A 40,614-nucleotide genomic window follows, 5' to 3' on the forward strand; every position below is an offset into this window, starting at 1 on the left:
GGGCCGGCAAGCGGATGCTGTGAATCCCCGTGGCAAACTGCACGTCAGCGTCACGGCCGACCACACGGGTGAGCTGCAGCCCGGTTCCAGCCGGCAGGCGAGTGGGCACGGTGTCGGCATAACCGAGTCCACGCGGGTGCTCAGCGAGAACTTCGCTCGTGACGCCGTAGCGGGACACCGCAACGCCAGGTTTGAGCGCATTGCCGAGGTCAGCCAGGTACCGGTCATCTGCGTTGAGCACGACCGACTCCGTGGCCCGTGCTGCAATTTTCGCCAGCAGGGCAACGACCATTTCGGAATCGTGGAACCGATCAATCTGGTCGACCATGACGTTGGTCAGGGCGACGACTCGCGGAGTCAGTGACCCGGCGATGAACGCGCCGTGTCCTTCATCCATTTCAAGCACGGCGACATCGCCGGCGATCGTGCCAGCGAGACTGACCTGTTCCAAAAGCGCGCTGGTCAGACCCTGGCGGATATTGGCCGTCGACTGGTTGGTGAACACGGAGACACCGTGGGCGCGAAGAATAGCGACGAGCATCTTGGTGGTCGTCGATTTACCGCTTGACCCGGTCACGATCACGAGCCCGAGCGGAAACCCGTTGAGCGTCGCAGCGAGAAAGCCCGGGGCGATGCGGTTGACGACGACTCCGGGAATGGCAGAGCCACCGCCCGGTTTGCGCCACCGTGCCAGGGTACGAACCGCCCGTCCCACCAAAATGGCAGGGGCGTATCGAAGGGTACTCACGAACCGCACTGCATAGCCTGGGCGGGACCTGCCACTGTCACGTTTACTCGAGGTAGTCGCGTAGAGACTGCGACCGGGACGGGTGACGAAGCTTCGCCATCGTTTTCGACTCGATCTGGCGAATGCGCTCGCGCGTCACACCGAAGGTGTCGCCAATCTGGTCCAGAGTTTTCGGCATTCCGTCGCCGAGGCCGAAACGCATCCGAATTACCCCAGCTTCGCGCTCGGAGAGCGAGTCGAGCAGGCTCTCAAGCTGCTTTTGCAGCATCGTGAAACCCACGGCGTCCGCTGGGACAACGGCTTCAGTGTCTTCGATGAGGTCACCGAATTCGCTGTCACCGTCTTCACCGAGCGGGGTGTGGAGAGAAATGGGTTCGCGTCCATATTTTTGAACTTCGACGACCTTTTCGGGCGTCATATCGAGTTCGCGGCTGAGCTCTTCTGGAGTGGGCTCGCGACCGAGGTCCTGCAACATCTGGCGCTGAACACGGGCGAGCTTGTTGATGACCTCGACCATGTGCACGGGGATTCGAATCGTGCGGGCCTGGTCGGCCATAGCCCGGGTGATGGCCTGACGAATCCACCAGGTGGCATAGGTGCTGAACTTGAAGCCCTTGGTGTAGTCGAACTTCTCGACGGCACGAATGAGGCCGAGGTTGCCTTCCTGGATCAAGTCAAGGAATTGCATGCCGCGACCGGTGTAGCGCTTGGCGAGTGACACGACGAGGCGCAGGTTGGCGCCCAGAAGGTGGCTCTTGGCCCTGGCGCCGTCTTTAGCGACCCACTGCAGCTCGCGGCCCAGCGCATTCTTCTTCTCAACGTCGGTCATCTCCGACAGCTTGTCTTCGGCAAACAGGCCGGCTTCGATACGCATCGCCAGCTCGACCTCTTCGGCCGCGTTCAGCAGGGCGACCTTACCGATCTGCTTGAGGTAGTCCTTGACCGGGTCAGCCGTGGCGCCGGTGATGGCGCTGGAGTAAACCGGGACCTCGTCGTCGTCGTCGACAAGGGAGAGCACGAGAGCCCCACTGGGGAGCGGTTCGGTCGACGCCGAACGCTGGGCGCTGTCCTCGTCTGACTCGTCGTCGTCGGCTTCTGAACCGCCGTCAACGTCGGCTTCGTCGTCTTTCTTGACGACCTTTGCCTTCGTCGCGCGCTTCTTTGGGGCAGGCTTCTCGGTAGCCAGGCCAGCAGCTGCAGACGTCTTCGTCGCAGCGGCCTCGGCAGCAGCGGCCTTTGCAGCGGCGGCCTTAGTAACGGTTTTCTTGACCGGCGGTACTACCGGAGTCGTGACAGACTCATCGGCTAGCTCAGTCTTGACAGTGGTTGCCATTCGAACACCTCTCATGCGGAGTCGTACCTGCTTCTCGGAACCAAAAGGAGCCAGAAGCGTTTTTGGGCAGAACTTGGACCCATGTCAAGTCCCGGGATACCCATACCGAAGTGACTTCGGGATGCCCCGGACCAGAACGGGTCCTAGAATCAAGTATTGCACGGTTTGTCTGGACGACAAGCCACGACATCTACTACTATCCTTTGCTACGCCGTTTCCACTCTCGTGACAGTGCAACCCAGATAGGGGCCACTTCTATTCCTTCGTCACGGGAAAGCTGGCGTCTGGTACGCCGACGGGCATGCACCAGAAACCCGATGCCGAGTCCGACGACGAGGTACTGAACTGTGAAGGCCACCCGAAATGCGTCGAGCGCATACAGGTCACTCGCTGCTCCCCCGGCGATGCGCCATCCGTTTTGAAGGTCGAGAAGTAACCCGATCAGGTACATCATGACGAAGCTCGCGGTGAAGCCTCCGACGTTGACGACGCCGTTAGCCGAGCCCAGGCTTCGCTGTGGATTGAAGGTGCGCGCGAAGTCGAAGCCGATCAGCGATCCGGGCCCGCCGATTCCGAGCACGACAAGCAACAGCACTATCGTCCAGAGTGGGGGAACACCGGGCCAGAGCAACACGATCGCCCAAGCGACACCGATACCGGTCACGATGGCGAGCACAATGTTGCTGCGGCGCAGCGGGTGACGCGCCGTCAGCAGGCCTAGAATTGGTCCGAAAACCAGGCCTGCGCCGACCAAAACGGTCAACATGCCGGCCGCGAACGCCGGTTCGTAGCCGAGGGCGAAGACCATGAACGGATAGCCCCATAACAGGCTGAACACGGTACCGGAAGACTGCGTAACGTAGTGGGACCAGAATCCGAGCTGGGTGCCCGGGCGACGAAAACTGTGCCGCAGCTGGGTCAGCGCCATTCCGAGGCTGTTGGCATGCACGTGTTCAGTGACGTCTCTGGGGCGGTCCTGCACGAAAATGACGACCACGACCAGGGCGACAACAGCCACAGAGGCCGCTGAAAGGAAGGCCGTTGTCCAGCCGCTCGTATGCAGTAACCACGCTAGGGGCACCGCGGAGAGCACCTGGCCGAGTTGGCCGATGTTGCCCGTCCACTGGGACAAAAGGGGAACGATGGGACCGCTGAACCAGGAGCTGATGAGGCGGATCATCGAAATGAAAATGGTCGCATCACCGGCTCCAACGAGAATGCGGCCGATGACAGCGACTGAGATTTCCGGTGCCAGTGCCAGTGTGATCTGCCCGGTGACCATGAGCGCGGTTCCCGTGATCATGAGCACTCGCGGACCGTATCGGTCGATCAAGACCCCAACCGGGATCTGCGCGGCGGCGTAGACGATGAGTTGCACGACGGCCAGGCTCGAGAGAATAGCGGCCGATCCACCGAATTTTTCCGTGGCAGCCACCCCAGCGATCCCCATTGACGTTCGCTGAAGCACGGCCGACAGGTACGCGAACGACCCGATGATAAAGATCAGGGTGGATCGGCGAGAGTTCACTGAATGAAGTCTATCGCGTTCATCCTGACCGGCACTTCAAGCCGGTTCACCTGGTGCTGTGAGATGGTTTCAGCTGACAGGACCGTCATCGCGGCTGCGGCGCAGGGCCAGAAAGTTCTCGAGTTCGGCAGCGATCTCATCGGCTGACGGCAGCTCGCCGTCTTCATCGGTGAGTGGCGAACGCAGCGGGCTCCCTTCCATATAGGCGTCGTACCGCTGCTCGAGGGTGCCCACAAGCTTGGCCAGCTCCGGATTGCCCTGCACCTGATCGTCGATGCGAGCGACAAATTCTCTGTTTGCCTCACGTAGGTGATCGGTGGGAAAGATCAAACCCGTCGACGCGCTCGTGCTTTCCAACGCGCTGAGAGCTGCGGCTGGAAACTCGGTATCACCCAGGTAATGCGGAATGAGTAATACGTAGCCGACCGTCGATGCGCCGCGTTCCTGCAAGCGGAACTCCAGAAGATGTAGAACGTTGGCGGCTACCTGCGTGTGCGGTCGCCAGACGGATCGGTTTTCGATGAGGTCGGAACGATTGCCGCTGACGGTCACACCGATCGGGCGGGTGTGCGGGACGGGCATCGGAATGGCGTGCACCCAGGTCGTGGAGGAAACAGTGAATCGGTCGACGAGCTGCAGCATGGCCGCGGTGAACTGCTCCCAGCGGAAGTCTGGTTCGAAGCCGGTCAAAAAAAGGAACGGCTGACCGATCTCGTCGCGGGCCAGGTACAGCTGGAGCGATGGTGGCTGGTAGTTCGTGAGGTGATCCTGATCAAAGTAGATGATCGGGCGTCGGGCCCGATAGTCGAGCAGGGTGTCGGTATCGAACGACGCCACGACGGTGTGATCCAGGGTGGTCAGCAAGTAGTCGGTGAATTGCGCTACCGCGCCACCGGCATCCGCGAAGCCGGTCAGTCCCATGACGAGGTGTAGTCCCTCCGGAACGCCATCGGCGTCGGCGGTGAGTTTGTAGAGCTCCTCGGGGTCTGGCATTCCTTAACTCTAATCCGAGGCGCCCATTCGTGCAGTCTTTCGGGGCTTTCACCATCGTGCCGAGAGCGAACAACCGGGAGCGGGTGGCTGGGCCCCACGGATACCATCTTCATATGACTGTACCCACCCTGTCCCTGTCCACCGAGTCCGCGTCGGGCTCCACCGCCGAGATCCTCATTCTTGCTTCGCTCCAAACGGATGACGGGGTGCGGTTGCTCGCGGATGTCACGCTCGGTGACGATCTGATCGCGTCGGTGACAGCCCAGTTGCTGCTCCTGAATGCGACCGGCGCACGTGACGAGGTGGTGCGCCTGGTGGTCATGGCCGGGGCGCCGCGCAGCATCGCCATCGTCGGACTGGGACGCCTGCTCGACACCGAGGCCCTTCGACACGCGGCTGGGTCTGCCGTACGTCAGCTGAGCGGTGCAGCCTCAGTGGCATTCTCACTTCCCCTGGACGACGCCGACCAAGTCGAAGCTGTCCTTGAAGGCGCCGCCCTCGGCGGCTACGCCTACACGGCGTACCGGCACAGTTCGTTAGCGGCGACCAAACTGCCTGCCCGGAGTGTCATCGTGCACACTACGACCCCGGCATCATCCGCTCTGGAACGCGCCCGCATCAGTGCCGAGGCGATTGCTCTGGTGAAGGACCTCGTCAATATGCCGCCGCTCGACCTGTACCCGGCCTCGCTCGCCGACCTGGCGGTCGACGCCGCACGTGGACTACCGCTCGACGTGACCGTCTGGGATGAGCATCAGCTCGCCGCCGACGGGTTCGGTGGCATTGCCGGTGTCGGTGCGGGTTCCACCCGCCCGCCGCGCCTGGTCAAGCTCAGCTATAGCCCGAATGGGGCCGGCAAACACCTCGCCCTCGTCGGCAAGGGCATCACGTTCGACACCGGCGGACTCTCTCTCAAGCCGCCGGCATCGATGGTGGGTATGAAGTACGACATGACGGGGGCCGCCACTGTCCTTGCCGTGATCGTAGCTGCAGCCCGGCTCCAGCTCCCAGTACGCATCACGGCGTGGATGTGCATCGCCGAAAACATGCCGTCGGGATCAGCTATCCGCCCCAACGACGTGCTGCGCATGCGCGGCGGACGTACCGTTGAGGTGCTCAACACTGATGCTGAAGGTCGCCTCGTGCTCGCAGACGGCCTCGTCGCCGCGGGTGAAGAACACCCCGACGCTATCATCGACGTCGCTACCCTGACCGGTGCTGCTGTCGTGGCCCTTGGCAACAGGTATTTCGGCGCGATGGGAGATGACATCCTCGTGCAGCACGTGCTCGCGGCCAGCGCCGCGACCGGTGAGACGGCCTGGCCTATGCCATTCCCAAACGAATTGCGCGCCACGCTCAATTCGGATGTCGCCGACATCGCAAATGCAAAAATTGGCAGCTCGGCCGGCGGGATGCTTCTCGCCGGGATATTTTTGCGGGAATTCATCGGAACAGATACGGCCGGCCAGACCATTCCGTGGGCTCACCTCGACATCGCCGGCCCGGCTCAGAATTCCGGATCAGGTTGGGGATTCACCGGTGTCGGACCAACCGGGGTGTCCGTTCGGGCGCTTCTTCGACTGGCCGAGGACTTTTCACGCCCGTAGTACAGTCGAAGGGGCAAGAAAAGCTTGTCAATCCACGCTGCCGATCTGCAAAATCTGTCGGCCGTCGTGATGGAGCGTAATGCGCGAGGGAGTAGCTGAGTGTCGGAACAGAATTTTGACATTGTCGTTCTCGGTGGCGGAAGCGGTGGATATGCAGCAGCGCTGCGTGCCGTGCAGCTGGGATTCACCGTTGGTCTGATCGAGAAAGGCAAGCTCGGCGGCACCTGCCTGCACGTCGGTTGCATTCCGACCAAGGCCCTCCTGCACTCGGCCGAGGTAGCTGACGTCAGCCGTGAAGCCGCCAAATACGGCGTCAAGACCGCGTTCGAGGGTATTGATATGGCCGCCGTCAACGCGTTCCGCGAAGGCATTGTAGCGAGCAAGTACAAGGGACTCCAGGGCCTGGTCAAAGCGCGCGGGATCACCGTGATCGAGGGCGAAGGCCATCTGGTCTCTCCGACCACCGTTCAGGTTGGCGATGACCTGATCGTCGGCAAGAACGTGATCCTGGCCACTGGTTCCTACTCCCGCTCGCTGCCCGGGCTCGAGATCGGCGGGCGCGTCATCACGAGCGAGACCGCACTCGCCCTGGACTACGTTCCGAAGAAGGTCGCCGTGCTGGGCGGCGGCGTCATCGGCGTCGAATTCGCGAGCGTTTGGAAGTCCTTCGGTGCTGATGTCACGATCATCGAAGCCCTGCCTCACCTCGTGCCCAACGAGGAAGAGTCGATTTCCAAGCAACTCGAGCGCGCATTCCGCAAGCGCGGTATCGAGTATTCCCTCGGCATCCGCTTTCAGAGTGTCACCCAGTCCGACTCCGGCGTTGTCGTCACGCTCGAGAATGGCGCGACCGTTGAGGCCGACCTGCTGCTTGTTGCCGTCGGGCGCGGCCCGGTCACCGCTGGACTCGGCTTTGACGAGGTCGGCGTAACCATGGATCGCGGATTTGTCATCACCGACGAACGCCTCGCCACGAACCTCCCCGGCGTCTACGCCGTGGGCGACATCGTGCCAGGACTGCAGCTCGCCCACCGCGGTTTTCAGCAGGGTATCTTCGTCGCCGAGGAAATTGCCGGACTCAACCCGATCCTCGTCGACGACCTGAATATCCCCAAGGTCACCTACTCGGATCCCGAAGTTGCCTCCGTCGGCTACAGCGAAGCCAAGGCCGCTGACAAATTCGGTGCCGACCAGGTCTCCACCTACGAATACAACCTCGGCGGAAACGGCAAGAGCTCCATTCTTGGTACCGCCGGTTCGGTCAAGCTGGTCCGGGTCAAGGACGGCCCCATCGTGGGCATTCACATGATCGGCGCCCGCGTCGGCGAACTCATCGGCGAAGGCCAGCTCGTGGTGAATTGGGAAGCGTTCCCCGAAGACATCGCACCCTTCCTGCATGCGCACCCGACCCAGAACGAAGCGCTGGGTGAGGCTTTCCTGGCTCTGGCCGGCAAACCGCTCCACGCGATGTAGTCGGTTCGCGCATTCTTATCCAATTTTCAGACAAGCAAACGGTTTTGAAGGAGACATACGCATGAGCGAATCCGTCAGCCTCCCGGCACTCGGAGAGAGTGTCACAGAGGGCACGGTCACCCGCTGGCTAAAGAACGTGGGCGACCGCGTGGAGGTCGACGAGCCATTGCTCGAGGTATCGACCGACAAGGTGGACACGGAAATTCCGTCCCCGGTCGCCGGCATTATCGAAGCCATCTTGGTGCAGGAGGACGAGACTGTCGAGGTCGGAACCCCGCTTGTCACTATCGGCGATGGCTCCGCACCAGCCGCTCCCATCGCGGAGGCACCGGCTGCTGAGGCACCGGCTGCCGTCGCAGCACCCGAGCCCGTTGCGCCCACTCCGGTACCGGTCGCTGCTGCGCCACCGGTGGCAACTCCGGCACCCGTTACTGTTCCGGCACCGGTCGCTGCTGCGGCACCGGTTACTGTTCCGGCACCGGTCGCTGCTCCGGCACCGGTCGCTGCTCCGGCACCGGTCGCCGTTCAGGCATCCGCTGCCCCTGCGGCTCGGGGCTCACACGCCGGAACCAGCGGTTACGTCACGCCGATCGTGCGCAAAATGGCGAACGAAGCCGGCGTCGACCTGTCGACGGTCAGTGGCACCGGCGTGGGCGGACGCATCCGAAAGGAAGACATCGTTCAGGCCGCTTCCGCAGTGAGTAATGCTGTGGCCGCGCCTGCCATCGAGATCTCACCACTTCGCGGAACGACCCAGCCGATGTCCCGCCTACGCAAGGTTGTCGCCGAGCGTGCCGTCATCTCGATGCAGTCATCCGCTCAGCTCACGACAGTGGTCGAAGTCGATGTCACCCGCGTAGCCCTGCTGCGCGATCGGGTCAAAGGAGCATTCGCCGAGAAGACCGGCAACAAGCTCTCGTTCCTGCCGTTCTTCGCTCTGGCTGCCGCCGAGGCGCTTCGTGCTATCCCTATCGTGAACGCCACGATCGACGGTGACACGATCGTGTACCCGGCCCAGGAAAATATCAGCATCGCCGTGGATACCGAGCGTGGCCTCTTGACTCCGGTCGTTCGCAACGCCGGGGAACTCGACCTGGCTGGTTTTGCCGCTCAAATCGCGGACCTCGCCGCTCGCACGCGGGATAACAAGCTCAAGCCCGACGAACTGAGTGGTGGAACGTTCACGCTGACCAACACCGGTTCGCGCGGTGCCCTGTTCGATACGCCCGTGGTGTTCCTGCCGCAGAGCGCCATTCTCGGAACCGGAATCGTCTACAAGAAGCCGCTTGTTGTCACCAACGACGGCCTTGATTCGATCGCAATCCGATCCAGCGTGTACCTCGCCCTCTCTTACGACCACCGCATCATCGACGGTGCGGATGCAGCCAGCTTCCTCACCACGATGAAGACGCGGCTCGAGGCCGGTGCGTTCGAGGGCGACCTCGGCATCTAACAGCTCGAACTTTCCGCTCTGGACCACCCGCGGTTTTGGCGCAGTTCAGTAGTCGAAAATCTCCCGAAGACGCCAGCCGTCCTCGCCCTTGACCACAAGGACCGAGGCCGGCTGGCTTTTTTGCTGCCCAGGCACCGGGGTCAGCACGACGACGGCCAGGTCGCCGCTGCGTTCAGCCAGTGACGGTGAGTAGCTGGCATAGTCGGCGATTTCCCGGCCGGATAGACCCTGTTGCCGCTCACGGGCGTCGTAGCTATCTGACGCCAGCATGGCCGATCCGGTCTGGTCCACGTCGACCAGGCAGACCAGGGACGTGGTGGCCAGGCACGCAGCCCGACGCTCGAGCAGGGCGAGCACGGCCGCTATCGGGTCATCCCCCGCTATTGCCGCCTGGCTGGCGGAGCCCGCGGTATCCGCCGGTACACCGGCCGTAGGTGTCGGTGTTGTCGGACTGTCGGCGACCCCTGGCGTGCCGTTGACCTGGGCTGCATTGTTTGTGCCCGCAGTCTCGGGTGGCCCGGTTTCACCGGCACGGCCCGATACGGGGAACAGAGTCAGGGCGAGCATGAGAATGCTGGCGCCTCCGAAAACGGCCACCAGCAGAGGCCGATGGTGCCCGTGAAGACGTTTACGCAGTGCATGCCCGGCAGAGTTGAACGGATGCGCGTCGACCAGGGAGTCGACGATGCCCTCGAATACTCGACGGAGGCCCATCCGCTGCTGTACCGCACTTAAAAGGGCGGTGCCCCGCCCGGAGAGACGGCGGAGAACAGTACCGCCACCGAGGGAGAAATGACCGCGTGGCAGCCTGTCGTCGAAGCTCCCGCCGAGTTCCTCGCCGTGTTCCTCGCCGCGGTAACCTGCGGAATCCACGTCGTTGTCGAACTTGCCGCCCGTTTTGTCGGCGCGAGTTTCATCGTGAGAATTACTGTTGTCGGAAACCTCCGACCTGACCGGGTCAATTTGGAGAGCGGTGTGGCGAAGCTGAACCCCGTTGACCTGCCCGGCTTCTGTCTCGACGACGGCGGAATTCACCGTGACTGACTGTGCGTCCCGTCGGTCGTCGGTGTGAAAACCTCGAAGCGGTTCGGCGTCGGCCCAACCGAAAAGGTCGTACTCCAGTGTGCCGAGGATCGAACCGGGGTGTGCGGTGCCGGCTGCCCGATCTGCACCGTCTGGAGCCCCGGCGGAATTGACAGTAGCCTGAAATCCTCGCACCAGTGCGGCACCACTCTCGTGGTGCGGGTCCGTTCTATCGACCGACTCGAAGACGGCCATCATGACAATTGCCAAGCGTTCGTAATCGACTCGCAGCCGCCGCATTCGCTCCCGAGGCGCGTCGGTGAGATGTGAAACAGCACCAAAACCGGTCAGCACCGCCCGGCCATTCGCATCGAGCAGAACTGTCGACTGGCTGACGCTCCCGTGCGCGAACCCGGCCGCGTGCATGGCGCTTAGAGCTAAAGTGATCGGTGCCAGCAGGGTCACGACCTCGCCCGGAGACAGAGACGGGTGTTCGACCAGATATTTGGCGAGGGACCCACCGGGGAGCCGTTCCAGAATCAGACAGATGCGGCCGTCGCGCACTTGCGCGACGTCAAGCAGACGCACGAGTCCCGGCGCGGCGGCCGATGTCAGCACGGCGATGTCGAGTTCGACGCTTGCCGATTCGGTGGCGGCATGGAAGACCTTGAGAGCAACAACGCTCCCGGAACCGGAATGTCCCAGGTACACCACGGCGCGGTCTCCAGCGCCTAACAGACGTATCACACGGTGTCCGGCAACGACACTCTCCGTGTGCACCGTTGCCACAGCGTTCGGATCATCGTCGGCGTCACGGTGGGCCGCGTGCTGAGCTGAGTCCTGCCATTGTTTCTCGTCGACCGAAGCCGGGGGCTGTTCAGCGCGTCGTCTCACGAGACCATGTTCTCCTGCACAACCGGCTGACCGACGCACATACCCCTCATCCGTGCAGGGCGGGGGATCCGGGCCGTTGTGGAGGAGTCGAAAAATCCGCCCGGTGACCGCGCGCGTGCTGTATTCGTTGCACGCAGATTTGCGACTGCACCCCTAGACTGGGCAAATGCTCGACTTTGTCGTCGCGGGGCTAAGCGCCAACTCCGTGCCGTATGTTGAGGGCCTTGAGCTCCAACGCGCAGTCCATCGTTCTGTCGTCGCCCGTGAGCGACCAGACACCGTCCTCCTACTGGAGCATCCCGCCGTGTATACGGCCGGAAAACGCACGCTTCCTGAGGAACGCCCCGACGACGATACGCCGGTGATCGACGTCGACCGGGGTGGCAAGATTACCTGGCACGGACCTGGCCAACTGGTCGGGTATCCCATTGTGCACTTGCACGAACCCGTCGACGTCGTCGGCTATGTTCGGTCCCTCGAAGCCATACTGATCGAGGTTCTGATCGAGTTCGGCATCGACGCCGTGCGAGTGGCCGGACGCTCGGGCGTTTGGGTCGGCGAGGCTGGCCATGAAGACAAGATCGCTGCCATCGGTATTCGCGTCGCCCAGGGTGTCACAATGCACGGTTTCGCACTCAACTGCAGCAACTCACTGGAAGCCTACTCGCGCATCATCGCCTGTGGCATTCGCGATGCCGGTGTGACCACGATGTCGCAAGTGCTGGGACGCACGGTCGACCCGGGCGCGTTGATTGACCCCATCACGGCCGCATTCCGACGTTCGGCAAGTGTGAACCCAGCCCAAAAGACCTCCGCCAGCCTCGACAACGTCAGGACTAACGCATGAGCGCAGTACCCGAAGGCCGCAAATTGTTGCGATTGGAAATTCGCAACGCGGAGACACCAATAGAACGCAAGCCTTCTTGGATCAAGACGGTCGCCAAAATGGGGCCGGAGTATCAGAAACTGCAAAGCTTGGTCAAGAGCGAGAATTTGCATACCGTGTGCCAGGAAGCTGGATGCCCGAACATCTTTGAGTGTTGGGAAGACCGGGAAGCGACCTTTTTGATCGGTGGCTCACAATGCACCAGACGGTGTGATTTCTGCCAGATCGATACGGGAAAACCGGCCGACTACGACGTCGACGAACCGCGCCGCGTCGGCGAATCCGTTGTCACGATGAACCTGCGTTATGCCACCGTGACCGGCGTTGCCCGCGACGATCTGCCCGATGAGGGGGCCTGGCTCTACGCCGAGACGATTCGACAGATTCACCAGCAGAGCCCTGGCACCGGTGTTGAGATTCTCGTGCCGGACTTCTCCGGCAATCCGGAACACCTCGCTCAGGTGTTCGATGCCAAACCCGAGGTCTTCGCCCACAACGTGGAAACCGTGCCACGCATCTTCAAGCGAATCCGCCCGGCGTTTCGGTATGACCGGTCGCTCGACGTGCTCACGCAGGGACGCAACGCCGGCCTGATCACAAAATCCAACCTCATCCTCGGTATGGGAGAGGAACGAGCTGAAATCACCCAGGCGCTCCACGACCTGCATGAGGCCGGTACCGACATCATCACCATTACGCAGTACCTGCGCCCGAGCGCCCGGCATCTGCCGGTCGCTCGCTGGGTACGCCCAGAGGAGTTCGTCGAGCTCAACGAGGAAGCCAAAGAGATCGGCTTTCTCGGCGTGCTCTCGGGGCCGCTCGTGCGCTCTTCTTATCGCGCCGGTCGACTATGGGCCCAGTCCATGGTCGCGACCGGTCGCGAGATCCCCGCCGAACTGCGCCAGCTGGCGGATGCTCAGCTCGGGTTCGCCCAAGCCGTGTCGTGACCGAATGCGGTCATGCGGCATTCGAGTGACTGGGTAGTCTTATACCCATGGCACGCAGCAAGGAAAAGACCCCCAAAAAACCAAAACAGCCCGGCCGCTTGAAGCAAATGTGGCAGGTTTTCCAGATGACGAGGCGCTACGACTCGAACATCGTTTGGATTCTGGTTTTGGCCTTCCTCATACCCGTTCTGATCAGCCTGGCCTTGGCCCTGTTGATTCCCGGCAGCAACGTCTTCACGATGGTGCTGTGGATCATTGCCGGTGTGCTTGCCGGCATTCTGGCGATGCTGATCATTCTCGGCCGACGCGCGGAGAAGGCTGCGTATTCGCAGATTGAGGGACAGCCCGGCGCCGTTGGGGCCGTGTTGCGGAGCTCACTGAAGCGGGGGTGGGTCGGCAGCGAGATGCCGGTAGCCGTCAACGGTAAGACGCAGGATGCGGTTTATCGCGCCGTCGGCCGCGGCGGTGTCGTGTTGATCAGTGAGGGTCCGAAAACTCGAACTGCCCGCATGCTCGATGAAGAAAAGCGCAAGATCGTGCGCATTGGCGGAAATGTGGGCGTAACCGTGATCTCCGTTGGCCCCGACGAGGATGCCGTGCCGCTGCACAAGCTCGCTCGTCGTCTGACTCGGATCAAGCCCGTTCTGACCAAGGCCGAGGTTCTCGCCGTCAATAACCGTCTGAACTCCATGGGTACGAAATTGCCTATCCCCAAGGGTGTCGACCCGATGAAAGCCCGTCCGCAACGCGGCTAATCCGACACAGATCAAGCGAAGGGCCAGATGCAACAGCATCTGGCCCTTCGTCGTCCTGCCGGGTTACCGGCGGATGAGCACCGTTCCCGCGACCTTGTCATGGAAGCCACGCTGGTCCGAATCCCAGACGAGGGCGGGGATCGCCAGTGCGAGGAGTACCGATCGCACAACGGGACGCCACAGTCCAACCCATCCGCCGTGGATGGAGATGATCCGTAGTCCCACCAGACGATGCCCGACACTGGCACCGATCGTGGGAATAAAAACGATCTGCAAAACGACGAAGATGATCAGGTTCGCGGCCGGGTCGTAGTTGAAGAAGATCCTCGAAACGCCGATGGCGATCGCCCAGTCAATGGCGAAGCCGAACAGCCGTCGCCACGGGCGGCCAACAGAACTGGGCCCGACCCGCGGTAATCCGAGCCGCTCCCCCGGCCATTTACTGGGCGGAAGCTGACCAAAAGTATTCGGGCGGGAGCTGGAGTCTGGCACCCGATGAGTCTACCGAGAGGCCGTCCCTGTAACATGGGTGAAACATAAGCGTCACGGAGAAGTAACGCGGCGATACTAATCTCAGGGGAGCCGATGTGTCCGATTCGGCCGTTTCTACGCCCCCGTCGTCTGGAGTTAGTCCGCATGTTCCGCGATTCGTCCGAAGTGCTCAAATTCATCAAAGAAAATGACGTCAAGTTTCTCGACATCCGTTTCACCGATCTTCCCGGTGTGCAGCAGCACTTCAACATTCCGGCATCCACGGTCGATGAAGAGTTCTTCACCGTTGGCCAAATGTTCGATGGTTCATCCATCCGCGGTTTCGCGTCGATCCACGAATCGGACATGCAGCTCATTCCCGACGTGTCGACCGCGTACCTGGACCCGTTCCGCACCGAGAAGACGCTCATCATGCTCTTCGACATCTACAACCCGCGTAACGGTGAAATCTACTCCAAGGACCCGCGCCAGGTAGCTAAGAAGGCCGAGAAATACCTCGCCTCCACGGGCATTGGCGACACTGCGTTTTTCGGTTCCGAAGCGGAGTTCTACATCTTCGACGATGTGCGCTACGAAGTGAACCAGCACACGAGTTTTTACTCCGTTGACTCGGGCGAAGGCGCCTGGAATTCCGGAAAGAAAGAAGAAGGCGGAAACCTCGCCAACAAGACACCGTTCAAGGGCGGGTACTTTCCGGTCAGCCCGGTCGACCAGCACGTCGATATGCGCGACGATATCTGCCTGAAGTTGATCGAGGCGGGCCTCATCCTCGAACGCAGCCACCACGAGGTGGGCACCGGCGGCCAGGGCGAGATCAACTACAGATTCGACACGATGGTTCACGCCGCCGATGACCTGCTGAAATTCAAGTACATCGTCAAGAACACGGCACACGACTGGGGCAAGACCGCAACGTTCATGCCCAAGCCGCTGTTCGGCGACAACGGCTCCGGTATGCACACGCACCAATCACTGTGGGCCGATGGCAAGCCGTTGTTCTACGATGAGGCCGGCTATGGCGGACTCTCCGACGTGGCTCGCTGGTACATCGGAGGCCTGCTCAAGCACGCCCCGGCCGTACTCGCATTCACGAACCCTACGGTCAACTCCTACCACCGGCTCGTTCCCGGATTCGAGGCCCCGGTCAACCTGGTCTACTCGGCCGGCAACCGCTCGGCGTCGATCCGCATTCCGATCACCGGAACCAACCCGAAGGCCAAGCGCCTCGAGTTCCGCGCTCCCGATGCATCCGGTAACCCGTATCTCGCCTTTGCCGCGCAGCTCATGGCTGGACTCGACGGCATCAAGAACCGTATTGAGCCGCACGAGCCCGTCGACAAGGATCTCTACGAGCTGCCGCCCGAGGAAGCCAAGAACATTCCCCAGGTTCCAGCCTCGCTCGAGGAAGCCCTGCAGGCCCTCGAAGCAGATCACGACTTTCTGCTCGCCGGAAACGTGTTCACTCCCGAACTGATTGAAACCTGGATCGAGTACAAGCGCGAAAACGAGATCAAGCCGCTCGCCCAGCGTCCGCACCCGTTCGAGTTCGAGCTGTACTACGGGGTCTAAACCGCACCGCACTTAGGTCATCCGGCTCTTGGAAAGGGACCGCATCTTTGGATGCGGTCCCTTTTATATTGCTGAGTGAACTGGGTGGACAGCCTGGTGTTGACCGTCAACCGGCGTTCGGCCCGGGACGTTCGACGGGGCCGTAGAACAGGCGCTCGAATACGGCGCGAGAACGTCGGGTCACAGCGAGGTAGTCGTCCTCCAGCTGGTTACCCGACCCCGGCGGGTACTCCATAACCCGGGCGATGCCCTCGAGGGCGGCGCGATCAGTCGGCAACACATTCGAGGTATGGTTCGTCCAGAGGGTGATGGCCGAGCGAGCGCGGGACGCAAAGACCCACGCGCTGCGTAGCACCGCCGCATCCGCTGCCGGTATCAATGCGGCGCTGACTGCTTCCTCCAATGCCGACAGAGTGGACGTCGTGCGAAGCGCCGGAATCGCCGCGCCGTGCTGTAGCTGGAGCAGCTGAACCAACCATTCCACGTCACTGAGCGAGCCACGCCCCAATTTCAGGTGCCGGTTCGGGTCGGCGCCCTGCGGGAGGCGCTCGTTCTCGACCCGAGCCTTGATGCGACGAACCTCCCGCACAGCCTGCTCGCTAATGGCTGCGGGGTACCGCACGTCGTCGGCCACGGCCTCGAAGTCTCGTAGCAACGCACCATCGCCGGCCACACCGCGACCGCGCAGGAGCGCTTGCGCTTCCCAGGTGAGTGACCAACGGCGATAGTATGCCTGATAGGAGTCGAGTGAACGTACGACCGGCCCGTTGCTGCCTTCCGGACGTAATCCGATGTCCAGATCGAGCGGCAAACGCCCGTCTTCGGTGAGCCGATTGAGTTCGCGCACGATATACCGGGCACGGTCGTTGGCCGCTTCGCCGTCGAGACTACCAGCGCGGAATACGTACATGACGTCGGCGTCGGAACCGAAACCGAGCTCGGCACCGCCGAACCGCCCCATACCGATCACACCGAATTCAATTCCGTCGCCGCTCGACGTACTGTCATCAGAACCATCAGGACCACCCCGAACAATCCGGTCTCCCCCACGTATAGCTGCGATGACGCCCTGAATATAGGTCGCATTGACATCCGTCAGGCCCTGGCCCAGCTGGTCGAGATCGATCTGACCCAGAAGGGCTGCGAATGCCAGTCGCAGCATCTCACGGCGCCTTGCCGCGCGCAGAATAGTCGCGGCGGCATCCGAGCTTTCATGCCGGCCGAGGACCGCTCGGGTTTCGTCTTGGAGCGCTCTGAGCGGTCGAGGCTGCAAGTCGGCTTCGTCTTCGAGCCACGCCACCGCTTCAGGGATCTTCTCCAGCAGCTCGCCGATATAACGACTCCCGGACAGCACCCTGGTGAGGCGCTCGGCCGCACCCGAGGAGTCACGCAACATGCGCAGGAACCAATAGGTCGAACCGAGGTTGTCGCTCAGGCGCCGAAAGACCAGGAAGCCGTAGTCCGGGTCTGCCCCCTGCGACAGCCACTGCAGCAGGACGGGGAGGAGGTGCCGCTGAATCGCCGCGCGCCGGGATACTCCGCCGGAGAGGGCGGCGATGTGCGCCAGAGCGCCCTTGGTGTTCACAAAGCCAATCGCCGCCAGACGAGCCTCGGCCTGTGCACTGGTCAGGTTCAGCCCATCGGCCGGCAGCGACGCCACCGCCGATAGCAGGGGGCGGTAGAAAAGGCGCTCGTGCAGGCCGCGCACCCTTTGTTTCGTCTCCGACCAGCGGGCGGTGAGTCCGGCAGCGCTGGTGGCCAGACCGGTCGAACGGGCCAGCACCCGCAGATTTGCCTCGTCGCGTGGCACCAGGTGGGTACGACGGAGTTTTTGCAGCTGCAGCCGATGTTCCATCAGGCGCAGAGAGCGATAGTCCTGAGCGAACTCGGTCGCTTCGGCTCGACCCACATACCCGGCGGTCGCCAGGGCGGTCAGCGCCGGGAGGGTGCCAGCCTGTCGAACGGCAGGGTCGGTCTGGCCATGAACGAGTTGAAGCAGCTGCACCGTGAACTCGATATCGCGCAGTCCGCCCGGACCGAGCTTGAGCTGAATATCAACCTCGTCGTCGGGGATATTGTCTGTGACGCGCTCCCGCATACGCTGGACCGATTCGACGAAATTCTCGCGGCCGGCGCTGCTCCAGACCTTGGGTGTGACCGCATCCATGTAACGGGCTCCGAGTTCGCGGTCACCGGCCAGCGTGCGGGCCTTGAGCAGCGCCTGAAACTCCCAACTCTTGGCCCAACGGTCATAGTAAGCCAGATGGGATTCGATCGAGCGTACGAGGGCTCCACTCTTGCCTTCCGGACGCAGGTTGGGGTCGACCTCCCACAGCTCTGGTTCGATGCCGGATTCGCCCAGGCCACGCATGATGAGCACGGCAAGACGGGTCGCGATCTCGACAGCCCGAGAACTTTCCAGACCGGCTGATTCGTCACCGTCCGCGACGAAGATAACGTCGACGTCGCTCACGTAGTTGAGCTCGCTCGCCCCGGCCTTGCCCATGCCGATAATGGCCAGGCGCGTTGCGCGCACCTGGTCGGCAGCAAAGACAGCGCGCCCGGCCGTATCGCCGCTGCACATGGTGCGGGCAACCGCTAATGCGGCTTCGAGCGCCGCCGTGGCGAGATCGGACAGGGTACGGGCGATGCCGTCGAGCCCGGCAACGGGGTCGGCCAGTTCGAGGTCGAAGGCGGCGAGCTGCGCCAAGCGGCGACGGTAGCGCACCCTGAGAGCGATCCACGCTGCATCATCGACCAGGCGGGAGAATCCCTCGGTCGCGCCGACAGAGTCCAACAGGTCGCGGACCAGCTCGTCGACGCTCGGCAGCACCGTCAACGGCGTGACCAGAACCGTCAGTTCCACCGGATGCCGGAGGAAGAATTCGGTGATTCCGCTGGACGCTCCGACGACTTTCAACAGCCGCCCGGTCGCAGCCGGCGACTGGAGCAGTTCGAATAGTTCAGGCGAACCCTGCCGCAGCAGGGCGACCAACGCGATCAGCGCGGCATCCGGGCTTGCCGTTGCCGTGAGCAGCGGCAACAATACCCGAGTATCGGTCAACCGGTCAGCTGAACCGGTGGCTCGGTGCGGGCTGCTCGCACCGAGCTGGGCAATCTCGTCGAGCCGAACACGTACGTCGGCAAGGTCAACGAAACCTACCCGAACGAGTTCGGTCAGGGTCAAGTGCAAACGCTCCATCGCGGGCGATTCCTTCGATCAGCGACACCACTGGCGAGTTAGAGCATCTCCAGGTTTTTTTGAAGTTCGAACGGGGTGACCTGTGACCGGTAGTCCCGCCACTCCTGCCGCTTGTTGAGCAGAACATAGTTGAAGACCTGTTCGCCCAGCGTCTCCGCGACGAGCTCGGACTCCTCCATGAATTGAATAGCATGATCGAGGCTGGCCGGCAGCTGCGTGTATCCGAGCGCACGACGCTCGGTGTCGCTGAGGCTCCACACATTGTCTTCGGCCTCCGGCGGCAACTCGTAGCCCTCCTCGATGCCCTTGAGGCCGGCGGCCAGCATGAGGGAGTAGGCGAGGTAAGGGTTGGCCGCGGAGTCGATCGCTCGATATTCAACCCGGGCACTCTGGCCCTTGTTCGGCTTGTACAGCGGTACGCGCACCAGCGCTGAGCGATTGTTGTGACCCCAGCAAACGAAGCTCGGAGCCTCATCGCCACCCCACAGCCGCTTGTACGAGTTCACGAATTGATTGGTCACCGCGGTGATCTCGGGGGCGTGCTTGAGCAGGCCCGCGATGAACTGGCGGCCGATCTTGGAGAGCTGGTATTGAGCACCGGCCTCGTAGAACGCGTTTGCGTCACCCTCGAACAGCGACATGTGGGTATGCATGCCCGATCCGGGATGCTCCGACATGGGCTTGGGCATGAACGTCGCGTACACGCCCTGCTCGATCGCGACTTCCTTGACCACCGTACGGAAGGTCATGATGTTGTCCGCGGTCGTCAGAGCGTCGGCATAGCGCAGGTCGATTTCGTTCTGGCCGGGACCCGCCTCGTGGTGACTGAATTCAACGGAAATTCCGAGGTCTTCGAGCATGCGCACCGAGCGGCGACGGAAATCGTGGGCGGTTCCACCGGGAACATTATCGAAGTAGCCGGCCGAGTCGACCGGAGTCGGACCGTTCTTGCCGTACTTCGACGACTTGAGCAGGTAGAACTCCACCTCGGGGTGGGTGTAGAACGTGAAGCCACGGTCGGCCGCTTTGGCCAGGGTGCGCTTGAGCACGTTGCGGGGGTCGGCGACGGCGGGCTGGCCGTCGGGTGTGGTGATGTCGCAGAACATGCGGGCGGTGGGATCGACTTCCCCGCGCCAGGGCAGAATCTGGAACGTGGTGGGATCTGGGTGAGCCAGGACATCCGCTTCAAAGGAGCGGGTGAGGCCCTCGATGGCGGAACCGTCGAACCCGAGGCCTTCGTTGAACGCGCCCTCGACCTCGGCGGGTGCAATGGCCACCGATTTGAGGGTACCGACGACGTCGGTGAACCAAAGCCGAATGAACTTGATTCCTCGCTCCTCGATGGTCCGAAGAACGAAGTCGCGCTGCTTGTCCATTCACGCTCTTTCTGATTGCTCCAACGGGGACGCACCTAAATAGCTACCGTCCTCAATACCTGCTGTCTAGGCTACTGGCTCCGAGCATGATTGCTCGCCTGACTACACTTGTTGCATGCCAGAGTTGACAGCACCAGAGCCCGATCCGGCGGGCGCCGATGCCGCCGTGCAGCACCCCTATGGCGCGGTTTCCGGGCCCAAGCGGGTACGCACGCGGCACTTTCAGAACGCGAAGGCCCAGGGAATCCCCATTACGGGCCTGACGAGCTACGACATGCTCACTGCCCAAATTTTTGATGCGGCCGGAATCGACTTTCTCCTGGTGGGCGATTCAGCCGGCAACAATGTCTTCGGGTACGAGACCACTCTCCCCGTCACGGTTGACGAGCTCATTCCGTTGACCCGTGCTGTTGCTCGGGCAGTGACCCGTGCCTTCGTTGTGGCCGATATGCCGTTCGGTTCGTACGAGAGCGGCGCGGATCAGGCTCTCTCGACCGCCGTGCGGTTCATGAAAGAGGCCCAGGCGCACGCGGTGAAACTCGAGGGCGGCCAGCGCAGCCATAAACAGATCAGGCGCATCGTCTCGGCTGGCATCCCCGTCATGGGCCATGTGGGATTCACTCCGCAAAGCGAACATGGCTTGGGTGGCCATATCATTCAGGGTCGTGGAGACGCCGCCGAGACACTCATCGCGGACGCCCTCGCGGTGCAGGACGCCGGCGCCTTCGCCGTTGTCCTGGAGATGGTACCGGCGTCCGTCGCCGCCCTCGTCACGGAGCGACTGTCGATCCCGACTATCGGGGTCGGGGCGGGGCCATCCGTTGACGGGCAGCTGCTCGTGTGGACGGACTTTGCTGGCATGACCAGTGGTCGAGTACCGAAGTTCGTGCGTCAGTACGCCGACGTTCGAGCGGTGCTGACGGATGCTGTGCAGCGGTTCACCGCTGACGTTGCCTCTGGGGCATACCCGGCAACGGAGCACAGCTACGAGTAGCGCGCGCTCAACGGTTAGCGGGCGTCCCGAGCGTCGTCTTCCGACCACTTGGCGCTGTTGGCGCGCAGTTTCTCCAGAGCATGAACTGCCTCGTCCCGGGTAGCGAATGGCCCCACCCGATCCAGCGATGGCGACTGAAAACCGTGCTCCACTTCGCCCGTGCGCATGTTGTACCAGAATGCGTGTTCTTTGTCGTCGGCCATAAGCTTGATCCTATGCCTAAGGATTCGATCGGTCACCTCATCCCGGGAACGGTGTCATCGACCCGTTCCGTCCCATCACACATCGTTCGTCCAGAGTACGTGGGCAAGAAGGGGCCGAGCCCGTTCACCGGATCTGACGTCTATTCGACCGAAAAGATCGAGCTTATTCGTCACTCCGGCCGCATCGCCGCTGAGGCGATTGCCGCTGTCGGTCGAGCCATCGTTCCCGGCGTCACCACCGAGCAACTGGACCAGATCGGTCATGACTACCTGGTTGCCAACGATGCCTACCCTTCGACCCTGGGCTACCGCGGCTACCCCAAATCACTCTGCAGTTCGGTGAATGAGGTCATTTGCCATGGAATCCCCGATAACACGGTGCTCGACAATGGTGACATCGTCAACATTGACATCACGGCGTACAAGAACGGCGTGCACGGCGACACCAACGTCACATTCATTGTGGGCGAAGCCACCGAGGAGGTGACGCTATTGGTCGAACGAACCAGGGAGGCGCTCGCGCGCGGCATCAAAGCCGTTGCCCCTGGGCGCCAGGTCAATGTGATCGGTCGCACCATCGCGTCCTACGCCAAGCGGTTCAACTACGGCGTTGTGCGCGACTATACGGGGCACGGCGTTGGCGAAGCCTTTCACTCCGGCCTCATCATCCCGCACTATGACGCACCGCAGTTCGACACGGTCATGGAGGTCGGCATGGTCTTCACCATCGAGCCGATGCTCACCCTGGGAACCAGCGACTGGGACATCTGGAGCGATGACTGGACGGTTCTCACCCGCGACCGTAGCATGACAGCTCAATTCGAACACACACTCGTAGTGACCGAGCGCGGCGCTGAAATCCTGACCTTAGCCTGACCCGGTTTTCGAATAGACAGAGGATCAACACATGACTGCAACGACGGCCATTGGAATCGACATCGGCGGCACGGGAATCAAGGGGGCGGTGGTCGACCTGGCCACCGGTGAGCTTTTGACCGACCGAGTGAAGTTGCCCACGCCCAAAGGGGGGCGCCCGCAGGACATCGTCGAGACAACTCGCACCCTGCTCTCCACCGTCTCGAAAGGCGTCGGCGACCTTCCGGTCGGCGTGTGTTTTCCCGCCGTCGTCAAGAGCGGTCACACCATGTCAGCGGCGAACGTATCGTCGAAGTGGATTGGCCTTGCCGCTGAAGCCCTGTTTGAAAAGGGCCTCGGTCTGCCGATTCACTTCGTCAATGACGCAGATGCTGCCGGTTACGCTGAAGCACAGTTTGGTGCGGCCAAGGGTGTCGCTGGCGTTGTGCTGTTGACCACGCTCGGTACCGGGATCGGTTCAGCGCTGTTGAACGACGGCGTGCTGGTGCCCAATACGGAACTGGGCCACCTGCAGATCGACGGGCATGACTACGAAACGCGCGCGGCTTACTCCGCCAAGGAACGTGACGATCTCAGCTGGGAAACGTGGGCCGCACGCTTGCAGAAGTATTACTCAACGCTTGAACGGCTCTTCTCCCCCGACCTGTTCATCGTCGGAGGTGGGGTCTCCAAGCACCATGGGAACTTTCTGCCGTTGCTCAAGCTGAAGACGCGCATCATCCCCGCTGTCCACCGCAACAACGCCGGAATTCTGGGTGCGGCGGCTTTGGCTGCCCGCTTTCCGGGCTAGTCCGACAGCGCTACCCGACCCGGGCAGGTCCGCGTCGCTGCGGCCCGCCCGGGTCGGGCGCCGGTTCTTCGCACGATGGGGTGGAATGGGCCGGCTAGTACGCCGGGTTCTGTCCAGGTGTTCACACACCGTCGACGGCCATCTATCTCGTGACTACGTTGCCGCAGTCCTCTAGCGGTCTACCCGAAAGCTCGGCGAGCAGCCTTAGCGCTTTCTGTCTGACCTTGCTCCGGACGAGGTTTACCGAGCCGACCAGGTCACCCTGGCCTCTGGTGGTCTCTTACACCACCGTTTCACCCTTACCACCACACCCGACCCGAAGGCGGGGCGCAAATGGCGGTTTACTTTCTGTGGCACTGTCTCGCGGGTTACCCCGGGTGGGTGTTACCCACCATCCTGCTCTGTGGAGCCCGGACGTTCCTCGGCATCCGCGAGATCCGAAGATCCAACAAATGACGCGACCGTCTTGCCGACCCATTCCGAAGATTGAGTCTACCGGGCGCGCGGCCCACCGCGAACCGTTATTAGATTCCGGACTCTTCGGTGCGTACCAGCACGGCACCACAGTCGGGGCAGAAGATGACCTCGTCGGCGGGCGCCTGGCGAACGTCGGCGAGGTCGCTCCCCGTGATGGTCATTGTGCAGCCGCTGCAGGTACGGGCTCGGAGCAGCGCCGCGGCGTTGCCGTGGCCGGAGATACGCAACCGCTCGTAGAGGGTCGCGAGGTCATCAGGAATGGTGGCGGCCACGGCGGCTCGGTCGCGGGTCAGTTCGCCGAGCTGGCGCGTGAGGTCATGGAGCACCTCGTCGCGCGCGGACTCGGTCGCGCTCACGCGCTCGGCGATGGCATCGCGTTCCTGTGTTACGACGGCGACGGCCGCTTCATGCTCTTCCTGACGCTCCAACACGGCGATCTCGATCTCTTCGAGGTCGAACAGACGTTTTTTGAGCGAGGCGATTTCGGAGTCGAGAGCCTGGATATCCTTGACCGACGAAGTGTGCTGAAGGCGGTCGGTGTCGCGACTAATGCGCTTCTCAACAACCTCGACGTCGCTCTCGATGCGTCCCAGTTCGGTGCGTACGTCGTCTAGTTCGCCCGTTCGCCCGAGCAGCTTCATACGGCTGGCTTCCGCTTCGCGATTGAGCGCGGCCAGTTCGGCGTGCGCCGCGAGCGACTTTGACTGGTGCCTGATCTGAAGAACCTTGATATCCAGGGCTTGAAGCCGCAGAAGTTCCTTCTGCTGGAGTGGTGATGCCTTCACGATGTCCTGACCTAACGCTAAAAATGAGATGTGGTTCGAAAAAATAGGGAGACTGGGAGGTTAGTGCACGAGTCAATGCACAACGGCGAAATCCCAGGGATCGGTGTTCAGCTCACTCACCGTAACAGTGGTCCCGGGGAGGGCAGCTCGTAGCTGCACGGCAGCTGGTTCCAGCCAGAGCCATTCGCTGGCCCAATGCGACACGTCCATCAGGGCGGGGCCGCCCGCGCAGAGCGCCTGCTCTCGAGCTTCGGAGGCAGGGTGATGACGCAGGTCGGAGGTGATGTAGACATCCGCTGTGATTACTCTGGGATGGCGCAGTAACGAATCGCCTGCGCCGCCACACAACGCGATAGTGGTGACCGCTGCGGCATAATCGCCCGCGACACGCACGCCGGACGCCGTAGCCGGCAATAGTGCCAGCATGGTGTGCGCAAGGTGTCCCAGTGTTGTTGGCTGGGTTAAACGTCCCACGCGACCAATGCCGGTGCCGGGGGCAACGCTCTCGGAAATGGGGATCACATCAGCCAGCTTCAGGTGCGTGGCAATAATGTCGGACACGCCGTCTGCGACAACGTCAGCGTTCGTATGCGCGGCCAGCAATGCGCAGTCGGCACGAATGAGCCGGCTGAGCAACGCACCCTTGTAGCGATCTTCGGCGACGCTTGTGACGCCGTGCAAGAGCAGCGGATGGTGAGTCAGCAGCACGTCAGCCTTGGCCTGGATTGCCTCGTCGACGGTTTGGGACGTGGCATCAACCGCGAGGTGGATGCGGCGCACCGGCCTCAACGGATTTCCGCTGACCAGTCCCGGCCGGTCCCAGTCTTCAGCACCGTCGAGGGGCCACAGGGTATGGGCGACTCGAGTAAAGTCGGCTAGCGAGAATGACACTAGCTCAGCCTACTGGGCGACCGGCACTGGAGCTTCGTCGGACACGGAGCAACCCGACGTTCCATGTTCGACGAAAAGGCTCAGTAGTCGAATTCGTCGAACTGCGCAGCAGCCGATTCTTCCCGGGTCCAGGCGGCGGGGATCATGGCCCCGGTCTGGGCTTTGCGGTGCAGAAAATCGGTGGTCTCCGGTTCAACCAGTTCCGGCGACAGGCCGTCGGCCGTGACGCTCACCAGCTGGCTCGACGAACCGATCAGGAACTGGGCCCGCAGCAGACTTCCGTTATCGCCCATCACTGGGATATCGACGACATCCACTTGCCGGCGGTTGCAGAGCGCCTCCGCGTATAGAAGGACCGCATCAGCGAGATCGCTGCCAGTTATTACTGAACCGCCAGGATGAAATATGCGTTTCATGATCGCCCCTCGAAATCTCGCGGAAAATTCGCCTACGTCCAAGGTCCAGGGTCGCGCTGACAGTATATGCCCGGTCTACCCCAATAGGATGGAATTTTAGCTATCTCGCATGTTCAAACGTTGAGGAACGCCCCAGGTGCGTTGAGCGCATGCTGTAATTCCCGACGAACGATATCGCACTCGCGTATGGCGCGCTCCTGCGGGATGCCAAGGGTAACGAGATCAGCACGCGCCTGGGCGGTGGTGGTATCTCCGGCTCAGCCCTCGGTGCGAACCCGGAACGCGCCAGGCGAGGTGCTCGCGTACGTCGCCTTCCACCCGCTGGATCGTGCTGGCAGATGGTGGCTAAGTCTGCTGAATGTGGGCCCTACCGGGCTCGAACCGATGACATCCACGGTGTAAAGGTCCGGTCGCACACACATTCAATGAGGATCCGCAAGAACACGGGCTCTCGAGAGACTGCGCATTTGCGGTAACTTGCCCGACAATCCGGGATTGTGGCGAATCCTGCCGCTGGTCGTGACCCTGGGCTCCCGCGGACCGAGGGCGTCAGGCCCTCATGAGGCCACAGAATGCAAGAGTCCATAGGACTTTCCCCCACGGGTTCTGGTCACGCTCTCGGCCGTCCTGCTGTCCGTTGACCCACGCTTTCGATTAACAAGCGTCCGGCAGAAATGCGGTGAGTTCCGAGTCACACTCGAACCCGCCGACAGCGTGACAGCCCGCGCCCCCGCAACCCGCGAAGCTGTGTCCCGAGCACAGACGCGCTCTCCAACCACCTGTGAGCGCTGCGGCCGCACCCCGGGCACGATTGATTGGTCACAGGAGTGGATCGAAACCCTGTGCCGCTGGCACCACGAGTCCCGGCGCACGTATAACCCCGAGGTCTAACGCCCGCGCCGGTTCAGGGCATCCAGCCGCACGCACGGCAGCGAGCACACATCGTCGACCGGAAGCCACGCTCGAACAAAACGAAGCGCCTGCACGATGCGCGTCGGATCGTAGAGAATCACCCGCCATGGTCCCTCGCCGTCCATAGCCAAGACCTCCAAAAGTGTCCCCATTGCGCTCGATGCACACGGCCCGCGGCGAGGGGGTGATTTCCGCGAGGCGCAGTTCATCGCCCGACAGAGAATTCGGTTCGAAGGCCACCGCGAGGGGTAGGCCATGGCGACGCATGCGCACCGCGTCGCCGTGGCGGCCACATCCTGGTCGATTTGTACTTCCTTGCCAAAGCGTGTATACGCGGACTACGGTTCGAACATTCGATTTAAAATTCCGCACCGAAGGAGTGTCATGGTCAAATCACCTGCCATTCGCGCTGGACTGACGCTGGTGTCCGTCGCAGCGTTGATCCTCGCCACAACATCCGTTGCATCGGCCCGACCCGGGAACGACGGCGCGCTATCGACCGCCGACGGCGCTCGCGACGCCCACCAGCACGGTGAAACGGCCGGTCATCTGCCGGCAACACAGTCCAATATCAACGTAGTCTCCAAACTGAAGATGAAGAACGCGGTGCCCGAGAAGATCGCCGATGTGGGCGTCTTCAAGGACTATGCCTACCTTGCTGCGTGGGGCGTCGTGTCGTGCACCTACAACGGGGTGCACGTCGTGGATATCAAGGAACCCGCGAAGCCGAAGGAGGTCGCGTTTATCCAGTCCAAGGAGGGCAGCTACCCGGGCGAGGGTGTCCAGGCCCTTCAACTCGATACGCCAGTCTTTACCGGCGACGTGCTCGTCACCAATAACGAGAAGTGCAAGGACAAAGCAGGGTTCGGCGGCATGAATCTCTATGACGTGACGAATCCCGAGCACCCCACACCACTCGCCGTGGGCATTGGCGATTCAACAGCCGATGGTCAGGGCAAGAAGACCTCCAACCAGACCCACAGCGTCTTCGCCTGGGATGCCGGCGACAAGGCGTACGCGGTCATCGTTGACAACGAAGAGGGCACCGATGTCGACATCATGGACATCACCAACCCGAAGAAGCCGTTCCTCACCGCCGAATACGATCTGGACAAGACCTTCCCGCAGATCCTCCAGAACGCACCGTCGAACCTGACCGAGGTGTTTCTCCACGACCTCGTCGTCAAGCAGATCGCCGGAAAACAGGTGATGCTGTTGTCCTACTGGGACGCCGGATACGTCACCGTCGACATGACCGACGTGCACAACCCGATCTATGTCGGCGATACGGACTTCACCAACCCCGACCCGCAGCTTCAGGAGTCGGCAGGCCTGATCGAGAAGCCTGAAGGCAACGGCCACCAGGGCGAGTTCACCCTAGACAACAGGTTCGTAATCGGTGCCGACGAGGACTTCGCGCCCAACGGCGCGGAGGGCACCACGGATGACTCCGCGACACCGTTTCAGATCTCGCAGGGCAGCGACACACCGCAGCTGCAAGGCGGGGAGTCGCTGACCGGTGATGCCGTCTACGCGGGACAAGCATGTTCCGGTGATCCGGTTGTGCCACCGGCGCCGGTCACCGCAAGCGGCAGCCAGATCGCGATCGTCACCCGTGGTCTCTGCGCGTTCACCGAGAAGGTGGCGAACGTTGAAGCGGCTGGCGGCTATGACGGAATCGTCATCGTCAACCGCGAGGGTACCGACGGATGCGGCGCATTCGGGATGAGCGTCGCCGGCAACATCCCGACCTCTTCGGTCGACCGTCAAACCGGATTCGGTTTCTTCGACCTCGAGGCCTCCTACGATAACGCGGCCTGCCTCGCCGGCGCTGCCAGCCTGATTCCCGGCCTGAGTCTGGGCTCCGTCGGAGACCTCGTTTCCTTGCGCGCGTTCTTCGACGGTTGGGGTTATGTGCACCTCTTCGACAACTCGACGGGAAAGATGTCCGAGCTGGACACCTATGCAATTCCCGAAGCCATGGACCCGGCCTACGCTGTGGGCTTCGGCGACCTCTCGGTTCACGAGGTGGCCACGTCCAAACAGCGCGCCGACCTGGCGTACTTCTCGTATTACGCGGGAGGATTTCGAGTGACCAAAATCATCGACGACAAACTCGTCGAGACCGGTCGCTTCATTGACGAGGGCGGCAACAACTTCTGGGGTGTGGACGTGTTCGAGAACAACGGCGTCGAATACGTTGCGGCCAGCGACCGTGATTTCGGGCTCTACATCTTCCGATACACGGGCAACTGACCCGACAGCCTGATCCGGATTACCCACACGAAACCGCTCCTGAGAACCCCCTCAGGAGCGATTTCGTGCGTCACGGTGGCGCCGTAGGACGCGCCGGGCCATCTCGCCCTGCCGGGTCAGCGGGGCAGCACCAGGGCGCCGTCCATGTGACGGGGAATCGTCTCGTGGTGCTGAGCCCATGACAACCGAAACCCCCGTCGGGAAGCCGTTGAAGACCAGACGACCCCTGGTCGGTGCGAGCGTGTCGCTGATCTGACGCACGAGATCGGGCTCGTTGCTGCTGCGGTGCACGCTCACCGACGCCTCACCACCTGACAGGTCGATTTGCGAGCCGACTCTGCGAGGCGGTACCCCAGATATTCTTCCTGATCGGGCGTTTTACTTGTGGGCCCTACCGGGCTCGAACCGATGACATCCACGGTGTAAACGTGGCGCTCTACCAACTGAGCTAAAGGCCCCGACGTCTCACTGTTCGGGTGTGATCAGTATAGGTCAGTGTCGACGCAGGTTTGACGACGCGAGGGGGTCACAGGACGGGTGCGAGCTCTTCGAGGGCAGCCCGGTAGGCTTCAATCGAACGCGCCTCGCCCGGCGCGGTGATAAAACTGGCCCGAATAATACCGCTTGGATCGATCAGGAAAGTCGCGCGATTGGCGAACCCCTTCTCCTCGAGAAAGACGCCATATTCCTTCGCGACCGCGCCGTGTGGCCAAAAATCAGCGACCAGGTCAAACGTATATTTTTCCTGCTCACCGAACGCGCGCAGGGCGTGTCGAGAGTCGACCGAAATGCCGATCAGCTCGACGCCGCCGTCTTGGAACAGTGCAAGGTTGTCGCGCAATTCACAGAGTTCTCCGCTGCAGATTCCGGAGAATGCCAATGGAAAGAAAACGAGCGCTATTGACTTCATTCCTCGGTACTGACTGAGTTGCACGCTCTCACCGAACTGGTTGATGAGCTTGAAATCAGGTGCCTGAGTATCGTTCTCGAGAGCCATTAATGCTCCTTTCCTGGTGCGCTGTTGACGCACGGATTGGCCGGTGACACACTCTAGCCCGGCAACGTGCGTGGTTTCACAGACCGCCCCGCTTGCCCGGGTGAGTTTTCGGCCGTTGGTACCCCCGTACGCGGACATCGAGTGAGATCTGTAGGCTTACGTGGTGCCACCGGTTGCAATCCAACCTGCTTACTTACGGCACGTGCCCTCGTGGTGGCAAAGATTGCCCCCGCCCTCGGGACACCATCGCTGCATAACCCCCAGAGAGAGGTCGACCGTGACGGTCAACGACCAGGACCCGTACTCGAAGAACAACGCCGACTCCGATCCGGAGGAAACGGCGGAGTGGTCGCAATCCCTCGATTCGCTCGTTGCTGAACACGGCCACGAGCGCGGCCGCGAGATCATGTTGAGCCTCTTGAAGCGTTCGAAAGAGCTTCATCTGGGCGTTCCCATGGTTCCGACGACGGACTACATCAACACCATCGCCCCGGAGAACGAACCCGACTTTCCGGGTGACGAAGATATTGAGCGTCGCTACCGGGCGTGGATTCGCTGGAACGCTGCCGTTCTGGTGCACCGCGCGCAGCGCCCGGGCATTGCCGTGGGTGGCCACATCTCCACCTACGCGTCCTCCGCTGCCCTGTATGAAGTTGGTTTCAACCACTTCTTCCGCGGTCAGGACCACCCGGGCGGTGGCGACCAGATTTTCATTCAGGGCCACGCCTCCCCCGGCACCTATGCGCGCGCCTTCCTCGAAGGCCGGCTGACCGAGAACCAGCTCGACGGTTTCCGTCAGGAAAAATCGCACGCCCCCGATGGCATCTCGTCATATCCGCACCCGCGCCTCATGCCGGAATTCTGGCAGTTCCCCACCGTCTCCATGGGTCTCGGCCCGATCAATGCGATCTATCAGGCGCAGCTCAACCGCTACCTGACCAACCGGGGCATCAAAGATGCCAGCGACCAGCAGGTCTGGGCATTCCTCGGCGACGGTGAAATGGACGAGGTGGAAAGCCGCGGCCAGCTGCAGGTTGCCGCTAACGAGGGCCTCGACAACCTCAACTTTGTCATCAACTGCAATCTTCAGCGCCTTGACGGCCCCGTTCGCGGTAACGGCAAAATCATCCAGGAGCTCGAAAGCTTCTTCCGTGGTGCTGGCTGGAACGTCATCAAGGTGGTCTGGGGCCGGGAGTGGGACAGCCTCCTCAAGAACGACGTAGACGGCGCCCTGATCAACCTGATGAACGTCACGCCCGATGGTGATTACCAGACGTACAAGGCCGAAAGCGGCGCCTACGTGCGCGAGAATTTCTTCGGCCGTGACCCGCGTGCGCTCAAGCTCGTCGAGCACCTCAGCGACGACGAGGTCTGGAACCTCAAGCGTGGTGGACACGACTACCGCAAGGTCTATGCCGCGTTCAAGGCCGCTTCGGAGCACACCGGCCAGCCCACCGTCATCCTGGCGAAAACGGTCAAGGGCTACGGCCTCGGTCCGAGCTTCGAGGGTCGCAACGCGACCCACCAGATGAAGAAGATGACCCTCGACAACCTCAAGTCGTTCCGTGACAGCATGCACGTACCGATCACGGATGCCCAGCTCGAGGAAAACCCCTACCTGCCGCCGTACTACACCCCCGGCGACAAGGACGAGGCGATCGAGTACATGCACGAGCGTCGGCGTGCGCTCGGCGGCTACCTGCCGGAGCGACGCACTACCCACACCAAGCTCAACCTGCCCGGGGATGAGACCTACGCGGTCGCCAAGAAGGGGTCGGGAACCCAGGAGATCGCCACGACCATGGCGTTCGTGCGTCTACTCAAGGAGTTGTTGCGCGCCAAGGACTTTGGAAACCGCATCGTTCCGATCATCCCCGACGAGGCTCGTACCTTCGGCATCGACGCGTTCTTCCCCAACGCGAAGATCTACAACCCCAACGGCCAGCACTACACGTCGGTCGACCACGCCCAGCTGCTCGCATACAAGGAGAGCCCGCAGGGCCAGATTCTGCACGTTGGCATCAACGAGGCCGGCGCCGCCGCTGCTTTCACCAATGTGGGCACGTCGTATTCCACGCAGGGCGAACCGCTCATTCCGGTTTACGTGTTCTACTCCATGTTCGGTTTCCAGCGCACCGGCGACGCTTTGTGGGCCGCCGGCGACCAGATGAGCCGCGGGTTCATCGTCGGTGCCACGGCCGGGCGCACGACGCTGACTGGGGAAGGTCTGCAGCACGCCGACGGTCACTCGCCACTGCTGGCATCGACCAACCCGGCCGTCGTCTCCTACGACCCGGCGTACGGGTACGAGATCGGCCACATCGTGCGCGCCGGACTTGAGCGCATGTACGGCGGCACCCAAACTGACCCGAACGTCATGTACTACGTCACGGTCTACAACGAGCCGGCCGTACAACCGGTCGAGCCCGCCGATGTCGATGTGGACGGCATCCTGCACGGTATTCACCGGGTTAGCGCATCTGCTGTCGCCGGACCGAAGGCGCAGTTGCTCGCCTCCGGCGTCTCCGTACCGTGGGCACTGGAAGCTGCGCAGCTGCTCGCCGATGACTGGGGTGTCTCGGCCGACGTCTGGTCGGTCACCTCATGGACCGAACTGCGCCGCAATGGTCTCGCCGCTGAGGAGCACAACTTCCTCAACCCCGACGATGAGCCCCGTATCCCGTATGTCACCACGAAGCTCCAAGGCGCTGCCGGTCCCTTCGTCGCCGTGTCTGACTTCATGCACGCCGTTCCAGATCAGATTCGGCAGTTTGTTCCGGGCGACTTCGCGACACTCGGTGCCGACAGCTTCGGCTTCTCGGACACCCGTCCGGCGGCACGCCGATTTTTCAAGATCGACGGTCCGTCTATGGTCGTGCGCACCCTGGAACTGCTGGCTCGTCGCGGCGAAGTAGACCGCAGCCTCGCGGGCCAGGCGATCGCCAAGTACCGCCTGCACGATGTGAGCGCGGGCACCACCGGCTCTGCCGGGGGCGAGAGCTAAGAAACCGTGGCACCGGCGCCCAAAACGAAAGAACAGACTCTCAACTGGTTACGCACCATCTCGGGTGAACTGTCGACTCAGACGCTCAAACGACTCGAAGACACGCTGTCCTGGTATGGCGACATGCCACCAGGGCGGCGGTCCGCCGTCGGCCTGGTCGCCCAGGCCGGGATCACGAGTTTCATCTCCTGGTTCGACGATCCACGGTCAACGCCGTGGATCGCCGCGGACGTCTTCGGTGCTGCCCCGCGAGAGTTGCTGCGCTCGGTGAGTCTGCAGCAGACGCTGCAACTGATCCGCGTGACGGTTGAGGTCGTCGAGGAGCGCGTCAAGGACGGCGGCGAGGCCCTCCGCGAAGCGATTCTGCTCTACTCGCGAGAGATTGCCTTCGGAGCAGCAGATGTCTACGCTCGGGCTGCCGAGGCACGCGGGCTCTGGGACGCGCGACTCGAAGCTCTCGTCGTTGATTCCATTCTCAGCGGTGAATATGACGACGAACTGCCCAGCCGGATCGCCGCCCTGGGTTGGCACGGCCACGGCGAAGTGTGCGTTTTGGTCGGCACTACCCCGCAGATGCTCGACGTCGACCAATTGCGCCGAGCCGCCCGGCACATGGCCGCCGACGTACTCATCGGCGTACAGGGAAACCGCCTCGTGCTCGTGATCGGTCGCGCACGCCCCGCCCCGGCAGACAGCGACGACGTCGGCACGGCCGCAGCGCTCACTTTTATGGAGATCGCCATGCAGTTAGAGCCGATCTTCGGCCCTGGGCACCTGGTGCTGGGCCACGAGGTTCCCAACCTTGTGGACGCATCAAAGAGTGCCAAGGCGGCGCTGGCCGGTTTCGCCGTCGCCCGCTCATGGCGCAACGCTCCACGGCCAGTGCAGGCCGACGACCTGCTCCCCGAACGTGCCCTGGCCGGTGATCCGCTCGCTCGCGCCACACTCATCCATCGCATCTATCGACCCCTGCAAGCGCACTCTACCGAGCTGCTCACCACTCTGTGGTGCTACCTCGACAACGGCCGCTCGCTGGAGGCAACCGCGCGTGAACTATTCGTGCATCCCAACACCGTGCGGTACCGCCTGAAACGAGTGTCCGAAGTCATCGGCTACGACGCCACGGGAGCCCGCGAGGCGCTCATTTTGCAGTCCGCGCTGATCATCGGTTCGATCAGCGACCACGATGGGTCCAGCCGCCGCCGCTCATGAAGGTCCGCGATTTCATAGCGAGGGGGATGAGAACTGCCCTATTCAGACTTGGAGCGTGTCATGCCGCCATTCCCGAAATCCGCGACCGAAGGTGCTGCGAAACCGACTGGAGCCGCCAGCGTCGCTCCACAGGCCAGTGAACTGACACGCAGCCTCAAACCCCGTCACCTCTCGATGATCGCGATCGCGGGAGTAATCGGAGCCGGCCTGTTCGTGGGTTCCGGAGCGGCGATCCAGCAAGCCGGCCCCGGAATTCTGGTGGCCTACGCCGCCGCGGGCCTCGTCGTAATTCTGGTGATGCGGATGCTCGGCGAAATGTCGGCGGCGAGCCCGGAGACCGGGTCGTTCTCGGCCTACGCCGACCGGGCTCTCGGCCACTGGGCCGGGTTCAGTATCGGCTGGCTCTATGCCTGGTTTTGGATCATCGTCCTCGGGATCGAGGCAACCGCGGGCGCGGCGATTGTGCATCGTTGGGTACCGGAGGTCGATCAATGGGTATGGGCTCTCCTGCTCATGGTGCTACTCACCTTCACAAACGTGGCCTCGGTGAAATCGTTTGGGGAGTTTGAATTTTGGTTCGCTTCCATCAAGGTGGCGGCCATTGTGGTCTTCCTGGTGCTGGGCATCGTGGCCATCCTCGGCTTCATGCCCGGTGTGTCTGCGCCCGGCCTCGACAACCTCATTGATCGTGGTGGATTCTTTCCCAACGGTGCGGGAGCGGTACTCGGTGGAGTGCTCGTGGTCGTCTTCTCCTTCTTCGGCGCCGAGATTGCGACCATCGCCGCTGGGGAATCACAAAACCCCGTGGCCGCTGTTCGTCAGGCCGTGAGGTCCACCGTGTGGCGAATCCTGATCTTCTACATCGGCTCGATCGCCATTGTCGTCACCCTGCTGCCCTGGGACAGTGCCTCCGTAGCGAAGAGTCCGTATGTGGCGGCCATCGAGCTCTACGGGATTCCCGGTGCAGGCACGATCATGGACGTGATCGTGCTCACTTCCGTTCTGTCCTGCCTCAACTCCGGCCTCTATACCGCGAGCCGAATGTTATTTTCGCTCTCCACCCGCGGCGACGCTCCCCGTTCCTGGGGAAAGATCTCGGCCCGTGGGGTGCCGCGCAGCGCCGTGCTCGCTTCGACCATCGTTGGGTTTGTGACCGTCGGTCTCAACTACCTTGCCCCTGACACCGTATTCCTATTCCTGGTGAACACCTCCGGCGCCATCGCCTTGTTCGTCTGGCTCGTGATTGCGGCTTCGCAGCTGATCCTGCGTCGCCGCATGGGACCGGATGCCGCCGGAGCGCTCTCGCTCAAAATGTGGTTGTTCCCGTACCTCACCTGGTTCACCATCCTCAGCATCCTCGCCCTGCTTGCGGGCATGTTGATCATCCCGGCAACGCGCGAGTCGCTCGCGCTGTCCCTCCTGCTGGCCGGGCTGCTCGTGGGCGTAGGTCTGTGGCGGTACCGGGGTGGGCGTGGAGCGAGCGGCGTAGCCGACGCCCACACGACGGCCGGCGCGGCGCATTCTGAATCGGCCCACGACCGGGAATGATCCCGCCACCGATCACGAGCTGAGAAATCGAAATCCCTCCCCGAGGGCTCAGACTGCAGGAATCTACAAAGGTTTTGGAAATACTTAGTGCCATCTGTACATTCATTTCCGGGCCCCGATTGGAAGACTGAGTAAGTGATCGTTGTCGTCTGCCCGGGTCAGGGCTCCCAAACTCCCGGATTCCTCGAACCCTGGCTGGCTCTGCCTGCCTTCGATGCCGGCTTACGGCAAATCTCGAGCGACGTCGACCTAGACCTCGTCACCCACGGCACGGTCAGCGACGCCGATACCATCCGCGACACGGCGATTGCCCAGCCCCTCATCGTCGCCGCAGGCATCCTGACGCTTGAAGCGCTGCTCACGGATGGTCGCCGAGACCGCGTTGCTGGGATCGCCGGGCACTCGGTCGGAGAACTCACTGCCGCCGCGGGCGCGGGCATCCTGAAAACCGCCGATGCGGTGCGATTCGTTCGAGAGCGTGGCATGGCAATGCAGGCCGCCGCCGCGCTCGTCCCCACCGGCATGAGCGCCGTGATCGGTGCAGACGAGACCGAATTGCTCACCCGGGTGGCCGAGCTCGGCCTCGAACCCGCCAACTTTAACGGCAGTGGTCAGATCGTCGTCGCCGGGGCACTCGACGCTCTCGCCGAACTTGCCGCGGCTCCCCCGCACCGCGCCCGAGTCATCCCGCTCCAGGTCGCCGGAGCATTCCATACGCGTTATATGCAACCGGCCGTCGAACGGATGACCGTGGTTGCCGGCTCGCTCAACCCCAACGACCCCACCCTCCGCATCTGGACCAATCGCGACGGAAGCCAGGTAGCCACGGGCATCCGTTTTCTGGACCTGCTCGTGGGTCAGGTGTCATCGCCGGTACGGTGGGACAGGTGCATGGAGGCTTTCGCCGCAGCGGGAGTCACCGGAATCATCGAGATCGCACCCGCCGGCGCGCTCGTCGGTCTTGCAAAGCGAGCCCTCAAAGGCGTTCCTACCGTCGCCATCAGGACCCCGGACGACCTGCCCGCCGCCTGGGCCATGATCGACCAGCAGTCCTGAAACTGATAAGAGAGACAATGACCAAGCCAACACTGAAGCAGTCCCACGGGGCGCAGTACACCCGAATCCTCTCGATCGGCGCCGCCCGCGGCGACCTCGTCGTACCCAATGACGAACTCGTCGCAGCGATTGACTCCTCCGACGAGTGGATCCAGCAGCGCACCGGCATCATCACCCGCACGCGTGCCAGCCAGAACATCGAAGCAATCGACATGGCAACGGATGCCGCCCGCGAAGCCATCGAGAAAAGTGGCATTGACCCGGCGCTCATTGATGCCGTGATCGTCGCCACCATCAGCAACGGACGCCAGACACCATCAATGGCCGCCGTTTTGGCCGACCGTGTTGGCAGCAATCCTGCCGCAGCTTATGACATCAATGCAGCCTGCGCCGGATACGCCTACGCCATCGCCCAAGCCGATGCGCTCATTCGCACGGGGGCTGCCCACTACGCCCTCGTCGTGGGCGCTGAGAAGCTCTCCGACCTCGTCGACCCTGGAGACCGCAGCATCTCATTCCTGCTCGGCGACGGTGCTGGCGCTGTCGTCATCGGCCCGAGTGACTATCCGGGCATCTCCACAACGGTGTGGGGATCGGATGGATCCAAGGCAGACGCGATTCACATGAATCACACCCTGCAGGAGTACCGCCGCGGCGAGGCCGACTGGCCAACCCTGCGTCAGCAAGGGCAAACTGTCTTCCGTTGGGCCGTTTGGGACATGGCGAAGGTAGCCAAGAAAGCCCTCGAAGTAGCCGGAATCGAGAGCGCCGACCTCGCCGCGTTCATTCCCCACCAAGCCAACATGCGTATCATCGATGAGTTTGCCAAGCAGCTGAAGTTGCCGGAATCCGTCGTCATCGCCCGCGACGTCGCCACGACCGGTAACACGTCGTCGGCCTCAATCCCCCTCGCCACCCACCGCCTGCTCGAGGAACACCCAGAGCTCAGCGGCGGACTCGCGCTGCAGATCGGCTTCGGTGCCGGACTCGTGTTCGGTGCGCAAGTCGTTGTGCTGCCCTAACCTATCCACCCTCTAAACTAAGTCTCGGTCAACCGAGACACCCTCAAGGAGAAAATAACATGGCATTGTCCACCGCAGAAGTTCTGACCGGCCTGGCCGAGCTCATCAACGACGAGACCGGAATTGCAACCGACACGGTTGAGCTGGGCAAATCGTTCACGGACGACTTGGACATCGACTCCATCTCGATGATGACCATTGTCGTCAACGCAGAAGAGAAGTTCGACGTGAAGATCCCCGACGAAGAGGTCAAGAACCTCAAGACCGTCGGCGATGCCGTCGAGTTCATCGTGAAGGCACAGGACTAGACCCAAGACTGAACCGGGTCGGTCGGAAAACGGCCGACCTGTTCATTGGGCTGGTGCCACAACGCACCGGCCCACACGTTTGTCGTTCCATGGAGAGTTGACTTATGACCAAGAAAATCGTTATCACCGGCATCGGTGCCACTACGCCGCTGGGCGGCACGGCGGTCGACACCTGGACCGCCCTTCTGGCCGGCGAATCGGGTGCAACCACCCTCGAGCAGGCCTGGGTCGCTGAAACAGCGATCCCCGTAACTTTCGCAGCACAGGCACGCGTGAAAACCGTGGATGTTCTGCAGAAATTTGAGGTCAAGCGTCTTGACCCATCCAGCCAATTCGCCCTGATCGCCGGACGCGAAGCGTGGGCCGATGCCGGCTCCCCCGAGGTCGAGCCTGAGCGCCTCGCCGTGGACTGGGCGACCGGGATCGGCGGAGTGTGGACCCTGCTGGATGCATGGGACACCCTGCGCGAACGTGGCCCGCGTCGCGTGCTGCCGATGACCGTGCCGATGCTCATGCCCAATGGTCCGGGGGCGGCCATTGGAATGGACCTGCACGCCCGTGCCGGCATCACCACGGTGGTTTCCGCGTGCGCGTCGAGCACCGAAGCGCTGATCAACGCGTACAATCGCCTGCAAGCCGGACTGGCCGATATCGTCATCGCCGGAGGCTCAGAAGCAGCTATCCACCCCCTGCCGATCGCGTCGTTTGCAGCGATGCACGCCCTGTCGACCCGGAACGACGACCCGGCTACCGCGAGCCGCCCGTACGATGTGACTCGTGACGGTTTCGTTCTCGGCGAGGGTGCAGCCGCCCTCGTCATCGAGACCGAGGAGCATGCAAAGGCGCGCGGCGCCCACATTTACGCCGAGCTGCTCGGTGGCGTTGTCAACAGCGATGCGTACCACGTGACCGCGCCGGACCCCGAAGGATCGGCGGCCGCCCGCGCAATGCGCTCGACCATCGAGAACGCCGGAGGGACCCTCGCCGATGTCTCTCACATCAACGTCCACGCCACGAGCACCCCGGTTGGTGACATCGCCGAGTACAACGCGCTCAAGCGCGTGTTCGGCGATCTGCTCGACGGCATCCCGGTCTCGGCCACGAAGGCATCAACCGGCCACCTTCTCGGTGGCGCTGGCGCTCTCGAAGCCTTCTTCACGGTGAAGGCTCTCGACGAGCGCATCGCGCCGCCGACAATCAACCTCACGTCGCAGGATCCGGAGATTCCGCTCGACGTGGTCACCACACCGCGCGCCTTGCCGGCCGGAGACCTACTCGCGCTGAGCAACTCCTTCGGCTTTGGCGGCCACAACGCCGTTGTGGCATTCAGGTCGGTCTAAAAATTCGGTAGAAGAGAATGACCCCGTCCGGGTTCGGGCGGGGTCATTCTGTCAGGCGGATCGCCTGACTTCGCGGGGCTGCCACCGGGAATGACGCCGATCGACGGGTGGCGGCGTAATGGGCGAACTGCACGCTTGAGAAGTGGCTGATCAGCCGACCTGGTGCAGCCAGACCACGGCGTTCAGGTCGCTCGCCTGCCGAAACGGTTCAAGTTCGTCGTCCCAGGATTGCCCGAGGGCCAGGCGCAACTGCCGGTGCAGCTCGATGGCGTTAGCCCCCGCACTCTCCATGGCGGATCGAATGCGATCTTCCGGCACGACCACGTTACCCACGCTGTCGGTCTGGGCGTAGAAGATACCCAGCTCGGGCGTGTGCAACCAACGTCCACCATCCAAACCTGGTCCAGCATCTTGGGTGACTTCAAAGCGCAGCTGTTCCCAGCCGCGCAGAGCGGATGCGAGCGCGGCACCGGTACCCGAAGACCCTTCCCAGTAATACTCCGCCCGGTGGGATCCGGGCAGAGCTGGCTGCTCTGACCAATCGAAGTTGACAGCCTCCCCGAGGGCTCGACCGGCAGACCACTCAATATGAGGACAGACCGCTCGCGGAGAAGAGTGCACAAAAAGCATCCCCCGCGCAATCGGCGCCCGACGGTTTGGTACTGCATCCATCGTGTTTCTCCGTTCCTAGTAGGTTCGTCTTCCCCAACGACCTCGAAACGACCGCGCCTTCAACTCAGAGTTGAAGCACGATGGCGAATATTAAATTAGTCGGTAGCTGGATACCAGCGTTCCGATATCGTCATTATGCCCCAGCGACCTGCACATTCACAAGGACACCGATAGTGAACCCGCGCTGTGTAGAGGCTCAGTTTCGTCGGCCCAGCGTGTTCACCGCCACCAAAACGACGCGTCAAAGCCGTTCAACGCCACACCGCGCGGGTCGAGCTCGCCGAGACCGCCAGGTCTGCGTAGGGTCGTAGATGAGCGGCCGATAGATCGACTCCGGTCGCGAGCGTTTAACCCTCCGGGTTCGAGCGAAATCTGTCGTGCGCTCCGCGCAGCGACTAGCAGATGCCGGCCTAGCGAGTGCGTGCGTTGGATCGTGCTCAGACTCGAAATTTGTTTATTTTGGCAACTGGATGCGGCTGGGCCTGTTAGTGCAGGTCCGGCCGCTTTTTTGCGCGCACTGTGCGCACATCGTCTGCCCCTGAACGGGGGGTGAACCTGAGAAAGCCCCGAGTTCGA

Annotated in this window: 33 protein-coding genes, 1 tRNA gene and 1 other RNA gene (1 of these 35 only partly in view); 18 read left to right on the forward strand and 17 right to left on the reverse strand. The window is 62.3% G+C overall.

The features are described from left to right. From E3T27_RS09660 to E3T27_RS09675, 4 genes are all read right to left on the reverse strand, one after another. Positions 1–748, reverse strand: the 5' portion of a protein-coding gene (locus tag E3T27_RS09660; RefSeq protein ID WP_134572385.1) for a Mur ligase family protein. It extends 530 nt beyond the left edge of the window; only the first 748 of its 1,278 coding nucleotides appear in the window; its start codon is at positions 746–748; the stop codon falls past the left edge of the window. A 43-nt stretch (positions 749–791) separates the two neighbouring features. Beyond that, a complete protein-coding gene (locus E3T27_RS09665; protein ID WP_104198064.1) occupies positions 792–2,081 on the reverse strand; it encodes an RNA polymerase sigma factor in 1,290 nt (429 codons plus the stop codon). A 196-nt stretch (positions 2,082–2,277) separates the two neighbouring features. Further along, a complete protein-coding gene (locus E3T27_RS09670; RefSeq protein ID WP_134572387.1) occupies positions 2,278–3,609 on the reverse strand; it encodes an MFS transporter in 1,332 nt (443 codons plus the stop codon). Between the two features lie 69 nt (positions 3,610–3,678). Next, positions 3,679–4,602: a proteasome assembly chaperone family protein gene (locus E3T27_RS09675; protein ID WP_104198066.1), complete on the reverse strand. Its 924-nt coding sequence runs from the start codon at positions 4,600–4,602 to the stop codon at positions 3,679–3,681. A gap of 113 nt (positions 4,603–4,715) precedes the next feature. Here E3T27_RS09675 and E3T27_RS09680 point away from each other — a divergent pair, with 113 nt between their 5' ends. The 3 genes from E3T27_RS09680 to E3T27_RS09690 all read left to right on the forward strand — a co-directional run bounded on the left by E3T27_RS09680 (position 4,716) and on the right by E3T27_RS09690 (position 9,135). Continuing rightward, a complete protein-coding gene (locus E3T27_RS09680) occupies positions 4,716–6,209 on the forward strand; it encodes a leucyl aminopeptidase (RefSeq protein ID WP_134572389.1) in 1,494 nt (497 codons plus the stop codon). Positions 6,210–6,308: 99 nt separating this feature from the next. Next, complete coding sequence (gene lpdA / locus E3T27_RS09685) at positions 6,309–7,682, forward strand: dihydrolipoyl dehydrogenase (protein ID WP_104198068.1); 1,374 nt, start codon at positions 6,309–6,311, stop codon at positions 7,680–7,682. Positions 7,683–7,743: 61 nt separating this feature from the next. Continuing rightward, positions 7,744–9,135: a 2-oxo acid dehydrogenase subunit E2 gene (locus E3T27_RS09690; protein ID WP_134572391.1), complete on the forward strand. Its 1,392-nt coding sequence runs from the start codon at positions 7,744–7,746 to the stop codon at positions 9,133–9,135. A 45-nt stretch (positions 9,136–9,180) separates the two neighbouring features. Here the strand turns inward: E3T27_RS09690 and E3T27_RS09695 are convergent, their stop codons facing one another. Further along, positions 9,181–11,052: a protein kinase domain-containing protein gene (locus E3T27_RS09695; RefSeq protein ID WP_166786166.1), complete on the reverse strand. Its 1,872-nt coding sequence runs from the start codon at positions 11,050–11,052 to the stop codon at positions 9,181–9,183. A 166-nt stretch (positions 11,053–11,218) separates the two neighbouring features. Between E3T27_RS09695 and lipB the strand changes: the two genes are divergently transcribed. From lipB to E3T27_RS09710, 3 genes are read left to right on the forward strand one after another with little or no spacing between them, the layout of a single operon-like run. Then, complete coding sequence (gene lipB, locus E3T27_RS09700) at positions 11,219–11,899, forward strand: lipoyl(octanoyl) transferase LipB (protein WP_134572395.1); 681 nt, start codon at positions 11,219–11,221, stop codon at positions 11,897–11,899. Further along, positions 11,896–12,885 carry a lipoyl synthase gene (gene lipA / locus E3T27_RS09705; RefSeq protein ID WP_104129183.1) on the forward strand — a complete coding sequence of 330 codons (990 nt, stop codon included), beginning with the start codon at positions 11,896–11,898 and terminating at the stop codon, positions 12,883–12,885. The genes lipB and lipA overlap by 4 nt, the downstream gene beginning before the upstream one ends. Positions 12,886–12,932: 47 nt before the next feature. Further along, positions 12,933–13,640 carry a DUF4191 domain-containing protein gene (locus E3T27_RS09710; protein WP_104198073.1) on the forward strand — a complete coding sequence of 236 codons (708 nt, stop codon included), beginning with the start codon at positions 12,933–12,935 and terminating at the stop codon, positions 13,638–13,640. A gap of 63 nt (positions 13,641–13,703) precedes the next feature. Here the strand turns inward: E3T27_RS09710 and E3T27_RS09715 are convergent, their stop codons facing one another. Further along, complete coding sequence (locus E3T27_RS09715; RefSeq protein WP_134572397.1) at positions 13,704–14,132, reverse strand: RDD family protein; 429 nt, start codon at positions 14,130–14,132, stop codon at positions 13,704–13,706. A gap of 144 nt (positions 14,133–14,276) precedes the next feature. Here E3T27_RS09715 and glnA point away from each other — a divergent pair, with 144 nt between their 5' ends. Then, positions 14,277–15,701, forward strand: coding sequence for a type I glutamate--ammonia ligase (glnA, locus tag E3T27_RS09720; protein ID WP_104198075.1), 1,425 nt, complete (start codon positions 14,277–14,279; stop codon positions 15,699–15,701). A gap of 106 nt (positions 15,702–15,807) precedes the next feature. On the opposite strand, the gene E3T27_RS09725 is transcribed toward glnA, so the two are convergent. Next, positions 15,808–18,903, reverse strand: coding sequence for a bifunctional [glutamine synthetase] adenylyltransferase/[glutamine synthetase]-adenylyl-L-tyrosine phosphorylase (locus E3T27_RS09725; protein ID WP_134572399.1), 3,096 nt, complete (start codon positions 18,901–18,903; stop codon positions 15,808–15,810). Positions 18,904–18,941: 38 nt separating this feature from the next. Continuing rightward, entirely contained in the window at positions 18,942–20,279 is a 1,338-nt protein-coding gene (locus tag E3T27_RS09730; protein ID WP_104198077.1) for a glutamine synthetase family protein, read from the reverse strand. 115 nt (positions 20,280–20,394) lie between these two features. On the opposite strand from E3T27_RS09730, the gene panB reads away from it, so the two are divergent. Beyond that, on the forward strand, positions 20,395–21,273 hold the full coding sequence (gene panB, locus E3T27_RS09735) for a 3-methyl-2-oxobutanoate hydroxymethyltransferase (RefSeq protein ID WP_134572401.1): 879 nt from the start codon (positions 20,395–20,397) through the stop codon (positions 21,271–21,273). Between the two features lie 14 nt (positions 21,274–21,287). On the opposite strand, the gene E3T27_RS09740 is transcribed toward panB, so the two are convergent. Continuing rightward, entirely contained in the window at positions 21,288–21,476 is a 189-nt protein-coding gene (locus E3T27_RS09740; RefSeq protein ID WP_134548246.1) for an SPOR domain-containing protein, read from the reverse strand. A 12-nt stretch (positions 21,477–21,488) separates the two neighbouring features. On the opposite strand from E3T27_RS09740, the gene map reads away from it, so the two are divergent. Continuing rightward, positions 21,489–22,352: a type I methionyl aminopeptidase gene (gene map, locus E3T27_RS09745; protein WP_104198080.1), complete on the forward strand. Its 864-nt coding sequence runs from the start codon at positions 21,489–21,491 to the stop codon at positions 22,350–22,352. A gap of 31 nt (positions 22,353–22,383) precedes the next feature. Beyond that, the gene (gene ppgK / locus E3T27_RS09750) at positions 22,384–23,142 is read left to right on the forward strand and encodes a polyphosphate--glucose phosphotransferase (RefSeq protein ID WP_134572403.1); all 759 of its coding nucleotides are present in this window, start codon (positions 22,384–22,386) and stop codon (positions 23,140–23,142) included. A gap of 82 nt (positions 23,143–23,224) precedes the next feature. Here the strand turns inward: ppgK and rnpB are convergent. The 5 genes from rnpB to E3T27_RS16550 all read right to left on the reverse strand — a co-directional run bounded on the left by rnpB (position 23,225) and on the right by E3T27_RS16550 (position 26,748). Further along, an RNA gene (gene rnpB / locus E3T27_RS09755) (RNase P RNA component class A) lies at positions 23,225–23,619 on the reverse strand. A 47-nt stretch (positions 23,620–23,666) separates the two neighbouring features. Then, positions 23,667–24,404, reverse strand: a complete 738-nt coding sequence (locus E3T27_RS09760; protein ID WP_134572405.1) for a zinc ribbon domain-containing protein — start codon at positions 24,402–24,404, stop codon at positions 23,667–23,669. Positions 24,405–24,476: 72 nt separating this feature from the next. Then, positions 24,477–25,295, reverse strand: a complete 819-nt coding sequence (locus E3T27_RS09765; RefSeq protein ID WP_134572407.1) for a Nif3-like dinuclear metal center hexameric protein — start codon at positions 25,293–25,295, stop codon at positions 24,477–24,479. A gap of 80 nt (positions 25,296–25,375) precedes the next feature. After that, positions 25,376–25,711 carry a hypothetical protein gene (locus E3T27_RS09770; protein WP_104198084.1) on the reverse strand — a complete coding sequence of 112 codons (336 nt, stop codon included), beginning with the start codon at positions 25,709–25,711 and terminating at the stop codon, positions 25,376–25,378. Positions 25,712–26,598: 887 nt separating this feature from the next. Continuing rightward, positions 26,599–26,748, reverse strand: coding sequence for a hypothetical protein (locus E3T27_RS16550; protein WP_158251892.1), 150 nt, complete (start codon positions 26,746–26,748; stop codon positions 26,599–26,601). 259 nt (positions 26,749–27,007) lie between these two features. Between E3T27_RS16550 and E3T27_RS09775 the strand changes: the two genes are divergently transcribed. Continuing rightward, positions 27,008–28,879 carry a PA domain-containing protein gene (locus E3T27_RS09775; protein ID WP_134572409.1) on the forward strand — a complete coding sequence of 624 codons (1,872 nt, stop codon included), beginning with the start codon at positions 27,008–27,010 and terminating at the stop codon, positions 28,877–28,879. A 385-nt stretch (positions 28,880–29,264) separates the two neighbouring features. Here E3T27_RS09775 and E3T27_RS09780 read toward each other — a convergent pair. Then, a tRNA-Val gene (locus E3T27_RS09780) sits at positions 29,265–29,337 on the reverse strand. A 68-nt stretch (positions 29,338–29,405) separates the two neighbouring features. Beyond that, positions 29,406–29,876 carry a peroxiredoxin gene (locus tag E3T27_RS09785; protein WP_134572477.1) on the reverse strand — a complete coding sequence of 157 codons (471 nt, stop codon included), beginning with the start codon at positions 29,874–29,876 and terminating at the stop codon, positions 29,406–29,408. Positions 29,877–30,153: 277 nt separating this feature from the next. On the opposite strand from E3T27_RS09785, the gene aceE reads away from it, so the two are divergent. The 7 genes from aceE to E3T27_RS09820 all read left to right on the forward strand — a co-directional run bounded on the left by aceE (position 30,154) and on the right by E3T27_RS09820 (position 39,366). Then, positions 30,154–32,880 (forward strand): pyruvate dehydrogenase (acetyl-transferring), homodimeric type, encoded by a 2,727-nt coding sequence (aceE, locus tag E3T27_RS09790; RefSeq protein WP_134572411.1) that lies wholly within the window; start codon positions 30,154–30,156, stop codon positions 32,878–32,880. A 6-nt stretch (positions 32,881–32,886) separates the two neighbouring features. Beyond that, positions 32,887–34,092 carry a PucR family transcriptional regulator gene (locus E3T27_RS09795; protein ID WP_104129198.1) on the forward strand — a complete coding sequence of 402 codons (1,206 nt, stop codon included), beginning with the start codon at positions 32,887–32,889 and terminating at the stop codon, positions 34,090–34,092. Between the two features lie 60 nt (positions 34,093–34,152). Next, the gene (locus E3T27_RS09800; protein WP_134572413.1) at positions 34,153–35,640 is read left to right on the forward strand and encodes an amino acid permease; all 1,488 of its coding nucleotides are present in this window, start codon (positions 34,153–34,155) and stop codon (positions 35,638–35,640) included. 135 nt (positions 35,641–35,775) lie between these two features. Then, positions 35,776–36,696, forward strand: a complete 921-nt coding sequence (locus E3T27_RS09805; protein ID WP_134572415.1) for an ACP S-malonyltransferase — start codon at positions 35,776–35,778, stop codon at positions 36,694–36,696. A 17-nt stretch (positions 36,697–36,713) separates the two neighbouring features. Continuing rightward, entirely contained in the window at positions 36,714–37,718 is a 1,005-nt protein-coding gene (locus E3T27_RS09810) for a beta-ketoacyl-ACP synthase III (RefSeq protein WP_104198090.1), read from the forward strand. Between the two features lie 59 nt (positions 37,719–37,777). Continuing rightward, positions 37,778–38,026, forward strand: coding sequence for an acyl carrier protein (locus E3T27_RS09815; RefSeq protein ID WP_104129202.1), 249 nt, complete (start codon positions 37,778–37,780; stop codon positions 38,024–38,026). Positions 38,027–38,130: 104 nt separating this feature from the next. Then, positions 38,131–39,366: a beta-ketoacyl-[acyl-carrier-protein] synthase family protein gene (locus E3T27_RS09820; protein WP_134572417.1), complete on the forward strand. Its 1,236-nt coding sequence runs from the start codon at positions 38,131–38,133 to the stop codon at positions 39,364–39,366. A gap of 150 nt (positions 39,367–39,516) precedes the next feature. Here the strand turns inward: E3T27_RS09820 and E3T27_RS09825 are convergent, their stop codons facing one another. Then, positions 39,517–40,038: a DUF3145 domain-containing protein gene (locus E3T27_RS09825; RefSeq protein ID WP_233200975.1), complete on the reverse strand. Its 522-nt coding sequence runs from the start codon at positions 40,036–40,038 to the stop codon at positions 39,517–39,519. Between the last annotated feature and the right edge of the window lie 576 nt (positions 40,039–40,614).

Origin of the sequence: Cryobacterium lyxosi (genome assembly GCF_004403345.1) — a bacterium.
Taxonomy (GTDB): domain Bacteria; phylum Actinomycetota; class Actinomycetes; order Actinomycetales; family Microbacteriaceae; genus Cryobacterium; species Cryobacterium lyxosi.

Coding starts and splice junctions, on each gene's coding strand:
- E3T27_RS09665 (WP_104198064.1), bottom strand. CDS start 2,081: ATGGCAACCACTGTCAAGACTGAGCTAGCCGATGAGTCTGTCACGACT.
- E3T27_RS09675 (WP_104198066.1), bottom strand. CDS start 4,602: ATGCCAGACCCCGAGGAGCTCTACAAACTCACCGCCGACGCCGATGGC.
- E3T27_RS09680 (WP_134572389.1), top strand. CDS start 4,716: ATGACTGTACCCACCCTGTCCCTGTCCACCGAGTCCGCGTCGGGCTCC.
- E3T27_RS09690 (WP_134572391.1), top strand. CDS start 7,744: ATGAGCGAATCCGTCAGCCTCCCGGCACTCGGAGAGAGTGTCACAGAG.
- lipB (WP_134572395.1), top strand. CDS start 11,219: ATGCTCGACTTTGTCGTCGCGGGGCTAAGCGCCAACTCCGTGCCGTAT.
- lipA (WP_104129183.1), top strand. CDS start 11,896: ATGAGCGCAGTACCCGAAGGCCGCAAATTGTTGCGATTGGAAATTCGC.
- E3T27_RS09710 (WP_104198073.1), top strand. CDS start 12,933: ATGGCACGCAGCAAGGAAAAGACCCCCAAAAAACCAAAACAGCCCGGC.
- glnA (WP_104198075.1), top strand. CDS start 14,277: ATGTTCCGCGATTCGTCCGAAGTGCTCAAATTCATCAAAGAAAATGAC.
- E3T27_RS09725 (WP_134572399.1), bottom strand. CDS start 18,903: ATGGAGCGTTTGCACTTGACCCTGACCGAACTCGTTCGGGTAGGTTTC.
- E3T27_RS09730 (WP_104198077.1), bottom strand. CDS start 20,279: ATGGACAAGCAGCGCGACTTCGTTCTTCGGACCATCGAGGAGCGAGGA.
- panB (WP_134572401.1), top strand. CDS start 20,395: ATGCCAGAGTTGACAGCACCAGAGCCCGATCCGGCGGGCGCCGATGCC.
- E3T27_RS09740 (WP_134548246.1), bottom strand. CDS start 21,476: ATGGCCGACGACAAAGAACACGCATTCTGGTACAACATGCGCACGGGC.
- map (WP_104198080.1), top strand. CDS start 21,489: ATGCCTAAGGATTCGATCGGTCACCTCATCCCGGGAACGGTGTCATCG.
- ppgK (WP_134572403.1), top strand. CDS start 22,384: ATGACTGCAACGACGGCCATTGGAATCGACATCGGCGGCACGGGAATC.
- E3T27_RS09770 (WP_104198084.1), bottom strand. CDS start 25,711: ATGAAACGCATATTTCATCCTGGCGGTTCAGTAATAACTGGCAGCGAT.
- E3T27_RS16550 (WP_158251892.1), bottom strand. CDS start 26,748: ATGGACGGCGAGGGACCATGGCGGGTGATTCTCTACGATCCGACGCGC.
- E3T27_RS09775 (WP_134572409.1), top strand. CDS start 27,008: ATGGTCAAATCACCTGCCATTCGCGCTGGACTGACGCTGGTGTCCGTC.
- E3T27_RS09785 (WP_134572477.1), bottom strand. CDS start 29,876: ATGGCTCTCGAGAACGATACTCAGGCACCTGATTTCAAGCTCATCAAC.
- E3T27_RS09800 (WP_134572413.1), top strand. CDS start 34,153: ATGCCGCCATTCCCGAAATCCGCGACCGAAGGTGCTGCGAAACCGACT.
- E3T27_RS09810 (WP_104198090.1), top strand. CDS start 36,714: ATGACCAAGCCAACACTGAAGCAGTCCCACGGGGCGCAGTACACCCGA.
- E3T27_RS09815 (WP_104129202.1), top strand. CDS start 37,778: ATGGCATTGTCCACCGCAGAAGTTCTGACCGGCCTGGCCGAGCTCATC.
- E3T27_RS09820 (WP_134572417.1), top strand. CDS start 38,131: ATGACCAAGAAAATCGTTATCACCGGCATCGGTGCCACTACGCCGCTG.
- E3T27_RS09825 (WP_233200975.1), bottom strand. CDS start 40,038: ATGGATGCAGTACCAAACCGTCGGGCGCCGATTGCGCGGGGGATGCTT.